This window comes from Streptomyces vastus (genome assembly GCF_039532825.1).
In the GTDB taxonomy this organism is placed as follows: domain Bacteria; phylum Actinomycetota; class Actinomycetes; order Streptomycetales; family Streptomycetaceae; genus Streptomyces; species Streptomyces vastus.
In genome coordinates this window covers 1-55281 of the sequence record NZ_BAAASJ010000039.1, presented here as the reverse complement: position 1 = coordinate 55281, position 55281 = coordinate 1, and the positions used below count along the sequence as shown (strand labels likewise).

At 68.9% G+C, this 55281-nt stretch carries 55 protein-coding genes and 4 pseudogenes (1 of these 59 only partly in view); 33 read left to right on the top strand and 26 right to left on the bottom strand.

What is annotated here, in order from left to right; genetic code table 11:
• Window positions 1–897: the 3' portion of a S1 family peptidase gene (locus tag ABD357_RS19795; RefSeq protein ID WP_344391680.1), read on the top strand. It extends 45 nt beyond the left edge of the window; the window shows 897 of its 942 coding nt (coding positions 46–942); the start codon falls outside the window, past its left edge; it ends in the stop codon at window positions 895–897.
• A gap of 18 nt (window positions 898–915) precedes the next feature.
• On the opposite strand, the gene ABD357_RS19790 is transcribed toward ABD357_RS19795, so the two are convergent.
• Together ABD357_RS19790 and ABD357_RS19785 are read right to left on the bottom strand one after the other, a co-directional pair.
• Window positions 916–2538 (bottom strand): N-acyl-D-amino-acid deacylase family protein, encoded by a 1623-nt coding sequence (locus tag ABD357_RS19790; protein ID WP_344391679.1) that lies wholly within the window; start codon window positions 2536–2538, stop codon window positions 916–918.
• A 19-nt stretch (window positions 2539–2557) separates the two neighbouring features.
• Window positions 2558–3874 (bottom strand): amino acid deaminase, encoded by a 1317-nt coding sequence (locus ABD357_RS19785; protein WP_344391678.1) that lies wholly within the window; start codon window positions 3872–3874, stop codon window positions 2558–2560.
• A 174-nt stretch (window positions 3875–4048) separates the two neighbouring features.
• Between ABD357_RS19785 and ABD357_RS19780 the strand changes: the two genes are divergently transcribed.
• From ABD357_RS19780 to ABD357_RS19760, 5 genes are all read left to right on the top strand, one after another.
• Window positions 4049–5074, top strand: a complete 1026-nt coding sequence (locus tag ABD357_RS19780) for a sugar kinase (protein ID WP_344391677.1) — start codon at window positions 4049–4051, stop codon at window positions 5072–5074.
• A complete protein-coding gene (locus ABD357_RS19775; protein WP_344391676.1) occupies window positions 5071–5841 on the top strand; it encodes an IclR family transcriptional regulator in 771 nt (256 codons plus the stop codon). The genes ABD357_RS19780 and ABD357_RS19775 overlap by 4 nt, the downstream gene beginning before the upstream one ends.
• The gene (locus ABD357_RS19770; protein WP_344391674.1) at window positions 5838–6257 is read left to right on the top strand and encodes a RidA family protein; all 420 of its coding nucleotides are present in this window, start codon (window positions 5838–5840) and stop codon (window positions 6255–6257) included. The genes ABD357_RS19775 and ABD357_RS19770 overlap by 4 nt, the downstream gene beginning before the upstream one ends.
• A gap of 220 nt (window positions 6258–6477) precedes the next feature.
• Window positions 6478–7968 (top strand): GntP family permease, encoded by a 1491-nt coding sequence (locus tag ABD357_RS19765; protein WP_344391673.1) that lies wholly within the window; start codon window positions 6478–6480, stop codon window positions 7966–7968.
• Window positions 7969–8056: 88 nt separating this feature from the next.
• A complete protein-coding gene (locus tag ABD357_RS19760) occupies window positions 8057–8656 on the top strand; it encodes a hypothetical protein (RefSeq protein WP_344391671.1) in 600 nt (199 codons plus the stop codon).
• A gap of 73 nt (window positions 8657–8729) precedes the next feature.
• Here the strand turns inward: ABD357_RS19760 and ABD357_RS19755 are convergent, their stop codons facing one another.
• Window positions 8730–10076, bottom strand: a complete 1347-nt coding sequence (locus ABD357_RS19755; RefSeq protein ID WP_344391670.1) for a M14 family metallopeptidase — start codon at window positions 10074–10076, stop codon at window positions 8730–8732.
• A gap of 203 nt (window positions 10077–10279) precedes the next feature.
• Between ABD357_RS19755 and ABD357_RS19750 the strand changes: the two genes are divergently transcribed.
• The 4 genes and pseudogenes from ABD357_RS19750 to ABD357_RS19735 all read left to right on the top strand — a co-directional run bounded on the left by ABD357_RS19750 (window position 10280) and on the right by ABD357_RS19735 (window position 14497).
• Window positions 10280–11644 carry an Nramp family divalent metal transporter gene (locus ABD357_RS19750; RefSeq protein WP_344391669.1) on the top strand — a complete coding sequence of 455 codons (1365 nt, stop codon included), beginning with the start codon at window positions 10280–10282 and terminating at the stop codon, window positions 11642–11644.
• A gap of 156 nt (window positions 11645–11800) precedes the next feature.
• Complete coding sequence (locus ABD357_RS19745; protein ID WP_344391668.1) at window positions 11801–12058, top strand: hypothetical protein; 258 nt, start codon at window positions 11801–11803, stop codon at window positions 12056–12058.
• 260 nt (window positions 12059–12318) lie between these two features.
• Window positions 12319–13084: pseudogene (locus ABD357_RS19740) on the top strand (transposase); the annotation flags it as partial.
• A gap of 255 nt (window positions 13085–13339) precedes the next feature.
• The gene (locus ABD357_RS19735) at window positions 13340–14497 is read left to right on the top strand and encodes an RNA-guided endonuclease InsQ/TnpB family protein (RefSeq protein ID WP_344391821.1); all 1158 of its coding nucleotides are present in this window, start codon (window positions 13340–13342) and stop codon (window positions 14495–14497) included.
• A 102-nt stretch (window positions 14498–14599) separates the two neighbouring features.
• Here ABD357_RS19735 and ABD357_RS19730 read toward each other — a convergent pair whose 3' ends face one another.
• The 3 genes from ABD357_RS19730 to ABD357_RS19720 form a co-directional block, all read right to left on the bottom strand.
• The gene (locus tag ABD357_RS19730) at window positions 14600–15922 is read right to left on the bottom strand and encodes a hypothetical protein (RefSeq protein ID WP_344391667.1); all 1323 of its coding nucleotides are present in this window, start codon (window positions 15920–15922) and stop codon (window positions 14600–14602) included.
• 72 nt (window positions 15923–15994) lie between these two features.
• Complete coding sequence (locus ABD357_RS19725) at window positions 15995–16510, bottom strand: SigE family RNA polymerase sigma factor (protein ID WP_344391666.1); 516 nt, start codon at window positions 16508–16510, stop codon at window positions 15995–15997.
• A gap of 209 nt (window positions 16511–16719) precedes the next feature.
• Window positions 16720–20154 carry an AfsR/SARP family transcriptional regulator gene (locus tag ABD357_RS19720; protein ID WP_344391665.1) on the bottom strand — a complete coding sequence of 1145 codons (3435 nt, stop codon included), beginning with the start codon at window positions 20152–20154 and terminating at the stop codon, window positions 16720–16722.
• 241 nt (window positions 20155–20395) lie between these two features.
• On the opposite strand from ABD357_RS19720, the gene ABD357_RS19715 reads away from it, so the two are divergent.
• Window positions 20396–20875 (top strand): hypothetical protein, encoded by a 480-nt coding sequence (locus tag ABD357_RS19715; protein ID WP_344391664.1) that lies wholly within the window; start codon window positions 20396–20398, stop codon window positions 20873–20875.
• Between the two features lie 240 nt (window positions 20876–21115).
• Here the strand turns inward: ABD357_RS19715 and ABD357_RS19710 are convergent.
• Window positions 21116–22003: pseudogene (locus tag ABD357_RS19710) on the bottom strand (chitinase); the annotation flags it as partial.
• 473 nt (window positions 22004–22476) lie between these two features.
• Between ABD357_RS19710 and ABD357_RS19705 the strand changes: the two are divergent.
• Complete coding sequence (locus tag ABD357_RS19705; protein WP_344391663.1) at window positions 22477–23700, top strand: methyltransferase domain-containing protein; 1224 nt, start codon at window positions 22477–22479, stop codon at window positions 23698–23700.
• A gap of 254 nt (window positions 23701–23954) precedes the next feature.
• Here ABD357_RS19705 and ABD357_RS19700 read toward each other — a convergent pair.
• Window positions 23955–25593 (bottom strand): annotated as a pseudogene (locus ABD357_RS19700) (LppU/SCO3897 family protein); the annotation flags it as partial.
• Between the two features lie 783 nt (window positions 25594–26376).
• Between ABD357_RS19700 and ABD357_RS19690 the strand changes: the two are divergent.
• The 13 genes from ABD357_RS19690 to ABD357_RS19630 all read left to right on the top strand — a co-directional run bounded on the left by ABD357_RS19690 (window position 26377) and on the right by ABD357_RS19630 (window position 37922).
• Window positions 26377–27258 (top strand): hypothetical protein, encoded by an 882-nt coding sequence (locus ABD357_RS19690; protein WP_344391662.1) that lies wholly within the window; start codon window positions 26377–26379, stop codon window positions 27256–27258.
• 114 nt (window positions 27259–27372) lie between these two features.
• Entirely contained in the window at window positions 27373–28086 is a 714-nt protein-coding gene (gene cpaB, locus ABD357_RS19685; protein WP_344391661.1) for a Flp pilus assembly protein CpaB, read from the top strand.
• 74 nt (window positions 28087–28160) lie between these two features.
• Window positions 28161–29777, top strand: coding sequence for a CpaE/TadZ family protein (locus ABD357_RS19680; protein WP_344391659.1), 1617 nt, complete (start codon window positions 28161–28163; stop codon window positions 29775–29777).
• A 14-nt stretch (window positions 29778–29791) separates the two neighbouring features.
• Window positions 29792–30151, top strand: coding sequence for a TadE/TadG family type IV pilus assembly protein (locus tag ABD357_RS19675; RefSeq protein ID WP_425584940.1), 360 nt, complete (start codon window positions 29792–29794; stop codon window positions 30149–30151).
• Between the two features lie 80 nt (window positions 30152–30231).
• The gene (locus tag ABD357_RS19670) at window positions 30232–31572 is read left to right on the top strand and encodes a TadA family conjugal transfer-associated ATPase (protein ID WP_344391657.1); all 1341 of its coding nucleotides are present in this window, start codon (window positions 30232–30234) and stop codon (window positions 31570–31572) included.
• A 58-nt stretch (window positions 31573–31630) separates the two neighbouring features.
• Complete coding sequence (locus ABD357_RS19665; protein ID WP_344391656.1) at window positions 31631–32569, top strand: type II secretion system F family protein; 939 nt, start codon at window positions 31631–31633, stop codon at window positions 32567–32569.
• Window positions 32570–32582: 13 nt separating this feature from the next.
• On the top strand, window positions 32583–33473 hold the full coding sequence (locus ABD357_RS19660; RefSeq protein WP_344391654.1) for a DUF5936 domain-containing protein: 891 nt from the start codon (window positions 32583–32585) through the stop codon (window positions 33471–33473).
• 1 nt (window position 33474) lies between these two features.
• Window positions 33475–34938, top strand: coding sequence for a sensor histidine kinase (locus ABD357_RS19655; protein ID WP_425584930.1), 1464 nt, complete (start codon window positions 33475–33477; stop codon window positions 34936–34938).
• The gene (locus ABD357_RS19650; protein ID WP_344391652.1) at window positions 34931–35743 is read left to right on the top strand and encodes a response regulator; all 813 of its coding nucleotides are present in this window, start codon (window positions 34931–34933) and stop codon (window positions 35741–35743) included. Before ABD357_RS19655 ends, ABD357_RS19650 begins: the two co-directional genes overlap by 8 nt.
• 105 nt (window positions 35744–35848) lie before the next feature.
• Complete coding sequence (locus ABD357_RS19645; RefSeq protein WP_344391651.1) at window positions 35849–36085, top strand: hypothetical protein; 237 nt, start codon at window positions 35849–35851, stop codon at window positions 36083–36085.
• Window positions 36082–36690 carry a pilus assembly protein TadG-related protein gene (locus ABD357_RS19640; protein ID WP_344391819.1) on the top strand — a complete coding sequence of 203 codons (609 nt, stop codon included), beginning with the start codon at window positions 36082–36084 and terminating at the stop codon, window positions 36688–36690. Before ABD357_RS19645 ends, ABD357_RS19640 begins: the two co-directional genes overlap by 4 nt.
• Before the next feature lie 15 nt (window positions 36691–36705).
• Window positions 36706–37290, top strand: a complete 585-nt coding sequence (locus ABD357_RS19635) for a hypothetical protein (protein ID WP_344391649.1) — start codon at window positions 36706–36708, stop codon at window positions 37288–37290.
• 2 nt (window positions 37291–37292) lie between these two features.
• Entirely contained in the window at window positions 37293–37922 is a 630-nt protein-coding gene (locus ABD357_RS19630; protein ID WP_425584928.1) for an OmpA family protein, read from the top strand.
• Between the two features lie 19 nt (window positions 37923–37941).
• Here the strand turns inward: ABD357_RS19630 and ABD357_RS19625 are convergent, their stop codons facing one another.
• The 6 genes from ABD357_RS19625 to ABD357_RS19600 all read right to left on the bottom strand — a co-directional run bounded on the left by ABD357_RS19625 (window position 37942) and on the right by ABD357_RS19600 (window position 40278).
• Window positions 37942–38358, bottom strand: coding sequence for a DNA-binding protein (locus ABD357_RS19625; RefSeq protein WP_344391648.1), 417 nt, complete (start codon window positions 38356–38358; stop codon window positions 37942–37944).
• Window positions 38334–38660, bottom strand: coding sequence for a hypothetical protein (locus ABD357_RS19620; protein WP_344391646.1), 327 nt, complete (start codon window positions 38658–38660; stop codon window positions 38334–38336). Before ABD357_RS19620 ends, ABD357_RS19625 begins: the two co-directional genes overlap by 25 nt.
• A 119-nt stretch (window positions 38661–38779) precedes the next feature.
• Window positions 38780–39091, bottom strand: coding sequence for a helix-turn-helix domain-containing protein (locus ABD357_RS19615; protein ID WP_344391644.1), 312 nt, complete (start codon window positions 39089–39091; stop codon window positions 38780–38782).
• Window positions 39091–39462, bottom strand: a complete 372-nt coding sequence (locus tag ABD357_RS19610) for a type II toxin-antitoxin system RelE/ParE family toxin (protein ID WP_344391643.1) — start codon at window positions 39460–39462, stop codon at window positions 39091–39093. Before ABD357_RS19610 ends, ABD357_RS19615 begins: the two co-directional genes overlap by 1 nt.
• 187 nt (window positions 39463–39649) lie before the next feature.
• Window positions 39650–39985, bottom strand: a complete 336-nt coding sequence (locus tag ABD357_RS19605) for a hypothetical protein (protein WP_344391642.1) — start codon at window positions 39983–39985, stop codon at window positions 39650–39652.
• Window positions 39982–40278, bottom strand: a complete 297-nt coding sequence (locus ABD357_RS19600; RefSeq protein ID WP_344391641.1) for a hypothetical protein — start codon at window positions 40276–40278, stop codon at window positions 39982–39984. The genes ABD357_RS19605 and ABD357_RS19600 overlap by 4 nt, the downstream gene beginning before the upstream one ends.
• A gap of 160 nt (window positions 40279–40438) precedes the next feature.
• On the opposite strand from ABD357_RS19600, the gene ABD357_RS19595 reads away from it, so the two are divergent.
• A complete protein-coding gene (locus ABD357_RS19595) occupies window positions 40439–40711 on the top strand; it encodes a GntR family transcriptional regulator (protein WP_344391640.1) in 273 nt (90 codons plus the stop codon).
• A 124-nt stretch (window positions 40712–40835) separates the two neighbouring features.
• On the opposite strand, the gene ABD357_RS19590 is transcribed toward ABD357_RS19595, so the two are convergent.
• The 7 genes from ABD357_RS19590 to ABD357_RS19560 all read right to left on the bottom strand — a co-directional run bounded on the left by ABD357_RS19590 (window position 40836) and on the right by ABD357_RS19560 (window position 49226).
• Window positions 40836–41342 carry a hypothetical protein gene (locus ABD357_RS19590; RefSeq protein ID WP_344391639.1) on the bottom strand — a complete coding sequence of 169 codons (507 nt, stop codon included), beginning with the start codon at window positions 41340–41342 and terminating at the stop codon, window positions 40836–40838.
• 296 nt (window positions 41343–41638) lie between these two features.
• Complete coding sequence (locus tag ABD357_RS19585; protein ID WP_344391638.1) at window positions 41639–42127, bottom strand: hypothetical protein; 489 nt, start codon at window positions 42125–42127, stop codon at window positions 41639–41641.
• Window positions 42124–46176: a polymorphic toxin-type HINT domain-containing protein gene (locus ABD357_RS19580; protein WP_344391637.1), complete on the bottom strand. Its 4053-nt coding sequence runs from the start codon at window positions 46174–46176 to the stop codon at window positions 42124–42126. The genes ABD357_RS19585 and ABD357_RS19580 overlap by 4 nt, the downstream gene beginning before the upstream one ends.
• A 283-nt stretch (window positions 46177–46459) precedes the next feature.
• A complete protein-coding gene (locus ABD357_RS19575; protein WP_344391636.1) occupies window positions 46460–46702 on the bottom strand; it encodes a hypothetical protein in 243 nt (80 codons plus the stop codon).
• 49 nt (window positions 46703–46751) lie between these two features.
• Complete coding sequence (locus tag ABD357_RS19570; RefSeq protein WP_344391635.1) at window positions 46752–47894, bottom strand: hypothetical protein; 1143 nt, start codon at window positions 47892–47894, stop codon at window positions 46752–46754.
• A gap of 15 nt (window positions 47895–47909) precedes the next feature.
• A complete protein-coding gene (locus ABD357_RS19565; protein WP_344391633.1) occupies window positions 47910–48209 on the bottom strand; it encodes a hypothetical protein in 300 nt (99 codons plus the stop codon).
• A gap of 258 nt (window positions 48210–48467) precedes the next feature.
• Window positions 48468–49226: a GntR family transcriptional regulator gene (locus tag ABD357_RS19560; protein WP_344391816.1), complete on the bottom strand. Its 759-nt coding sequence runs from the start codon at window positions 49224–49226 to the stop codon at window positions 48468–48470.
• Window positions 49227–49358: 132 nt separating this feature from the next.
• On the opposite strand from ABD357_RS19560, the gene ABD357_RS19555 reads away from it, so the two are divergent.
• The 5 genes from ABD357_RS19555 (at window position 49359) to ABD357_RS19535 (ending at window position 50800) form a co-directional block, all read left to right on the top strand.
• Window positions 49359–49637 (top strand): hypothetical protein, encoded by a 279-nt coding sequence (locus tag ABD357_RS19555; RefSeq protein ID WP_344391632.1) that lies wholly within the window; start codon window positions 49359–49361, stop codon window positions 49635–49637.
• Between the two features lie 4 nt (window positions 49638–49641).
• Window positions 49642–49995, top strand: a complete 354-nt coding sequence (locus tag ABD357_RS19550; protein ID WP_344391630.1) for a hypothetical protein — start codon at window positions 49642–49644, stop codon at window positions 49993–49995.
• Complete coding sequence (locus ABD357_RS19545) at window positions 49995–50261, top strand: hypothetical protein (protein WP_344391629.1); 267 nt, start codon at window positions 49995–49997, stop codon at window positions 50259–50261. Before ABD357_RS19550 ends, ABD357_RS19545 begins: the two co-directional genes overlap by 1 nt.
• 35 nt (window positions 50262–50296) lie before the next feature.
• A complete protein-coding gene (locus tag ABD357_RS19540; RefSeq protein ID WP_344391628.1) occupies window positions 50297–50467 on the top strand; it encodes an ATP-binding protein in 171 nt (56 codons plus the stop codon).
• Between the two features lie 99 nt (window positions 50468–50566).
• On the top strand, window positions 50567–50800 hold the full coding sequence (locus ABD357_RS19535) for a helix-turn-helix domain-containing protein (RefSeq protein WP_344391627.1): 234 nt from the start codon (window positions 50567–50569) through the stop codon (window positions 50798–50800).
• A gap of 21 nt (window positions 50801–50821) precedes the next feature.
• Here ABD357_RS19535 and ABD357_RS44765 read toward each other — a convergent pair whose 3' ends face one another.
• Window positions 50822–51025, bottom strand: coding sequence for a DUF6082 family protein (locus ABD357_RS44765; RefSeq protein WP_425584938.1), 204 nt, complete (start codon window positions 51023–51025; stop codon window positions 50822–50824).
• Window positions 50946–51419: a DUF6082 family protein gene (locus tag ABD357_RS19530; RefSeq protein WP_344391626.1), complete on the bottom strand. Its 474-nt coding sequence runs from the start codon at window positions 51417–51419 to the stop codon at window positions 50946–50948. The genes ABD357_RS44765 and ABD357_RS19530 overlap by 80 nt, the downstream gene beginning before the upstream one ends.
• A gap of 160 nt (window positions 51420–51579) precedes the next feature.
• Here ABD357_RS19530 and ABD357_RS19525 point away from each other — a divergent pair, with 160 nt between their 5' ends.
• Together ABD357_RS19525 and ABD357_RS19520 are read left to right on the top strand one after the other, a co-directional pair.
• Window positions 51580–52452: an LLM class flavin-dependent oxidoreductase gene (locus ABD357_RS19525; RefSeq protein ID WP_344391625.1), complete on the top strand. Its 873-nt coding sequence runs from the start codon at window positions 51580–51582 to the stop codon at window positions 52450–52452.
• A gap of 121 nt (window positions 52453–52573) precedes the next feature.
• On the top strand, window positions 52574–53359 hold the full coding sequence (locus tag ABD357_RS19520; RefSeq protein WP_344391623.1) for a class I SAM-dependent methyltransferase: 786 nt from the start codon (window positions 52574–52576) through the stop codon (window positions 53357–53359).
• Between the two features lie 7 nt (window positions 53360–53366).
• Here the strand turns inward: ABD357_RS19520 and ABD357_RS19515 are convergent, their stop codons facing one another.
• From ABD357_RS19515 to ABD357_RS19505, 3 genes and pseudogenes are all read right to left on the bottom strand, one after another.
• Entirely contained in the window at window positions 53367–53714 is a 348-nt protein-coding gene (locus tag ABD357_RS19515) for an ArsR/SmtB family transcription factor (protein WP_344391622.1), read from the bottom strand.
• 66 nt (window positions 53715–53780) lie between these two features.
• Window positions 53781–54260: pseudogene (locus ABD357_RS19510) on the bottom strand (DNA glycosylase AlkZ-like family protein); the annotation flags it as partial.
• A gap of 34 nt (window positions 54261–54294) precedes the next feature.
• Window positions 54295–54630 carry a DUF192 domain-containing protein gene (locus tag ABD357_RS19505; RefSeq protein WP_344391621.1) on the bottom strand — a complete coding sequence of 112 codons (336 nt, stop codon included), beginning with the start codon at window positions 54628–54630 and terminating at the stop codon, window positions 54295–54297.
• Between the last annotated feature and the right edge of the window lie 651 nt (window positions 54631–55281).

Here is a 55281-nt window from a genome sequence, read left to right as displayed (position 1 = left end):
GGGCTCGGCGCGGTGCCGGCCGGCGCGGCAACCGCCGGCGCGGCCGAGCCCACGGCCTCGACCGCGGGCAAGGGCGTGGACACGGACACCGTCACATCGGTGGCCCATGACGTGGTCACGTCCACCACGGCGAACCTGTCCCGGGTCACCGCGCCGAAGGCCCAGGCCGTGGACTTCGCCGGCACGGTCTCGCTCAGCAACTGTTCGGGTTCGGTCATCCGGCTCCCCGACTCCGAGGACAACGACCCGGCCCTGGTGATGTCCAACGGCCACTGCCTGGAGGCCGGCTTCCCGGAGCCCGGCGAGGTCATCGTCGACCAGCCGTCCAGCCGCACCTTCGGGCTGCTCAACTCGGCCGGTACGCGCGTAGCGACACTCCGGGCCGCCAAGATCGCGTACGCGACGATGACGGACACCGACGTGTCGCTGTACCAGCTGACCAGCACGTACAAGCAGATCCAGGACTCGTACGACATCCAGGCCCTGGAGCTCAACGCCACGCGCCCGGCCGCCGGAACCGCCATCAGCGTCGTCTCCGGTTATTGGAAGCGGATCTACAACTGCAGCGTGGACGGCTTCGCATACCGCCTGCGCGAGGGTGCCTGGACCTGGAAGGACTCGGTCCGCTACACCTCCGCCTGCGACACCATCGGCGGTACGTCCGGTTCGCCCGTGGTCGACGACGCCACCGGCAAGGTCGTCGCTGTCAACAACACCGGCAACGAGGACGGCGCCCGCTGCACCGACAACAACCCTTGTGAGGTCGACGAGAGCGGCAACATCACCGTCCGCGAGGGCATCAACTACGGGCAGCAGACGTACCAGATCGTCCCCTGCGTCGGGCTCGACAACAAGATCGACCTGAGCCGGCCCGGGTGCACCCTGCCCAAGCCGTAGCTTCCGGCAGGCGGGCGGTCACGTGGCAGTCCGGCGGACCGCCCGCCCCGCCAGTACGTCAGTGCGTCGGCCGTCCTCGATGACGGAACGGCCGTCGATCAGGACGTACGGGATGCCGGTCGGGAGCGTGCGCGGCGCGTCGAACGTAGAGCCCGCGGCGACCGTGGCCGGGTCGAAGAGGACCAGGTCGGCCCGGTACCCCTCGCGCACAAGGCCGCGGTCCGGCAGCCTCAGCCGGGCCGCCGGGCGCGAGGTGAGATGCGCGACGCACTCCTCAAGGCCGAGGACGCCCAACTCCCGTACGTACCGGCCGAGGTACTGCGGGAAGGTCCCGTACGCGCGCGGATGCGGTTTGTCGCCCTGGAGGATGCCGTCCGAGCCGCCGGTGTGGACGGGGTGGCGCATGATCTGCTGGACGTTCTCCTCGTGGCCGACGTGCTGCAGGATCGTCGAGCCGAGTCCGTCGTCGAGGAGGAGGCGGCGGGCGGTGGTCCAGGGGCTCTCGCCGCGCTCGTCGGCCGACTGCCGGACCGTGCGGCCCACGTAGGGCGCCAGCGCCGGGTTGGACACGCCCGAGATCTCGATGGTGTCCCACTCGATGGGGACGCCGTGGCAGCCGTCCGCGCCCACGACCTCCATGTGATGGCGGATCCGTTCGGCGGTGTCCTCGTCCTTCAGCCGGGCGAGGGTCGCCTCCGGGCCGCCCTCGCTCGCCCAACTGGGCAGCATCGCCACGAGAGTTGTGCAGCCGGGGGTGTACGGGTACGTGTCGAGGCTGATGTCGGACCCCGAGGCGAGTGCCTCGTCGAGGAGCGCCAGCAGGTCCGGGGCCTTCCCCTTGTTCACGCCGAAGTTCATGGTGGCGTGGGCGAGATGGAGGGCGCAGTTCGCCGTGCGCGTCAGCTCCACCATCTCCTTGTACGCGTCCAGGGCGCCCGCTCCGTACGAACGGTGATGCGGGCAGTAGTAGCCGTCGTACTCCGCCACCACCCGGCACAGTTCGGTGAGTTCGGCGTCCTTGGCGTACATGCCGGGGGTGTACGTGAGCCCGGACGACAGTCCGACCGCGCCCTCGCGCAGCCCCTCGGCCACCAACTGCCGCATCCTGCCCAGCTCTTGGGGTGTTGCCTCGCGGTCGTCCCAGCCGACGGCCAGCATGCGGACGGTGCCCTGGGGGATGAGGTACGCCGCGTTCACCGCGATGCCCTCGCCGTCGAAGCCGTGGTCCAGGCGGTCCAGATACTCGCCCACGGAACGCCAGGTGAAGTCGATGTCCTCGCCGTGGCCGTTCCAGCCGGTGATCGCGCGGCGCACCTCGGCGAGCGTACGGTCGTCGACCGGCGCGTACGACAGCCCGTCCTGTCCGATGACTTCGAGGGTCACCCCTTGCGCGGCCTTCGCACTGTGGTCCGGGTCCCTCAGCAGGGCGAGGTCGCTGTGGGCGTGCATGTCGATGAAGCCGGGGGAGAGGACGAGGCCTTCGGCGTCGAGGACGCGGGTGGCGGTGGGCCGCAGACAGCCGGCCGCCGCGGCCTCCTTGACGATCGCGGTGATCCTGCCGTCCGCGACGGCCACATCGGCGCGGTAGGAGGGCTCACCGCTGCCGTCGACGACTTCCGCGTCGCGGATGACGAGGTCCATGCCGGGCTCCCAGGAGGTCTCAGAAGTAGGTGCGGATGTAGTCCACGACCGTGCCGTCCGCCTCCACGAGCGGAATCAGCGGCCACTTGTCGAAGGACGTGCACGGGTGGGAGAGGCCCAGTCCGAGCCAGTCGCCGACTCGCAGGTCCGCCTCCGGGGCCGTACGGAGCCAGCCGTGCTGGTCGGAGAGGCCGGTGACCGTGATTCCGGTTGCCGGGCGCTCCTCGGCGCCGGAGCGGACCACCTGGGCGAAGGGGAGGTCCAGGTCGTACGCCGCGTCCCGCTTGCCCGCGTTGACGAAGGCCTGCTCGGGGGAGGGGCGGGAGACGACCTGGGTCCAGAGGCGGAAGGCGGGGTGGAGGGCGCCCTCCTCGGGGACGCGGTTGAAGGGGGTGATCCGGCGGTAGTGGCCGTCGTCGTGCGAGACGTATGCGCCGGAGCGCAGCAACTTCAGTACGGGCAGGGAGAGTTCGGGGATCCCGTCGAAGACGTCGGCCACCGCGTCGAACCAGGCGCTGCCGCCCGCGCTGACCACGATCTCCTCCAGGTCCGCTCCGGCGAAGCGGCCCGCCTTGTCGAAGTCGGCGGCCAGGGCCACCAGACGCCGCAGCCATGCGTGCACGCGCTCCGGGTTCGCGTCCGGCACCTCGCCCTCGTAGCCCGCCACGCCCACCAGGCGCAGGGTGTCCGCCGCGGCCACCGCGTCCGCGACGGCCGCGCACTCCGCCTCCGTACGTATGCCGGTGCGGGCGCCGTCGCCCGCGGCCAGCTCGACGACGACGTCCACGGGGCGTGTGGGTCCGCTCCGGGATGCGCGCAGCGCGGCGTCCATCAGCTCGACGCCGCGCACGGAGTCGACGTAACAGATGAGCCGGAAGGACGGGTCGGCTGCGAGCTCGGACGCCACCCACTTCAGGGCAGCCGGGTCCACCAGCTCGTTGGCCAGGAAGACGCGTTGGATGCCGAAGGCGCGGGCCACCCGCACTTGGTGCGGTACAGCAAGCGTGATGCCCCACGCTCCGTACTCGATCTGGCGGTGGAAGAGCTGGGGCGCCATCGAGGTCTTGCCGTGCGGGGCGAAGGCGAGGCCGTGGCGGGTCGCGTACGTCTCCATGAGCTGGAGGTTGTGCTCCAGGCGCTCGGCGGAGAGGGCGAGGACGGGGGTGGTGAAGCCGTCGGTGAAGAGGTTGCGGCGCTGGGCGGTCAGCTCGCCGACCGTCAGGCCCTCGGCGTCGGGAGGGAGGCCCTTGAAGCGGTGGTCCACGCGTTCCTCCGCGAGCGCGGCGAGACCTTGTGCGCCTTCTGCGGCGGTGTCGCGGGGGGTGTCGGCGGCCATGGAGCCTCCCTGTTCCTCAGGTATTGCATTATGTGCAACGCTCATTGCGTATAGCGCTCCCTGCTGTCTAGCATCTCGGCCAACGCCGGGTCAACGGAGCCGCTGCGACCCGCGAACCCACGAGGAGCCTCCGCCATCGTCACCCCTACCGGACCCGCTCGCACCGAAGCTGCCGTGGACGTCGTCACGCTCGGCGAGTCCATGGTCACGTTCCTGCCCTCCCGGCCGGGGCGTCTCGCCGACGTACCGTCCTTCGACCGGGGCATCGGCGGCGCGGAGTCCAACGTGGCGTGCGGGCTGGCCGCCGCCGGGCACTCCGTGAAATGGGTCAGCCGGGTCGGCGACGACGGCTTCGGCGACCACCTGGTGGAGACGATCGCGTCGTACGGCGTCGACACCTCCGCCGTACGACGCGATCCGGCGCGCCCCACCGGCATCTACTTCCGCACGGCGGGGGACCGGGCCACCGACGCCCACGAGGTTGCCTACTACCGGACGGGTTCCGCTGCCTCCGCGATGGCGACGGACATGGTGGACCTGGACGCACTCCGCTCGGGCCGCGTTCTCCACCTCTCCGGGATCACGGCCGCCCTGTCCGACGACTGCCTCGGCCTCCTGCGCGAGCTGACCGCGCGCCGGCCGGGACGCCCGCTCGTCTCCTTCGACGTCAACCACCGGCCGGGCCTGTGGCGCGACACGGAGGGGCCGCGCGTCCTGCTGGATCTGGCGCGCGGCGCCGACATCGTGTTCGTCGGGGACGACGAGGCACGGGACGCGTGGGGACTGCACGGTGCCGCGGCCGTCCGGGAGGCGCTGCCCGAACCGGACCTGCTGGTCGTCAAGCATGGCGAGAGAGGAGCGACCGTCTTCGACAAGAGCACCGGCGGCGTGGGCGAGGACGCCACGGGCACCGCCACCTTCGTAGGGGCCCTCCGCGTCGACGTCGTCGCCCACGTCGGCGCCGGGGACGCCTTCGCCGCGGGCTTCCTGTCCGCGACCCTCCGCGGGCTCCCCGTGCGGGACCGCATCCGGCACGGGCATCTCATGGCCGCCGCCGTGCTCACCGTGCCCGGAGATCTCGGGGAGCCGCCCGCCCGCGAGCACGCCGACCGGCTGGTCGCACTGGACGACGGCGCGTGGGGGACACTTCGACTCGGCCCCGGGTGGACGCGGGCCAAGGAGGAGGTACGTACCCCATGAGCCAGACCGTCGACCGTGCCCTGAGCATCCTGCCGCTCCTCGCCGAGGGCCCCGCCGACCTCGGCCAGGTCGCCGAACGGCTCGGCGTCCACAAGTCCACCGCGCTCCGGCTCCTGCGCACCCTCCACGAGCACGGCCTCGTCTACCGCCAGTCCGACCAGCGCTACCGCCTCGGCGCCCGCCTCTTCGCCCTCGCCCAGGAAGCCGTCGAGAACCTGGACATCCGGGAGATCGCCCACCCCCACCTCGTACGCCTCAACGAGCAGTGCGGTCACACGGTCCACCTCGCCGTGCACGAGGAGGGCGAGGTCCTCTACATCGACAAGGTCGAGAGCCGCTACCCGGTGCGCATGTACTCCCGTATCGGCAAACCCGTCGCCATCACCGTCGCCGCCGTCGCCAAACTCCTCCTCGCCGACCTGCCCGAGCCCGAGCGCCGCGCCCTCGCGGAGAAGCTCGACTACCCCATGTACACCGCCCGTTCGATCCCCAACGCCCCCGCTTTCCTGAAGGAGTTGGCGACCGTACGCGAACAGGGCTGGGCCACCGACCTCGGCGGCCACGAGGAGTCCATCAACTGCGTGGGCGCCCCGATCCGCGGCACCGACGGCCGCGTCGTCGCCGCCATGTCGGTCTCCGCGCCGAACGTCGTCGTCACCGCCGACGAACTCCTTACGCTGCTCCCGCTGGTGCGCCGTACGGCGGACGCCATCAGCCGCGAGTACTCAGGCACAGGCAACACCCCAGTCAAGGAAGGAAGTTCATGACCGAGAAGACCGAGAAGGTCGCGCTCACCCCCAAGACCCACACCACCCCGCCCGCGAAGTTCTCGCATGGAGTCAAGAAGGGCAACATCCTCCAGGTCGCCGGCCAGGTCGGCTTCCTGCCCGCCGTGGAGGGACAGCCGCCGACGCCCGCCGGGCCCACCCTGCGCGAGCAGACCCTCCAGACCCTCGCCAACGTCAAGTCGGTCCTCGAAGAGGGCGGCGCCACCTGGGACGACGTGATGATGGTCCGCGTCTACCTTACGGACGTCGACCACTTCGCCGAGATGAACGGCATCTACAACGAGTACTTCGAGGAGCAGAACCTCACCGCTCCGCCCGCCGCCCGCACGACCGTCTACGTCGGCCTGCCCGCGGGCCTACTCATCGAGATCGACGCGCTGGCCGTACTGGGCTGACGTCGCCGGTCCGGGGCTGATGCCGCCGATACGCAGCTGATGCCGCCGGTACGTGGCCGACGCCCCCCTTCAACTCCCGCACCCCGTACCCCATCACGGTGCGGCGCCCTCCCCCAAGCTCTCCATCCCGGGCCGCCGCACCGCGATCCCCCCTGCCCGGCTGTGCCCTCTGGGGGGAATCCCCCAGACCCCCTTGCGATGCACTTAAGAGGCCCCCTCCATGTCATCCCCCCTCATAGCCACACCCCTCGCCGCGGAGACCCCGGAGCCCCCACCCCACACCGGCGGCCTGCTCACGCTCATCGACGGAACCGCCGGACTGCTGACCATCGCGGCGCTCGGCATCGTGCTTCTGCTCGTCCTGATCATCAAGGTCAGACTCCAGCCGTTCGTCGCCCTGCTCGCCGTATCGATAGCCGTCGGCCTCGCGGCCGGCCTCTCCGTCACCGAACTCTTCGGCACCGTCCAGCGGTCCGACGCCGTCTCGCTCATCGAAGACGGGATGGGCGGGACACTCGGCCATGTCGCGATCATCATCGGCCTGGGCACCATGCTCGGTGCCGTGCTCGAAGTCTCCGGCGGAGCCGAGGTGCTCGCCTCCCGGCTGCTGGGCCTCTTCGGCGAGAAGCGCGCCCCGCTCGCCATGGGCCTGACCGGCCTGATCTTCGGCATCCCGGTCTTCTTCGACGTCGGCATCTTCGTGCTCGCGCCGATCGTGTACGCGGCGGCCAAGCGCGGCGGCAAGTCGATCGTGCTCTACGCGATGCCGCTGCTCGCCGGCCTGTCCATGACCCATGCCTTTCTGCCGCCGCACCCCGGCCCCGTAGCTGCCGCCGGACTGCTGAAGGTCGACCTCGGCTGGGTCATCCTGATGGGCGTCGTCTGCGGCATACCCGCCGTGCTCGCCGCCTGGGTCTGGTCCGCGTGGATCGGCAAGCGGCTCTTCGTCCCCGTACCGCAGGACATGGTCGAGGCCGCCGACGAGGCGAAGGCGGCACTCGCCGAGGAGCAGCGCAAGGACGGCGTGACGCCGCCGGAGAAGCCGGTTCCGCTGGGCATCGTGTTCGCGATCATCGGCACCCCGCTGCTTCTGATCCTTCTGGCAACGTTCTCCTCCATCGCCTTCGACCCCTCCACGGGCCGCAGCGTGATCGAGTTCTTCGGCCACCCCTTCGTCGCGCTCACCATCGCGCTGCTGCTCGCGTACTACCTGCTCGGCATCCGCCGCGGCTGGTCCCGCAAATCCCTGGAGACCGTGTCGAGCGCCTCCCTCAAGCCGGTCGGCAACATCCTGCTGGTGGTCGGCGCGGGCGGTGTCTTCGGCGCCGTGCTCCAGGGCAGCGGGGTCGCGCAGGCCCTCTCGGACACCTTCAACGACGTGGGCCTGCCGGTGCTCGTGCTCTCGTATCTGATCTCGCTGGTCCTGCGCGTGGCCCAGGGCTCGGCGACGGTCGCGATCGTGACGACGGCGGGCATCGTGGCGCCGCTGCTGTCGGAGGGCGACCACTCCCAGGCCTTCGTCGCCCTGGTCATCATGGCGATCTCGGCGGGTTCGATCTTCGCCTCGCACGTCAACGACGGCGGCTTCTGGATCGTGGCCAAGTACTTCGGCCTCTCCGAACGCGACACCCTCAAGACCTGGACGGTCCTGGAATCGGTGCTCTCTGCCGCCGGGTTCGTGGTGGCGGCGGCGCTGAGCGTGTTCGTATAGCGGCTGTCCGGACGGATTCCGGCCGCGCTCAATCACGAGTGACGCCCCGGCCCCCCACGCCACAGCTTCATCGGCCATACTGCCCACCGTGGAGCAGCGCATAGGACCCAGCATCCAGCCCTTGCAAGGCGCGGCAGCCGACCCGGCGTTCGTCCCCGGCATCACGGGCCCGCGCCCTGCCGATCCCAAGGACCCCAAGGACCCGGCCGAGGAGACCGCGGCCTCGGAGGAGAACGCCTCCGAGGAGTCGGAGACGGCCGCCGAGCAGGCTGCCCACGTCTCCGACGAGGGCGCCTCGGCGGAGTCCGACGAGGCGGACCAGTCGGACGACGCGGACGAGACGGAGGCGTCTGCCGAGGCGGAGGAGGCAGTCGAGTCGGAGCCGGACGACTCGGAGGCGGCCCCCGCCGACGGCCCCGTCTTCGAGGCCTCCGACTACCGCGCGAAGATCACCGCCGACCACCGCGGCGTACGACTGCGCCTGGACGATCATGAGGCCGAGTTCCGCTGGGACGAGATCGGCGCGGTCGAGTCGGAGACCTCGCGCTTCGGCCGCTGGTACACCATCACCGTGCACACCCCCGAACGCCGCTGGTACCCGGTCGAGCTCCGCATCCCGTCCCGCGCCAAGGTCAAGGAGTGGGAGAAGGAGCTGGACGAGGTCCTGGACGCGTACTTCCAGGAATAGCCGCGTACACCAGGAGTGAGGGTGCGCCCCCGAGCCGAGCCGGGGGCGCACCCTCACACACCTCACTCGCCCGTCAGCAGTACTGGTTCTCCTTGCCTATGGACCGGTACATGCAGTCCGCGTTCTCCAGCAGTTGGAGCACCGCGTCCCGGTTGCGGGACGTCTCGCGCTCGATGACCTCGTCGGGCGGGTAGAAACCGCCGCCGCCGGCCGATGACGGATACATCTCGAAGGTGTAGCCGAAGATCTTCTGGTTGCCCCACAGCCAGTCGTCGATCGAGCCGTCCGTGATGTAGAGGTCGCTGGACTGCTCGGCGGTGTAGCCGTTGCTGGCGGCCATCTTCCCGCCGACCGTGGCGAAGGCGTTGCGGTCGTCGGCCGTCATGCCGGTGGTCGTGTCCGCGTTCGTGTAGCCGAAGGGCCACAGCACCAGCTCGCTGTACGTGTGGAAGTCGATGCCCGCCTTGATCTGCTGCGTACCGCCGACGACCCGGCTGCGTACGAAGTCGGCGACGACCTTCACCTCGGGCGCGGACTCGGCGGCCGGACCCCGGTAGGTGTCGGACGACGGCGAACCGGAGGAACCGCCGCAACAGCCCCAGCGATAGGCCCAGTTGCGGTTCATGTCCGTACCGACGTACGAGGAACCGCTGTTGGGCTGCCGGTTCTTGCGCCAGGAACGGTACTGCCCGGTCGCGATGTCGTACTCGCCGCCGTCCGGGTTGAGGTCCGGGAGGATCCAGATCTCGCGGTTGTTGACCATGTTCGTGATGCGCTGGTCGGAGCCGTATCCGGCGCCCAGCTCACGCAGCAGGTAGAGCGCCATCTCCACGGTGAGGTGCTCGCGTGCGTGCTGATGGTGGGTCATCAGTACTTCGGGCTCGGACTCGTCGGTCGCGACGTTGTCGCTGATCTTGATGGCGACGATGTCCCGGCCCTGGTACGACTTCCCGATCACGCGCCTGCTCATGATGTTCGGGTACGCCGAGAGCCGCTGGCTGATCTCCGTGTTCATCTCGGCGTAGTTGTGATAGCGCGAGTCGGCGGAGGGAAAGTCGAGTACGCCCGCGTCCGCGCTGCTGGACCGGTCCGGAGCCGCGCCCAACGGCGAGATCTCGTAACCGAGTTGGCTCAGCTTCTTGGCCTGGGACGCTCGGCCCGAGACGACGACGGTCTCCTCGTCGGCCTCGTCCACCGTCACGCCCGTGCGGGCGATGGCCGTACGGGTGGCCGCGCTGCTGTTGTGCAGATGGATCTCGTACTGGCGGACCTCGTCGTCGGCCTCGGACGCGGCCACCGGTGCCGGTGCGCCACCGGGCGCGCCGGACGCGCTGGTTGTGGCGCTGATGGGCGCCGCGAGGGCGAGCGCGAGGAGGGTGCCGAGGAAGGCCGTGCGCCTGCCTCTTATGCGTAGCCGCATTGAGTCTCCTAGTTTCTCCAGGACTTCCGGGGTCTCCGGAAAGGTGGGGGGTTGGAGCGGGGGGTGGTTCAGTGCGACGTCTGTGCGGGTGTGGCGCTCATCGTGAAGGTATGGCATGACCGGGTCAAGACCAGGCGAAGGTCCATCGCGCCTACATGCATGCCCCCTTGTGCCATCGCCCGCATTGCGCTTTCTTGATCGGCATGGCGGACACCACGGGAAACACCGGCAGGACGGCGGGAAACTCAGGGGAAGCGGCGTCGGGCGAGGGCAACTCCAGTCCCCGTAAATCCAGTTGGAAGTACATCGGCCCCGGCATCGTGGTCGCCGCCACCGGTGTCGGCGCGGGCGACCTCGTCGCGACCCTCATCGCCGGCTCGAACTTCGGCTACACCCTCCTGTGGGCCGCCATCCTCGGCTGCCTCGTCAAGATCTCCCTCGCCGAGGCGGCGGGCCGCTGGCATCTGTCCACCGGCCGCACCCTGTTCGAGGGCTGGGCGAGCCTCGGCCGCTGGACGACCTGGTTCTTCGTCGTCTACGTCGTGATCTGGGGCTTCGTCTACGGCGCCGCGGCCATGTCATCGTCGGGGCTGCCCCTGCAGGCGCTCTTCCCGGACGTCATGGACCTCAAGTGGTGGGCCATCCTCAGCGGTTTGGTCGGCCTCGTCTTCGTCTGGTTCAACAAGTACGCCGTCTTCGAGAAGGTCATGACGGGGCTGGTCGGCGTCATGTTCTTGGTGACGGTGTACTTGGCGATCCGCGTCACCCCGAACCTCGGCGACGCCTTCGCGGGCCTGGTCCCCGTCCTCCCCGACGAGCAGGACTCGATCCTCAACACCCTCGGCCTGATCGGCGGCGTCGGCGGCACCATCACCCTTGCCGCGTACGGCTATTGGGTCAACGCGAAGGGCTGGACGAACACCGGCTGGATGAAGGTGATGCGCCTCGACAACCGCGTCGCGTACGCCACGACCGGCATCTTCGTCATCGCCATGCTCATCGTCGGCGCGGAACTCCTCCACGCCTCGAACGTCGCCATCGCGAGCGGCGACAAGGGCCTCATCCAGCTCGGCGACATCCTGGAGGACGAGTACGGCACGGCGACGTCGAAGTTCTTCCTCATCGGCTTCTTCGCCACGTCGTTCACCTCGCTGATCGGTGTCTGGCACGGCGTCAGCCTGATGTTCGCGGACTTCGTCGAGCGCTACCGGGCGCGCCGCGAGGGGACCGGCGACCAGATGGCCTCGGGCTCCGGCGAGGAAGTGGCGTCCGGCGCCCGCGAGAAGTCCTGGCCCTTCCGCGCGTACCTGCTGTGGCTGACCTTCCCCCCGATGGTGTTGCTGCTCGAGGGCCAGCCCTTCCGCCTGATCATCCTGTACGGCGTCCTCGGCGCGGCCTTCCTCCCCTTCCTCGCCCTCACCCTGGTCTGGCTCCTCAACTCCTCCCGCACGCCCGCGGAATGGCGCAACGGCATGCTCAGCAACGCCATGCTGGTGATCGCGGGCCTGCTCTTCATCGTCCTGTGCGTGAAGCAGGTCTGGGACCAGCCTTGGTCGGAGTTCTTCTGACCCGGCCTGCCCGAGGCTGAGCGCGGCTCGGGCCGTTCACCCGATTCGTCTGACGATGCTCCGGCGTTCACGCTGAGGGTTGTCCCGTAACTGCCCCGGCGGGGGCTGCCCATGGGCAGCTCGGCTGTTTCCCCGGCGCGTTGAGAGACTCGTGTCATGGGATCTTGGGGAACCTTGGGGCCGGCGCTGTTGTCTCTGGCGGGTGTTGTGCTCGGCGCGGGCGGATCGTTGTTCGGCCAGTACTTGGTGTCACGGGCGAGCACCCGGCAGTTGGAGATACAAGAGTCAGCCGCGCACCGTGCGGAGCTGAAGAACGTGATCCTGAAGTTCCTGGGCATTGCGTCGCAGGTGGAGAAGGCAGCGCTCACGCTCCCACACGCCGGCGTCAGCGTAGCCGATCCCGTGATCGACTGACTCGTCGATGACCTGTGGCTCGCGCACGCGGAGATCGACCTTTCGGCCAGAAGCGAGCCCTTGCGGGGTGCTGCCTATCGTTATGCGGCCCGCCTTGCCGAGGCAGCCCGAGGCGAGCTGGCCGACGCGTCCGCGCTGCGCGGGCCGCAGGTGCAGTTCTTCGACGCCGCGTATGACGACATGTGGCCAGGTCAACGACGGGCAGCCGGGGATTCCCTCACGCCTCGGTGAGACGGGACAGGGGGTGAGACGATCTTGCCGTGGCTGGTGTGATCACGGCGTCGAAGCCCTCCTGGATAATCCCGTTCTCCGGGCTGAGTCCGCGCTGCTTCCGCAGGCTGATCACCGCGTTACGCCGCGAGGGCGCGGATCCGGTGCGCAAGGGCCGTCCCTGGAGCCTGGCGCTGGAGGACCGCGTACTAGCTGGTGACCGCTTACTGGCGCACGAACTTGACGCTGCGCCAGCTGGCCTCGCTGTTCGGCATCTCGAAGTCCGCGGCCGACCGCATCATCGACCGTCTAGGGCCGTCGCTCGCACTCCGGCCCCGCAGGCGGTTCCGCAAGGACACGGTGCTCATCGTGGACGGCACCCTCGTCCCTACCCGCGACCACACGATCACCGAACAGTCCAAAAACTACCGGTACTCCACCAACCACCAGGTCGTCATCGATGCCGACACCCGTCTGGTCGTCGTGGTCGGCGAGCTCCTGCCCGGCAACCGCAACGACTGCAAGGCGTGGGAGGAATCCGGCGCGCAAGCCGCCGTGGGCAAGACCCTGACGATGGCCGACGGCGGCTATCCGGGCTCCGGGCTTCTCATGCCTCACAACCGCACCCCGGGCGAGGAGTTGTCCGAGTGGAAGTAGGAGCACAATCGCTCGCACAAACAGGTTCGCGCCCGCAGCGAGCATGTCTTCGCTCGCATGAAGACCTGGAAGATCCTTCGCGACTGCCGTCTCAAAGGCGACGGCGTCCACCACGCCATGCTCGGCATCGCCCGTTTGCACAACCTCGGCCTCGTCGGGTGGCAGGCCAGACACACAGTGACCAAGTCACGTTCAGCCCCACCCAAAGATCAATTGCGGGACAGCCCTTGGGGTGGACTCGCATCTGGAACCGGTGACGCTCTGCGTCATCGCGTCCGGTGGCCGGGCATGCAGAGTCCGCATTACTGTCCGGCGAATCCGGGCAATTCGTACGCGCGTGCTGGGGGTCGCGAGGATGGGTGGCTGTGTGCGAAGTCCGCCCGGGTGTGCGAGGTGCTGCCTAGGTTTGGGGTCGTGAAGCTGGTGGTGCAGGTGAAGCTGTTGCCGTCGCCGGAGCAAGCGGCGGCGCTGGAGGCGACCCTGCGTGCCTGCAACCGGGCCGCCGACCACGTCTCCCGGACCGCCTTCGCAACGGGCATCAAGGACCGCAACGGCCTGCAGAAACTGGTCTACGCGGACATCAAGGCCACGTTCGGGCTGTCGGCCCAGCCCGCGGTGCGGGTGGTGAAGAAGGTCGTGGACGCCTACGGCGCGCTCGCGGCGAGCCTGCAAGCCGGGCGGCCGGGCGGTCCCGGATCGAAGCGGTACCGGAAGGCGGTCGGCTCGCCGGTCGCCTTCCGGCCCGAGGCGGCGCAGCCGTTCGACGACCGGTGCCTGTCCTGGCAGACGGACGCGCGCACGGTGTCGATCTGGACGGTGGACGGGCGGATGCGCGGCATCCGCTACACCGGCTCGCCCGACCAGCTCAAGACGCTGGCCCAGTACCGCAAGGGCGAGTCCGACCTGGTCCAGCGGGCCGGGAAGTGGTTCCTGATCGCGACCTGCGATATTCCCGATCCCGAGGTGCACGAGCCGACCGACTGGATCGGTGTCGACCGCGGCATCGTCAACCTCGCCACCACCAGCGACGGCACCAACTACCAGGGCCGCCGCCTCTCGCGGTATCGCCGCTGGCAAGCCCGTAAGCGGGCCGAGCTGCAGGCCAAGGCCACCCGCTCGGCCAGGCGCCGCCTGGCGGGCCGCGCACGCAAGGAACAGCGTCATGCCACCCATGTGAACCACCGGATCAGCAAGGAGATCGTGTCCGTCGCGCAACGCACCGGTCGCGGGATCGCCGTCGAGCAGCTCGACGGGATCCGGGACCGGGCACGGCTTCGCCGCGACCAGCGGGGCACCTTGTCTTCCTGGCCGTTCCACCAGCTCGGACAGCACCTCGTCTACAAGGCCCGTAAGGCCGGGGTGCCGTTCCTGGAGGTGGATGCGGCCTACACCTCGCAGCGCTGCCCGCGCTGCGGGCACACCGAGCGGGCCAACCGGCCCGACCGGGACCATTTCCGTTGTCGTCGGTGCGGCCTCGCTGGGCCCGCCGACCACGTCGCCGGGGTCAACGTGCGCAACCGCGCGCGCTCGGCGTGGGTGTTCGTCACCACACCCGTCCCCGCGCCCGCCTGAACAGGCCGGATTGTGAGGAGATGCGACCCGTGACCGTCCCGTCGTAGGGGGCAGTCGGGAGCGCGACAAGGTGTGAACGACCGAGTACACAAGCTCGGCCGTTCACGGCCGAGAAGGTGACCCGAGCTGTTGCCACTTCAGGCTCGTGGCGATCTCCCTGAGCTGATCCATCGTGAGCGCGGGCGTCTCGCGGGTCGCTGCGCCGTGCTGCGTACCGGAGTTGAAGGCGCTGATCACCACGCGGCGGCCATCGGTCCTGATGGTGTCGACGGTCCACATGACGACGCCCGCGCCGCCCTTCTCGCCCGTGCCTTGGCTCGTGGCGACTCTCGTGCCGTCGGGCAGAATCTGCGCATCGGCCCCGAAGAGCTGATCCTCGACATCCGACATGTTCTGCTGCACGTTGATCTGCACCAGGCTCTCTCCCTTCCCGTCGTCCACCACGACATACGCGTACTCGGTCTCCTGGCCGCCCTTCGAGACCACGTCGACGTTCTTGGGGAGCAGGGAGGCGAGCGTCTGACTGATCGCGGCACCGTCGGCACCCGGAGGCGTGGTCGGGGTGTTCTCCGGCGCCTGGGCGTTCGGGCCCTGGCCCTTCGAGTCCTCGCCCTTCGGGTTCTCGGGGATGGCGTCGATGGCGGTACGCCAGGCCGGGGCGGTGACCACGTGCTTCAACTGGTCCGTGGACAGAGGCGGGTTGGCCCGGCTGACCGGAGCGTCCTTCTCCGCCGCGGCATTCCATTCGCTCACACTGACGTGGTGGCCCTGAGGGGTGACGAGATCGGCCGTCCACCGCTTCGTGTCCACACGGCGGTCCGGGTACTCGTACCCCTGGAAGAGCGTGAGCGCCGAGCCGTCGGGCAGTCGGCTCGCGGTGCAGCGGTCGTACGGCACCAGGGTCCTGTCCGGGCACTCGGTCCACTGGCGGGCCTGCTCGCTCCCCGGCTCGACCCGGTTCAGGCCCACGGAGACGGCGCCTGGGCCCTTGCCGTCGTCGAACACGACCTGGGCGTACGGCAGCAGCTCCGCGTCCGTACCCCGCCCCTGCTCCTCAGTGAACTCCCCTTTCGGCAGCAGCTTCTTGAGGGTGTGGACCAGCTCGGCACCGGAGACCTTGCCGTCGTCCTCGGCGGGAGCGGTCGGTGTCGACCGGCGATCGGCCACGGACTGCTGCCCGTCGCCCGCACCGCCCCAAGGCACGAGCAGTGTCCCGCTCACCCCCACGAGGGCGACGGCGGCCACGCCTCCCACGACGGCGGCCCGGCGTCGCAGCAGGAGCCTGCGACCGCGTACCGCTCCGACGGCGACGAGGCCACTCCGGTCGGTCTCGAAGGAGTCGCCGGCTTGGCGCATGGCGGTGCCGAGCCGGTCCTCGAAAAGGTCGGTGTCGACGTCGTGGCTCTCGTGATCTTCAACGGGCATGGCAAACCACCGTCTCTGCAAGGTCGCTGGAAGTCGTCGGAATGGGAACGCACTGGTTCCCGGTGGGCCCGTTCAGTGGGCCGCGTACTCGCTGAGGCCGTCGCCGAGGAGTACCCGCAGCCGGTCGAGTGCCCGCACGCAGCGCGTGCGTACGGCGGCCGAGCTGACGTTCATCGCGTCGGCGGTCTCCTCGATGCTGCGGTCCTCCCAGTACCGCAGGACGACGACGGCCCGGTCCTTGGCGGACAGGTGCCCCAGCGCCTCCACGAGGGTCAGCCGCAACGGCGTGTCGTCGGCGGCGCTGTGCGGATCGGCCAGGTCGGGAAGGACGTCGGTGGCCCGCTCGGTACTGCTGCGCCGCCGCTGGTGGGCGAGGAACGTACGGGTGAGGACGGTCTGCGCGTACCCCGCGGGATTCCCCACACGCGACACCCGCCGCCAGCTGACGTACAGCCGCCCCAGGGTCTCCTGCACAAGATCCTCGGCGAGATGGGTGTCACCGCCGGTGAGCAGACAGGCCGACCGATACAGATGCCCGGCCCGCGCCGCAGCGAACTCGGCGTAGCCGTCCGCGAGCCCCTGTCTCATCCTTGAGTCCCCCGTGATCCTCGGCGATCCCCCGTACCGTCCTCACCTCATTGATGCGGTGGCCCCCAGGAAATGTTTCACCGATTCCGGAAAGGACGTGGAGCAAGCTGTCAGAGCAGGTGGTCCGCCCTGCCCGTTTGATGCCACGGATGAGGGTACGGAGCGCTTCGCGGTCTGATGCCGGAAGCGGGCGGCCCACGCGGGCCGCGTCAGCGTGCTTTCATCCGCAGGTGGATTGCCTCCGCCTCGCGCTTCAGGGAAAGGGCCGCGGTGTTCCCGTGCGTCTGCTGTACCGCCCTGGCGAGCTGGTGCAGCGCCTGAACCCGGCCCATGCGATGCCCGGTGGCACGGTGAACTTCCACTGCGCGCCGGGCGTGTTCGGCGGCCTGGGACGGCGCACCGCCGACGAGAGCGATACCGGCGAGGATGGTGAGGGCTTGACCTTCAAGGAGGCGGTATCCGGTGCGGCGGCTCGTGTGGAGAGCGCGGTGGGCCAGTTCCGCGGCCGGTGTTCCACGGCCGATGCGGTGGTGAGTGTCCGCCAGTCCGACGAGGCTCTCGACCGCTGCGTGGCAGTGGTCCTGACCGGTTTCCCGCAGGATCCGCAGCGCCTGCTCGTAGTGGCTGAGAGCCCTTTCGTGATCGACGAGCATCAGATGGGCGCTCGCCAAGGCGTTCAGGGCATCCACCTCATGCCGCGTGTGGTCGTTCTCCCGGGCGAGAGCGAGCGCTGTCCGCGCGGTGTCGAGGGACTGACGAGGGCGGTCCAGGTCACGCTGGAGCCGGGCCAGGATGTACAACGTGTAGCTCTCGGTGTCCCGGTCGCCGAGTTCCCGGTGCAGGTGCAGAGCCCGTAGCAGGACGGGCTCCGCCTCAGCGAGGCGTCCTTGCAGGCAGATCGCCTCGGCGAGATTGGCCAGGTCGATGGCCGCGTTCACGGCGGAGCCGATCCTCTCGTCGAGGGCGAGGGCCTGTCGGTGGTACTCCGCGGAGCGGTCCAGCTGTCCGAGTTCCCGGCACAGGATGCCGAGGTTCCCCAGGATGGCGGCCTGTCCGGCGACCCGGCCGGTCTCGACGTTGATCACCAGGGCTCGGGTGAGGTGATCGGTCGCCTGGCGGGGACGGCCCTGTTCCCAGTGCACGCCGGCGAGGTTGCTGAGAACGGCTGCCTGCCCGTCCCGCCATCCCACGCTCTGGGTGCAGGCCAGCGCACCTGTGTAGTGCTCCAGCGCACTGCCGAACCGGCCCTGTCGCATACAGGCGTCCCCGAGACTGAGCCGGGCCGCGCCCTCGGCCCATGCATTGCCGTCGGCCCGTGCGGCAGCCAGGCCGGCCTGTGCCACCGCCAGCCAGTCGGAAGCGTGGGAGCCGAGCCAGAAGAAGCCGCGCAGCCTGTCGGCGAGCAGCCACGCGGTCTTCCGGGAGCCATGCCGGGCGGCGTCCTCGATGACCGAACGCATGTTGGGCTGTTCGGCGTTGAGCCAGCCCAGAGCCGCGGACTCGTCTTTCAGCACGGTGGCGACCTGCTGCGGTACGGACTCGGTGCTGCCCACCGCACCTACGGCATCGGCCGGCAGGCGCAGTTTGTCCCGATAAAGCAACTGTGAGGCGGCGGTCACCGTGGCGAGGTAGTACCTGTGAAGGCGGCTCGTCGCTTCGGCGCGGTCGGCCGGGCTCTCCTCCTCGGCACATTCGGTGCCGTACAGGCGCACCAGGTCGTGGAACGAGTACCGGCCGGGCGACTGCTGGTGCACGAGGCTCGCCGCTGTCAGCCGGGCCAGCACCTCGTGGGCCTGCTGCGGCGTTAAGTCCGCGAGGGCGGCGGCCGCGTCGACGGTCACGTCCGGGGTGGGGGCGGACGCGGTCAGCCGGAACATCCGCCGGGCCTCCGGCGGCAGAGCACGGTACGAGTGGTCGAAGGCCGTACGTACGGCGAACTGTGCGTCGCCGTCCACAGCCAGCGATTCGAGCCGGTCGGTGTCTTTCAGCTCGGCCGCGTACCGAGCCAGACCGAGGTTGTCCCTGCCCGCCACATCAGAGGCCGCGATCCGCAGAGCGAGGGGCAGTCTGCCGCACCACTCGACAAGCCACGCCGCGACCTCCGCGTCGGACCGGGCACGCTCCTCGCCCAGCATCTGGGCCAGCAGGTCGTGGGCCTCAGCGTCGGTCAGCACATCCAGGACGAGCGACCGGGCGCCGTCACGCGCCACCAGACCGCTCAACCGATCGCGGCTGGTGACCACCGCCAGGCAGCCGGGGGCCGCGGGCCGCAGCGGCCGTACCTGGTCCGCACTGGCCGCGTTGTCCAGGAGGACCAGCATGCGCTTGCCGGCCAGCAGGGAGCGGTACAGCGCCGCGGCCTCCTCCTGCTCGGCCGGCACCTGTTCCGTCGGCACGCCCAGTGCGCGCAGGAACCGGCCCAGGACGTCGACCGGTCGCAACGGTGCGGTGGGCCCGAAGCCGCTGAGGTCGACGTACAACTGCCCGTCCGGAAACCGGTCGCGCATCCGATGGGCCCAGTGCACGGCCAGGGCCGTCTTGCCCACACCGGCCGTACCGGACATCACCGTGATCACGCCCGTGGCCCCCGCTGCCTCGTCGTCCTGTGGGGGAAGCAGCGCATCGAGCTGTTTGAGATGGCTCTCCCGGCCGACGAACCCCAGGACTCCGGCGGGGAGTTGCCGTGGGACGGCCTGGGCCGGAACCGTGCCGGTGTCCGTCTGCCCGCCGGTGTCCGGCGGCGCACCGGCGACGACCGGCGTCGCGGGGTGTTCCGGTGTCCGGGGCCCGTCGGTGTCTCCTGTCGGCCGGGTGCCTGCGGCCGGCCGGGTGTCTCCTGTCGGCAGGGTGTCTCCGGTCGGCCGATGCGGGGTGGCGTGATGGCCGCGCAGTACTTCCTGGTGGACCTGCTGTGCCTCGGGCCCGGGGTCGGTGCCGAGTTCCTCGGCCAGCCGCTCCCGCAATCCGGCGTAGCAGGCCAGCGCCTCCGAACCGCGGCCGACCGCCTGCAGAGCCCGCATCAGCGCGGTCACCAGGGGCTCGACCAGCGGGTGCTCGGCCACCAGATCGGGCAGCCGGTCGAGCACCAGGCCCGGGCTGCCCGACCGGGTCGTCGCGTTCGCCCAGTCCACGAAAGTGTCGATGCGCCGCTGCGTCCAGCTCTCCCGGGTGCGCGCCGCCCACGGGCCGGGGACTCCCGCCAGTGGTTCGCCACGCCACAGCCCGAGAGCTTGGAACAGCAGCGCGGCTCGCGCCACGTCGGCGAGGGCGGGGTCGCGCGCCTGCTCGGACAACTGCCGGTAGTGGTGCAGGTCGACTCGGTCCGGCGCGACCTGCAGCAGATAGCCACCAGCCAGGCGCAGCAACTGCGGCGGCGTGCCGTCGTCCTCCTCGCCGGGGTCCACAGTGGTGGCCGCATCGGCCAGGACACGGCGAAGACGGCTGACGTGCGAGTAGAGCGAGGCGCGGGCCTCCGTCGGCGGATCCTCGCCCCAGACCCGGTGGATCAGCGTCTCGGCGGAAACCGAGCGGTCGGCCTCAGCCGCGAGGACGGCGAAGAAGGCGCGCCGCAAAGGTGGCCCGAGCTGCACCGCCTGGCCTGCCACCCGCAGTTCCACCGGGCCCAGCAGCCGTAACTCCACCATGGCATCTGTCCGTTCACCGCCCGCCGATATCGAGCAAGGTCATCACAGCAGGTCCATACAACCGCGACAAGATATCGACAAGGTTTTCACACAGGGCCTCCGTCCACGATGTCTTACGTGCGAAGCGCGCAGGCGCTCGAAGGGCCCGCGAAGCCGTGTGCCGGCAAGCCGTGAGACCAGGAAAAACGACCACCACGGCGAAGGCCCCGCAGCACGCACATAACTCAGAAGGGGGAAACCAATGTCTGTACGCCCGATGTCGACATCCCGGAGAAAGGCCCTCGGCGTCTCCGGACTGGCAGTGGCCGCGACGCTCATGGGGGCGGCGGTCGCGCCGGCTCCGGCCGCCGCCGACGACGGCGACCGCACCAAGACCGTCGCCTGCGAGTCGTTGCACGTGGACGACAGGAACGGAAATGTCCACGCCAAGACGCGAAACTGCACGGTGACCTGGGGAAAGAACATCATCGACGGCGCCTATTGGCAGACGGTGAAGTTCCAGTTGCTCGATGCCAGGTCGGACGGAGTGTGCGGCTACGCGAATGTCATCGCGTCCGACACCGGGAACAGCAAGCGGGTCAAGGAGTGCAACGGCGTCTGGACGACGAGGACCGCGAGCTTCAGCGGCCGGAGCTCGAACATCTTCATCAGGGTCGCTTACGGCGACAATTCCGTGTACGGCAACATCAGCACGAATGTCCCGCGTCCGTCCGGATTCTGAGGGATCGTACGCCCGGGCGGTGCCGCTGCCGTCCTGACGACCTCGCCGGTCATCGCGGCTCCGTCGTCGAGTGCCGCCGGTGGGGGCTGGGGGAGGGGGTCGGCGCGGGGGGCCGACCCCCCGCGCCGCTGAGTGGCCTGCGCCCCGCCGCGCGGCTGCGATCGTGCAGGCCGTCGTCGTGGTGGCACGCGTATGCAGGCCGTGCTGACACCGGGCTCCGGTACAGGAGGGTGCGTCCCGTTACGGCAGCCCGTGCACGTGCGGCCCCACCGCCTCGGACCACGCGTTGCCCGCCGCCGCGTCCCAGTTCGTCGACCACGTCATCGCGCCACGCAGGTCGGGATACGTCCTCGGTGGCTTGAAGGAGCCGCATCCGGTGCCCTTGGTCAGGCAGTCCAGGGCGTTGTTCACCACGGACGGTGGGACGTGGCCGCTGCCCGCGCCGCTCGGGGAGGCCGGGAGGCCGAGGCCCACCTGGGACGGGGACAGGCCGCCCTCCAGTTGGATGCAGGCCAGCGCCGTCAGGAAGTCCACGGAGCCCTGGCTGTAGACCTTGCCGTCGCAGCCCAGCATGGAACCGCTGTTGTAGTACTGCATGTTGACGACGGTGAGGATGTCCTTGATGTTCAGGGCCGTCTGGAAGTAGCCGTTCGACGTCGACTGCATGTCGATCGTCTGCGGCGCCATTGTGATGACCAGCGACGCGCCCGCCTTCGAGGACAGGGAGCGGAGCGCCTGCGTCATGTACGTCGCGTTCAGGCCGTTCTCCAGGTCGATGTCGACGCCGTCGAAGCCGTACTCCTGCATCAGCGAGTGGACCGAGTTCGCGAAGTTCGTCGCCGACGCGGAGTCGTTGACCGACACCGTGCCGCGTTCGCCGCCGACCGAGACGATCACCTTCTTGCCCGCGGCCTGCTTGGCCTTGATGTCCGCCTTGAACTGGTCGACCGTGTAGCCGCCGAGCCCGGTCGAGTCGAGGTTGAAGGTCACCGCGCCCGGCGTTCCCGTCGCGTCCGCGAAGGCGACCGCGATGATGTCGTACTGGGACTGGACGTCGGAGATCTTCTGGACCGTCGCGCCGTTGTTGAAGTTCTGCCAGTAGCCGGTCACGGCGTGCTTGGGCAGGGCTGCTGCGTCTTGCTCCGCCGCCGGCGCCTGGCCGGCCAGGGCGGCGAAGGTGAGCGCGGACCCAGTCAGGACGGCGGCCAGGGCTCGCGCCCACCGCCGTCGTCTGGATCCGGTGGATCCGGGCATGCCTGGTACGCGGTTCATTTCGGCCTCCGGTGGGGGGAGTTGAGTGGGGGAACGGTGGCCACCGCTGGCCGTACAAGCTGGTCCAGACCAATAGAGTTGTCAAGACCCCTCGCTCGATCCTCTGGTTCGACCGAAGCCGCCATACGCCTTGCCTCTGTACGGCCTTGCCTCTGTACGCACCAACCCCCAACTCCGCACGCAGTCGCGGCTCTCCCTTGAAGTCGCCAGGGCCACAGGGCAGTTAGACTTCCGCCCATGACGTACTTCTTCCACCTCCGCTAGGCACCGTCGGCGAAGCGAGGATCCCCCCGTCGCCGACGAGGCGGGGCAGCGGAGCGCTGCCCCGAGTGCTGACGTGGAAGAAGAACAACAACACCATGCACACGCCCCTCGTGGCGCGCTGCCTCCGCGGCCTGGAGGCCGTGGTCGCCGCCGAGGTTCACGGGTCCGGGCTCGGCGCCGTCACCGATCTACGCCACCGCGAAGTCCATTTCCGCTCGCACCGGCCCACGCCGCCGCTGCGCACCGCGGACGACGTGTTCCTGCTCGCCGCCCAGCGCCCCGACATCGGAACAACGCGACAGCGCCTGCATGAACTCACCGAACTCGCCCATCTCGCCGACGCCCACCACCTCCTGTCCCTCCGCCACAGCGCGACGGCGTCAGCGCGGGGGATCACCGGCATCGACGTCTCAGCCTCCTACCTCGGCAGGCGCACGTTCACCCGGTACGACGCCGAGGACGTCGTCGGCCAGGCGCTGGCGCGGCGGCTCGGCGTCCCCTACCACTCCCGGCGCGCGGGGACCGCGCCCCCGCCGGGCTGTTGTGGCTGGCGGCTGACCCTGGACGGCACGCGGGCCACGCTCATGCTGCGGGTCGACGACCGACCGCTGCACCGCCGCGCGTACAAGCAGCGCACCATCCCGGGCACCCTGCACCCGCCGCTTGCCGCCGCCATGGCCGTGCTGGCCGACATCCGCCCCGACCACGCGGTCCTCGACCCGTGCTGCGGCGCCGGCACCCTGCTGATCGAGGCGGCACTCGCCCAACCCGACGCCCGCTTCCATGGCTTCGACCTGTCCGCGGACGCGGTCACCGCGGCCCGCGCCAACGCCGGTGAGTTGCCCGTCGCTATCCGCCGTTCCGACGCCGGCCGCCTCCCCCTCCCCGACGACTCAGTCGACCGCGTCCTGTGCAACCCGCCCTGGGGCACCCAGGTCCACGCCCGAGGCCTGCTCGCCACCGCCCCCTCCCGCTGGTGGACGGAACTGCGCCGTGTCCTCACCCCCGAGGGCACAGCCGTACTCCTCCTCCCCGACCGCGAGGACCTGACCACCGCCATCCGGCACCACTTCACCCCCGTACACATGCAGCGCCTCCGCCTGTCCGGGACCCAGCCCTTCCTCGTGCACCTGGCGCTGACGGCTGCAGGCCGAAGCCGCGCTTCCCGGCAACTGCTCGAAGGGGAAGGCCCCGTGCGCTCCGGGCCCGGCCCTGGCGCCGGTCGGGGCGGCGGCGAACACCGCAGGCTCCAGCGGCAGCACCCGCGGACCTCCTCGAACCGCCACTGACGCCATGCTCGGACTCGTCTCGCGGACGCGGGCCGTGATGGGAAGGTTGGGGACGCTCGCGACCCCAGTAGTGCCTGGTTGCAGCCAGCGGGTCTGCCCCAAACCTTCTAATCGCTACACGGGGCAGCCGGAAGCCGGTGGCGGCCCGCGCATGCGGGCCGCCACCGGGCTCTTGTCAGACGCGGCGGCGGGCAACGGCCGCAGGAATCGAGGTCGCGGCTGGCGGGTCCTCAGCGCTCGAGAGGATGCAAGCAGAGGGTGGTCGCTTGATCCTCGCTGTACTCCAGGCCGGCGAGCAGGTCCCCGGCGGGGCACCCCGCCTCCGGCGGTTCTGTGACACGGAATTGCGCGTCGGACGAGCCGCAGGACACGGTCTTCAGGTCCTGGTCGCTCCAGGAGCCGTCGTTGCGGGCCGCGTCCCACTCGTAGCGCCAGGTGTCCGGCTTGCGGGACAGGCGGGTCTTCTGTCGCAACACGATGCGGCCCAGCGCGTCGTGTTCGTAGCGGACGTTGCCGGCGCGGGTGATGCGGGTGCCCTCGTACGTGCGCGGGCCCGTCGCCTCCTGGCTCGGGTGGTCCGACGGCCAGGCGACGGACGTCTGGTTGCCCGCCTCGTCGTACGCGTACGTTCCGTCCAGCCCGCCGCGTGGACCGCCGTCACCCGGCCCGTCGCGTCCAGGTCAAAGCGACGCGAGCCGGCCAGTCGGTCGTCTACGCCGACGAGGTTGCCGTCCGGGCGATACGTGTACGCCCGGTGCTGCACCGACCGGCCCCCGGCACCGGTCACCGATTGCTCAGTCAGGCGGCCCAGCGGATCGAAGGTGTGTTCCAGGGTGACCGTCTCGCCGATCCGGCGGGACAGCTCGCGGCCCGCCGCGTTGTACGTGAAGTCGATGCTCCGGCCTGCGGCCACCATCCCGGTGCGGCGCCCGGTCGCGTCGTACGACCACGTCGTCGTCGGGCCAGTCGGCGTCGTACGGCCTGTCCTGCGCCCCAACTCGTCGTACGTATATGTCAGTTTGCGGCCGTCGACCGTCTCCGATCACACCCGCCCGAAGCGGTCCCGCAGCAGCGTCAGCGTGGCGTCCGGGCCCATCGCCTGGGCGAGTTGGTCCGTCATGTCGTACGCGTACGTCGTGACGGAACCGGCCGCCTCCTTGCGCAGTACCTGGCCGAGCTCGTTGCGCTCGAAGGCCACCGTCTGGTCGAGGGCGTTCGTGCGGGAGGTGAGACGGCCCGCCGCGTCATGCGAGTGCGTGAGCGTGCGGTCGTCGAAGTCCGTCTCGGCAACCAGGCGGCCCGCCGGGTCGTACGCGTAATCCCACGTCAGGCCCTGCGGGTTGGTCACCCGCGTCAGCCGCAGAGCCGTGTCGTGGGCGAATTCGCAGCGCACACCGTCCGGGCCTGTGCGCGCCGACAACAGGTCGAAGTGCGTGTACTCGTAGCGGGAGACCCCGCCCATCGCGTCCGTGTGGCTGGTGCAGTTCCCCTCGCCGTCGTACGTCCACGACTCGGAAGTCCCATCGGCAGCCGTACGGCGGGTCAGGTGGCCCTCGACCGTCCACTCCAGGCGGGTTGTCGCGCCCGTCGGCCCCGTGATCGCGACCGGCCTGCCGAACGCGTTCCGCTCGTATCGCGTGACAGCGGATCCGTGATCTCGACCGGTAACCCGGCCCGGTCGCACCGCACCGCCGTCGTCTGCCCGAGCGGATCCGTCACGGCGGTGAGGCGGCCGGCCTCGTCATACGTGAAGTGCGTGGTCCGGCCCGTCGGGGCCGTCACCGACGTCCTGTTGCCACGGTCGTCGTACGTCTGGCGCATGACGGTGCCGTCCGGGTTCACCACCCGTACCGGCAGCCCGAGTTCGTTGTACTCGGCCCTCGCCTCGCGGCCACGCACCGGTGGAAACAGGGCCCCCTCGCCCTCACTGCCGACATCCAGCGCCACCCCGCACGGCACCGGCATCGCGGGAATCGCCGCATCCAGCAACCGGGCGCCCAGGACACGCTCATACGCCCACTCCCGTGCTCCTTCACCCCGTGCGATGGCGAATCGGGCAAGCGTCGCTTCGTCCGAGAAGGCGTAGATCCACCGGATGCCGCCGAACTCCGCGGTCAGCGGGGAGCCGTCCGCCCCGAGCGGCAACAGCACGGCCGTACGCCGGAACTCGCCGAGGAGGGCGGCGACTTCGCGCCGACGGAGGCGTGCCTGCTCCGAGTGGCGAGCAGCGCCCGTACCAGGTGATGAGCCCTGCTCCACCGAGGGGAGGGCGGGGGAGGCGGCGGGCTCGACGGCTCCCGCGCCGGAGCGTCGCCCGCGGTCGTGTTCGCGTCGGCGTCCTCTATGTAGTCCCAGATCCGGGACCTACGTATATGTCCTGCCGCCGAGCTGTCTCCCCCGTGATCAGACATGAGTGCGATCATGGCATCGGCGCATTACCGATCGCAACGCGGCCGACCGGCAACCAGGGATCTCAACGTGCCCACGATACGGCCGAGTTGAGGCATATGCGTCTCACGCTGTGTCGATCACCCTGCACCTTCGGTGAGTTGATCTCGGAGATTCGGTGTTGATCGGGCCATGCCGTGGATATGGTTCTGCTGCAAGACGACGTCACAGGGGCGATCTGAGGCGGTGGTCGACCACCCCGCCGCAGTGGACGGGGTGGTGTGCAGCGTGCCGACCGCGATAGCAGTCACCAGTTCCGATCTGGTGCTCCCGGTTCACGACAGGCAGACGCCGCCCGCCGCCGTCCAGCCCCTCGACAGTCTCGAGAGCTCCCTCACCGGCATGCACACGCTCATCGAGCAGCATGGCTACGTGATCGCGTTATACCCGGCGTCCGTCTCCACCGACGTCACCCGGCGGCTGCACGCCGTGCGTTCCGTACTCGAGAGCGACCGCATCGCCCTCCTCGGCGTCGATCTGCCGCCGCTCGGCCTCGCCCTCCTCGCCCAGCAGCTCCGCCAGCTCTCCGTCTGCGACTTCAGCCCGGGCGTGCTCGCCTCCTCCGCACGGCTGCTCGCCCACTACATCTATGCCGGCGCCCTGCTCGGCTCCGTCGCCAAGCTCGACCGGATCCCGGTGTCCCTGAAGTCCCACGCCAAGTCGTGGGTGCCGGGCGCCCAGTTCGCCGTACTGGCCAATCCGCGGCCCCAGCTCATACGGCTCGGACAAACGGAAGAGAAGCTGGCCGGGCCCGAGTTCGGCACGCGGATGCTCATCGCGCCCGGGCAGATGACCGGCGACTGGATCACCACGACGCTCGCGCCCGCCTGGCGCGTGCAGGGCGTCGCCACCGTGCCGCTGCCCGCCGAGTCCGCGCGCTGGTGGGGCACGGGGAAGGTCGCCGAGTTCGCCGCGGGACTGCACGACGTGTCCGTGCTCTACCAACTGGTCTCGTCCGTACGGCGCGAGGAGTGCCACTGGTGCGGCCTTGAACTCATCGGCGACCGATGCGGTTTCTGTGCGGCACCTTTGCTCCCGCCGCCGGAGCTTCCGAACACCGCCGTACGGGCAGTTTCTTCTGTACGCGCCTTGCCACGAGGCGCTACGTAAGTCACGTACGTACATGTGAACAGCCAGAGCCACCGCACCACGAACACAACTTGAGCACCAGGCACGACCGCTCGACCCCCGCTGTCCCCGCCCCCGATCGAGGTTCAACGCGTCATGAACTCACGCCAGCGCCGCGGCGTCATCCTGCTGGTCCTCTCGGTCCTGTGCGCCGTGGGCGCCTTCGCCGGAGTGCTCTCGGTGATCCGCGACGTGAACTCGAAGGTCGGCCCAGAGGTCGCGGCGTACCGCCTGAAGAGCGATGTCGCGCCCTACCGGGAGCTGTCCGCCGACCAGTTCGAGAAGGTCTCGATGCCCGAGCGGTGGCTGTCCTCGACCGCCGTCACCGATCTCTCCCAGATCCGCGGCAAGATCGCGGTCACCCGCCTTGAGAAGGGCTCCCTGCTCCAGAGCGACATGATCGTGGACCGGCCCGCGCTGGAGGCGGGCCAGCAGGAGATCGCGATCATGATCGACGCGGCGACCGGTGTGGCGGGGAAGATCAACCCTGGTGCGCGGGTCAACATCTACGCCACCTTCGAAGCCGAGAACGACAACGGCAAGGACCAGTCGAAGGTCATCGTCGAGAACGCCAGGGTCATCGACGTCGGCAAACTCACCGCCCTCGACCCCTCCCAGAACAGCGACGACCGCCGCCGTACCGCGACCGAGGCGGTCCCGATCACCTTCGCCCTCACCACCGCCGACACCCAACGCGTCGCCTACGCCGAGTCGTTCGCGACCCATGTACGCCTCGCCCTGGTCGCCGGCGGCTCCGACACCGTCGTCGCGCCCGGCGACCGCTCGTACACCCTCGACGAGGACAAGTAGGAGGCCGTGATGCGCTCAGCCCTCACGAAGGCGTCCCCGAATGCATCCCCGGATGCATCCCCGAAGGTGTGCCGATGACCATCCGCATCCTGCCCGCAGTCGGCGACATCGACTCGGCCCGCGCCCTCTCCACGCTGCTGAGCCAGCTCCCCGACGCCGAACCTGCCGCGCCGGTCCCGGACACCACGGCGCTCCTGGACACCCTGGCGCGGCTTGCGGCGGAGTCCCTGGACGAGTTGCCCGAGGTCGTCCTCATCCATGAGCGCATAGGCCCGATGCCCGCACTGGATGCCATCCGCGATGTGGTGATGCGGTTCCCGGCGGTCGGGGTCGTGCTCATCACCGCCGACACCAGTACGGGCGTACTGACCGCGGCGATGGACTCCGGCGCCCGCGGCATCATCGGCCTGCCCCTCGGCTACGACGCCCTCGCCGAACGCGTCCAGGCCGCCGCCGCCTGGTCGCTCGGCATGCGGCGCCATCTGGGCAGCGGTACGCCGGAGCTGTACTCGGGGCCCGGCGGCACCGTCGTCACGGTGACCGGGGCGAAGGGCGGTGTGGGCGCGACGGTGACGGCCGTCCAACTGGCGCTCGCGGCACGGGCATCGGGCCGTACGGTCGCGCTGCTCGACTTCGATCTCCAGTCGGGGGACGTGGCCTCGTACCTGGACGTACAGTTCCGCCGCTCGGTCGCCGACCTCGCCGGGATCAGCGACATCAACCCGCGGGTTCTCCAGGACGCCGTCTACACCCACGACACCGGGCTCGGGCTGCTGCTGGCCCCGGCGGAGGGCGAGCGCGGCGAGGAGGTCACCGACCGGGCTGCCCGCCAGGTCCTGCAGGCCCTGCGCTCCCGCTACGAGATCGTGGTCGTCGACTGCGGCGCCCAGATGAACTCGGCGACCGCCGCAGCCGTCGAACTCGCCGACCAGGCCCTCCTCCTCGTCACCCCGGACGTCGTCGCCGTCCGCGCCGCCAAACGCATGGTCCGCCTGTGGGACCGCCTCCAGATCCGCAAGGCCGAGGAGACGCTGACGGTCGTCAACCGCGCCTCACGCGGTACGGAGATCCAGCCGTCCCTCGTCGAACGCGTCACCGGCACGAAGGTGGCCCACGTCGCGGTACCGGCCGCCTTCAAGGAACTCCAGTCCGTCGTCGACGCGGGCCGCATGCAGGACCTGGACGCCCGCTCCACGGTGAAGCAGGCGCTGTGGGCCCTGGCGGGCGAGCTGGGCCTGGTGGCCGCGAAGGAAGGGGGCGGCGGCAAGCGCCGTAAGTCCTCCGGTGACCGAGGCGCCCTGGCGCTGCGCCGCAAGGGCGGCGACCGGGGAGCGGTGACGCTGGAGTTCGCCGGGATGTTCCCCCTGCTGCTGGTCGTGATGACGATCCTGTGGCAGTGCGTGCTGTACGGCTACACGTACTCCCTTGCCGGGAACGCGGCGGATGAGGCGGCGCGGGCGGCTACGGCGGCTGCCGCCTCCGGGGCGGGGGCGGGGGCTGCCTGCCAGGACGCGGGCAAGGAGCACCTGCCCAACGCGTGGCAGGGCGCCGAGATCGGTTGCCAGCAGGAGGGCGACGTCTGGAAGGCCAACGTCAGGGCCGAAGTCCCCCTCTTCTTCCCGGGCTTCGACGCGGGCTGGACGGTCCAGGGCGAGGCGGGCGCCGCGCTGGAGGGGGAGGGCGACGGATGAGCGTACTCCGGAAACTGCGCGGGCGGGCCAGGGGTGACCGTGGCGTCTCCATGCTGGAGTTCGCCGGTTTCCTGCCCGTCCTGCTGCTCGTCGGGATGGCCGCCATTCAGCTGGGCCTCGTCGGATACGCCGCCAACCAAGCCGGATCCGGGGCGCGTGCCGCCGCGCGTGTCGCCTCACAGGGCGAGGCGGGGGAGGCGGCGGGGTACGCCGCGATGAGCGACTGGCTCGACGCGAACGTATCCGCTCCGGGAGGAGGGGGAGACACGACCACCGCCACCGTGACCGTGCAGGTCCCGCTGCTCATCCCGTTCGTGGGGGAGGGCTGGCAAGTGGAGAAGAGCGCCACGATGCCCAACGACGATGACGGCTGAACCCGTATGACGATGACGACTGAGCCATGTGCTGAACGACCGCGCGCCGAACGACCCTCCCACGGAAGGGAGTTGAAGACATGAGCCTCAAGGCCCGTATCGCCGCCCCCGAAGAGGGCGGAGCCGCGCGCGAGGACGGCCACCTCGTCGCCGTCTACCGTGCCAAGCTGCTCGAAGAGATCGACCTGGCCGAGATGTCGAGCCTCGCGGCGGCCGAGCGGCGGGTGCGCCTCGAGCGGGTGCTCGGGCACATCATCAGCCGCGAGGGCCCGGTCCTGTCGTCCTCAGAGCGCTCCCAGCTCATACGGCGGGTCGTCGACGAAGCTCTCGGCCTCGGCGTCCTGGAACCCCTGCTCGCCGACGCGTCCATCACCGAGATCATGGTCAACGGACCCGACTCCATCTTCGTGGAGCGGGCGGGCCGCGTGGAGCAGCTGCCCCTGCGCTTCGCCTCCAACGAGCAGCTCATGCAGACCATCGAACGCATCGTCTCCACGGTCAATCGCCGCGTAGACGAGTCGAACCCCATGGTCGACGCCCGCCTCCCCACCGGCGAACGCGTCAACGTCATCATCCCGCCGCTCGCCCTCACCGGCCCGACGCTCACGATCCGCCGCTTCCCCCGCGCGTACACGCTCCCGGAACTGATCGGCCTCGGCTCGCTCGACGAGCAGATGCTGATGCTGCTCGCGGCGTTCGTCCGGGCCCGCTTCAACGTCATCGTCAGCGGCGGTACCGGCACCGGCAAGACCACCCTCCTCAACGCGCTCTCCGGACTCATCCCGGCCCACGAGCGCATCATCACCATCGAGGACTCCGCCGAACTCCAGCTCCAGCAGGAGCACGTGATCCGCCTCGAATCCCGCCCCCCGAACGTGGAGGGCAAGGGCCAGATCACCATCCGCGACCTGGTCCGCAACTCGCTGCGTATGCGCCCCGACCGCATCATCGTCGGTGAGGTCCGAGGCGGCGAGACCCTCGACATGCTCCAGGCCATGTCGACCGGCCACGACGGTTCGCTGGCCACCGTGCACGCGAACTCCGCCGAGGACGCCCTCATGCGCCTCCAGACCCTCGGCTCGATGTCCGAGGTCCAGATCCCCTTCGAGGCGCTGAAGGACCAGATCAACTCGGCCGTGGACGTGGTCGTCCAGCTCGCCCGCCACGCGGACGGCTCCCGCAAGGTCACCGAGATCGCCCTGCTCGTCTCGCACGGCCGCGAACAGTTCCGTATCGCCCCCGTCACCCGTTTCGTGCCGCGCCCCACCGGCCCCGACCGCGTCGTCCACGGCCACTTCGAGCATCTCCCGCTGCCCCGTCCGGTCGCCGAGAAGCTGTACGTCGCCGGTGAACCGCTGCCTCCCGCCTTCCGCGTGGCCGAGGCCATCGACGTACTCCAGACGAGGCAGGCCATCGGATGACCCCCGCCACCAGGACCGACAAGACCGACAAGACCGACAAGACTGAGAGGAGCGAGCCATGAACAACCCCGCCCTGCTCGCCCTCGGCGCCACCGTCCTGTGCGGCACACTCGCCGTCGCGGGCGTGCACACGTACGCGTCCGGACGCGCCCAGCGCCAGGCCCTCGTCGACCGCCTCTCCGGCGGCCCGCTCCGCAGTGCAGCGGGCCGCGCCCGCCGTTTCGCGGCCGTCGACCGCCGCCTGCGCCACACCCGACTGGGCCGCACCATCCACCTGCGGCTGTCGGCCACGGGACTCGACCTCACGGCGGGCGAGTTCTTCACGTACGTCACTGCCGTCGTCGTGGCGCTCTGGCTGATCGCAGCCGCCGTGCTGGCCCCCTTCTTCGGCCCCATCGCGGCTGCGATCGGAGTCTGGGGCTCCGCGATCTTCCTCAACTGGCAGCGTCAGAAACGTATCGAGGCCTTCATCAACCAACTCCCGGACGTGGCCCGCCTCCTGGCCAACGCCTCCGCCGCCGGCCTCGCCCTGCGCACGGCTCTGGCGATGGCCGCCGAGGAACTGGAAGCCCCAGCAGGCGAGGAACTCGCCCGCGTCGCCGACCAGTTGAGCCTCGGCCGCTCGATCGACGACACTCTCGGCGAACTGGCCGAACGCCTCCCGTCCCGCGAACTCGTCGTCCTCGTCACGACGCTGGTCCTCTCCAACAAGGCGGGCGGCTCCGTCGTCAACTCCCTGCGGAACCTCACCCAGACCCTGGAGGACCGCAAGGAAACCCGTCGCGAGGTCCGCACGATGCTCTCCGAGGTCAACGCGACCGCCTTCACGGTCCCGCTCCTGGGCCTCGGCTCGCTCTTGCTCATCAACTCCTCGAACGAGGGCGCCCTGGCCCGAGTGACCGGCTCCCCGGTGGGCCAGATCCTCGTCCTCATCGCCATGGGCCTCTACACGGTCGGCTTCTTCGTCATCCGCCGACTCGGCAAGATCGAAGTGTGAGGGGGGAGTTACGTTGCTGGCCTTGCTGCTCGCTCTCTTGTCGGGCCTCGCCGTCGCGGGCCTCCTCTTCGGCATCCGTATGCTCCGCGCGGAAGCCAAGCTCCCCGGCGACCTGGCCCTCGCCCTGGAGGTCGGATCCACCCGCGTCTCGAAGGCCGACTCCACCGTAGACCGCCTCGGCATGCGCTTCGCGCCCCTGGTGCTGACCTTGATGGGCCCGCGCCGTGTCGACGCCAAACGCCGCCGCATCGACATGGCGGGCAACCCCGGCGGCCTGACCCTGAACCGTTACGCGGCCCGCCGGGCGGTGTACGGCATCTTCGGCGTCGTACTCGGACTGGTCTTCTTCACCAACGGACAGCTCCTGTTCGCCGTGCTGACTCTGGCCTTCGGCCTGCTGGCCGCCGACGCCCTCATCTGGCAGGCCATCCGCGACCGCAAGGAGGTCATCGACCGCACCCTCCCCGACTTCCTCGACGTCCTCGCGGTCGTGGTCTCGGCGGGCCTCGGCTTCCGCCAGGCCCTGGACCGGGTGGCGGACCACTACGAGGGCCCGTGGGCGGACGAGCTGAGAATCACGTTGCGCCAGATGGACATGGGGGTCAGCCGCCGCCAGGCCTTCGACGAACTCCGCAAACGCAACTCCTCCGAGCAGGTCGCCCAGTTCGTCTCGGCCCTGCAGCAGGGCGAGGAACTGGGCTCCCCGATCGCGGACACCCTGATCCAGCTGGCCACGGACATGAGGAGAACGGACGCCCAGAACTCCCGCCGCAGGGCGGCGAAGACGATCCCCAAGGCGACGATGGTCACGCTGGTCTTCATGCTCCCGGCGACGATGATCCTGATCGCGACGGGGATGTTCCTGGGGTCGGGGACTAACTTCGGCTCGATTCTGGGACGTTGAGATGGCTGGGCTTTGGAAGCGGGGCTGGGCTGGAGCGCCCCGTAAGGGCCGCGGCGCTGTGACATATGCGGCTCCGCCGCGTGGGCGCGACCAGCCACGACGGACCGGCACTGTCCGAACTGCCCTCCTTGCCAAGCGAGCCGCAGGCTACTTCGCGGACGACGCGGCAGCGCCCGGCAGCGTCCGCCTCCAGCTCAACGCCCTGCAGGCCCTGTGCCGCCAGGCGTTCGCCGTCCGCCTGACGCTGATCGCGATCGGCGCCCCCTTCGCGATGGCCAACGCGACGGACGGCCCACCCCGCTACGGAGTACTCGCGGCTGCAGTCCTCGGCGTCATGGGCTCGTACGCCATGCTCAGGGACTGGGACCGCTTCGCCCCACGCCTCCTCGCCCACCCCACCCTCATGGCGGTGGACCTGATCTTCGGCGCGATACTCCTGCTGACGGCATCTCCCGCCTCCCCCCTCGCATACGCGGCCGTCTGCACCCCCCTCCTCTCCGGCCTGCTGTACGGCTGGCGCGGCTCCGGCATCTTCACCGGCCTCCAACTCGTCGTCCTGCTCACGGTGTTCAGGGCCTGGGAACACCGCCCCGGCACCGGCGCCAGCACCCTTCTCATCGCCGGCTTCTGCATCGCGGCCGGCATCATCGGCGTAACCCTGCGCAATCTGATGTTCCACTTCGGTACGGCCAGCCAGGCGCTGGCGGAGGCCAACTCGCGGCTCGCGGTGGCGGAGGCCGTCGAGTCCGAACGAGCCCGGCTCGCCCGCGAGATGCACGACTCGGTGGCCAAGACCCTGCACGGCCTGGCCCTGGCGGCGGAGGCGCTCGCGGTCTCCGCAGACCACGCCACGGATCCGCGTGAGCTGAAGGACCAGGCGGCGACGGTGGCGAGCGCGGCCCGCCGAGCGGCGGCGGAGTCCCGCGACGTCCTGACGGACCTCCGCCACCACACAGCCTTGTCGAGCCCACCCACAGACCTGAGAACGGAACTGACGGCGAGGCTGGACGACTTCGAATCCCGTACGGGCACCAGGGCGACCCTCGCCTACCGGGCAGCCCCCACCCTCGTACTCCCTCCCGGAGCACCCCACCAACTCCTCGCCATCCTCTCGGAGGCGCTGGAGAACACGCACCGGCACGCGACGGGCGCGACGGTGGTGGAGGTAACCCTCGAAGCCGAAGCCGAAGCCGAAGCCGAAGCCTCGACACTGCACCTGACCGTACGAGACGACGGAACCGGCACGTCCGTATCCCTCGATGACCTACAACAGCTGGCGAAATCCGGCCACTTCGGTCTGCTGGGAATGCTGGAGCGCGCGACGTCGATAGGCGCGGGCATTCGGCTGTGCCGAGGCGAGCACGGAGGCACGGAGGTCAAGGTGGACCTCCCCCTGAGAACCTCGGGCACTCCGCTGCCCGCACCCCCCTCACCCACTCCCCAAGAGGAGGCCGCACATGCCTGACCAGGCACTTCCCGGCCCGCCCTTACGAGTGCTCGTGGCCGACGACAACCCGGTCGTCCGGGCCGGCCTCGCGGCCCTGCTGGACGCCCACCCCGACATCCGGGTCGTCGCGCAGGCGGCGAACGGAGCGGAAGCGCAGGCGTCCGCGACCCGCGACCGCCCCGACGTGGTCCTGCTGGACGTGCGCATGCCCGGCACCGACGGCCTGACGGCGCTGCCCTCGCTGGCGCGCCTGGCACCGGTGATGATGCTGACGTACAGCCGTGAACCCGAGGTGGTGGCGGAGGCATTGCGCCTGGGTGCGGTGGGTTATCTGGTCCACGGCGAGTTCACGGCCGAGGAACTGATCACGGCGGTACGGGACTTGGGTGAGCGTAAACCTACGTTCACGGCGTCCGCCGCTGCGGCTGTCGTCTCGGACGCGGCTGTCTCGAATTCGGCGGTCCCCGAATCTGCCTCGGAATCTGTCTCGGAATCGCTCAGCGTTTCGTACGAACCGAACGAATTCCCTTCGCACGTGCAACCAGTTATGGCACAGTCGTCAAAGGCTCGACTCGCCTACGCGGCGAGGCTCCACGGCCGCGAGCACAACGCACGGGATTTCGGACTGAGTTCACGGGAGGTGGAGGTCATGGATCTCATCGCGGCCGGCATGAACAACCGCCAGATCGCAGCCACCTGCTTCATCAGCGAGAAGACCGTAAAGAACCACATCAACCGCATCTTCGCAAAGCTGCACAGTTCGTCGCGCAGCGAAGCGATCGCTTATTGGCTGGGTACGGCTCACGGGGGGTGGAACCGATGACTCCGACGTCGGGAAGTTGGGTCTCTGGGCCCACTCGGAGTGGGCGGGGTGTCACGTACGGTGCGCGGGACGGTAGTGGTGTTGTTGGGTGGGAGGACAGCGGCCATGGTGGCGAAGATGTCGACGCACGGCGTCAAGCGCGGGCTCGGGGCGTGGAGGCGGACCGTTGTCTCCCGGATGCGGGGGAGCGAGCGGGATCGCGGGGCGGGCTTCGTGGAGTATGCGGGGCTGATGATTTTGATTGCGGGGATCTTCACGTTGATCGATCAGTTGGGGTTGGACGGGTTGATCTCGGGCGCGATCGGCGACGCCGTCGACCGCGTGATCGGCGGCGGTGGCTGAGCAGTCGCCACCTTCGCAGCGACAGAGGGCAGACCCTCCCTATTTACATCTGGCTGACGGGGATTCTGCTCTTTGCTGCGTTCGCCCTCTTTGTGTTTGCCCAGGCAGCGTCCGCGCGGAATGGAGCTCAATCCGCGGCGGACGCTGCTGCGTTGGCGGCTGCGCAGGCGGATCGGGATGAGCTGATGGAGGGCCTGGAGGGCGCCATCGGGGTGGACGACACTTGGCTGGACTGGCTCAACCCGGATGAGGCCACGGGTGCCGGAGCCACGGCCGCAGCTCAACAGTTGGCCGACGCGAACGACTCGACCCTCCAGGGCGGTGCCCAGCTCACAGAGGTGAACGGCTTCTACGGATACGAGGTGGAGATCCAGACGAACTACACGGTCGGGGACTCGATCATCCCGGGCACGGAGACGCAGCAGGCGACGGCGCAGGCCACGGCCGTCATCGAACCGCGCTGTGACTTCGATGTGCCCGAGGACCCCCTGGACCTCGTTCAGCTCGACTGCGACGGCCAACCCATCGACATCGACCCCGAAGATTTCGATTTGGACGACCTTCCCGACGCGTCCGTGCTGTTCTCTGTGTATCTGGTCGAGTGAAAGGAAGCCGGACCGATGAATCTTCGGCACACCATGAAGGGCCGCACGGTACTGACCGCGGTGGCGATCACGACTGGGCTGGTCCTCACGGTTGCCGGTTGCGGCGGCGGAGGCGATGAAGAGCCGAAGTCGGAGTCTTCCGCTTCCTCCTCGTCCAAGGACAGCGGTGGAGACCAGAAGCAGTCGCAAGCACCGTCTGTGGACCAGGTGCTCGCGACGGCGAAGGACGGCGACATAACCGTCACCATCACCTCCGCTGTGCGGGAGGAGGGCGACTTTGTCACCGTGTCAGGTCAGGTGGTGAACGGCGGTAGCGGCTCATGGCTGGGTGCGGAGTGGCAGAGCGACGAAACAGAGTTGGCGGGCAACGGCGGCTCACTGTCGGGCGCGAGCCTGGTGGATGCGGAGGGCAAGAAGAAGTACCTCGTGCTGCGGGACACTTCCGGGCGCTGCCTCTGCACCAAGTTCACAAGGCTGAGGGCGGGTGACTCGGCAAGCTGGTACGCCCAGTTCCCGGCTCCCCCTGAAGGCACCAGCAACGTCTCCTTCCAGGTAGGTGGCATGCCCCCGGCTGACCTCGAACTCACCGAGGGCGAGTAACCATGCCCCTCCCCTCACCCCTCCGAGCCACCGCGATCACCGCCACCACCCTCACTGCCCTCGTCTTCATGACCCCCCTGGCACCCGTGTACGCCGACGAAGGGGACCCAAGCGAACCCCCGGGCAGCGTCACGACCTCCCAACCCCCGGAGGTGGACGCGAACAGCCCCGGCCTGAAGCTCGCCGACGGCGCGACGCTCGCGCCCGCGCGGGTGCTGGACATCAAGTCGGTGGTCGAGGACCTCGGGGGCGAGGAACGCCGCGAGGACACGAACGAGGACGTGACGTTCGCGCTGCAGGCGGAGGTGCTGTTCCCCAAGGACAGCTCGAAACTGAACCCCGAGGCACGGTCACGTATCCAGGCGATCGCGGACGAGATCAAGGCCCAGAACGCCACGAAGGTCCGCGTCTTCGGCTTCACGGACAACCTCGGCTCGTACGCCCACGGCGTGACCCTCTCCAAGAACCGCGCCGAGGTGGTCCACGACGAACTGGCAGCCGCCGGCCTGGGCCCTGACGTCACCTTCGAGGTACGCGGCTACAGCGAGGACTACCCCATCGCAGACAACACCTCAGAACAGGGCCGCCGCAAAAACCGCCGAGTTGAGGTGACGTTCCCGAAGGGCGACTGAGGTGACGGCTTCGCGGCCGTCAGATGCTTTCGACCTGCACTCTGTCGCCGCAGAGCTTCTTCATGTCGTCCACGTCCGACGTGAGGATGATGCGGGGTCCTGAATAGCTCAGCGCAGTCGCGGCCACCACTGCGTCAATCGCGTACTTGTGTCCGTGCAGGCTGGCGTCCTTCAAAAGGTCGATCGCGTTCCAGGTGATCGCTTCTGTGACAGGCAGGACCTTGAGCCGGGAGACATGCCACCGGAACCGGTTCATCCGGACCCTGTCATGCCAGGCTTCGATGAGCGTCAGGTTGCTGACGGCGATCAGCATGTCCTCGGCCTGACAGGCCGCGATGAACGCTGTCGCCTGAGCATCGGCGCTTACGGTCTTGGATAAGCCCTCGCTGTCGAGAAGCAGGATTCCGCTGTTCAGCTCGCTTTGCGCCCGTGCCACTCTTCGCCCGTCTCGTCACTCCGGGCGCCGTCCCGTTCTGTCAGCGCCCTTGCCGCCTGGATCGCCTGTGCGGCGCGATCGCGCATGTCCCGGGTGATGGGGCCCGACTCGGCCTCGTTCGCCTCCAGCAACTCCGCGATGAGATCGCGCTGTATCTGCCGCTCCACTGCGGCGCTGACGTACGCGGAGAAGCCGCGTGAGCCGACGCGTTCCTTGACCGCGGCGATTCGGTCCGCGGGCATGGACACGCTCACCTTCTGTGCCGGGGCCTCGCCCTTGCCGTACTGCTCCGTGGAGTCCATGACGTCAGGGTAGCAGGATAGTGGCAAAGGAAGTAGCAAATCGTTTCTGTTGGCCTCCCGCCCCGCCCGCGGAGTTCCGGGTGCGGGAATCTCACTCCGCACTCCTGCGAGGCGGCTGCTCAGGCGGCAGCGTGTCCCTCGAAGCGGAACTCTGGGCTGGTGCGTGGGTCGATTCGCGCGCCCGACTCAAGTGCGGTTGCCAGTTGCTCGAGGAGTTCGAGAGTCGGATCGACCCCGCTCTCTTCGATGGACTCGATGTCCTCTTCGGACATCCCGGCCCGGCGCGCCAGTTCAGCCGTGCTCCAGCCCAGGGTCGAGCGCCGGTCGTAGACCGCCTGGGCGAAGTCCATCCGCCGCCCCGCGGCGCGGTAGGCGGGGTCTTCGCGGTGCTCGGCCGGGACCTGCCACCCGGTGTGATATCCGCTGCTCATCAGGCCTCCTCGCCCCTACTGTAGACGCCGTGTTCGCCTGCCGGAGGGTGCTCGGCCTCGCAGTGCTTTCGTGCTCTTTGCGCTCTCAGGGCTTCGTCAGCCTCCCGCATCCTCGTCTTTCGGAACACGGTGAGCAGGACGGCCCTCCGGCCGGGGGCCAACCAGTATGTGACGCGGAATGCGCCGATGCGCAGCTCGCGCAGCCCGTCGCCGAGGTGGCTCGCCAGGGGAAACGGCAGGGCCGGGCCGTCGGTCGCGAGCCGATCGGCGAATCGTTCGGCGGCCCTGTAATCCGTAGGCGCCAGCATCTCCAGCCACGCCCGCACCTCAGGCTCAAGTTCGATTGTGTACAGGTCGGGTGGTTCCGGCACTTATGCTCCGTTTGTATCGGGCTTCCGGGTCTCACTCTGGCGCTCAGACGGTCGGGGCTTGGCCGATTCGGCTCGGCATCACCGGATTGGGGTGGCGGGTGGCGTGGAGCGGCCAGCCATGCCCGGGCGTCGGCCGCGGGCATGGCTGACCGACGACCAGACCTGGCGTGAGGCCACCCGACAGCTACTACGTCCGGCAGCGCGGGCATCCACACGGCGGGTAAGCCGACGTACGCGGTACCAGGTTGGTGCGACCACCGATCAGGACCTCGACCTTGCCCCGGTCTTCGGTCACGGCGCCCTGAGTGTTGACCTTGTAGACGCGGAGGGTGAGGCGGGAACGCCGGCGAGGTGTCTCGGGGAGTTCCAGTGGGTCGGTCATGGGCGGGTAGTGGTCGGCGCACTCGGGGCATGCGTAGACGTTGAAGCCGGGACCCGTAGCCGCGTGTACCTCGTGGACCAGGACAGGGTGACTCGTCGTGCAGTGGCAGCGGGCGCACATCCGCACGGCGGGACGCGTCATCGGGTCGCCACCGGTACACAAACGCCGTGGATGTGGGTGGGGGCGACGTCGATGCCCAGTGTTGCGAGGTAGAGGGCGCGGCGGCGTTCGCGTTGGCGGTGGTGTTCGGCGGGGTCGAGGACGTAGGGGCGTACGAGAGGGGATGCGCTGCCGTCGAGGAGTTCGGTGAACTGGGGTGGCGGGGCGGGGATGAGCCGCAGAGGCGGGATGGCTCCGAGGCGGTGGCGGCCTCGGGGGCGTGGGGTGCAGATGCTCAGCATCCAGGCCAGGAGTCGGAGAGTAGGGTCCAGCATGTCGGCGCTCCTTCGCAGCGTTCGGCCACGCCCCGGGACGGCCGCAATCCGTCGCCGGGGCCTTCATGTTCTGAGGCCCAACTTAGCTCGACTTGTATCGCTACGTATAGAGACGTATCCCAATGACAGAGACCTTATCTGTACGAGTAGCTTCCTGATCATGAATTTCCAGCCGGATGCTGAAATCGATCACGAGGGACCGGTTACGCCCTACCAGCAGCTGGCGGGCATCCTGCGTGCCCGTATCGCGCGGGGCGACTGGCAGCCCAACAGGGCTATTTCCAGTGAGACCCAGCTCGTGCAGCAGTACGGACTCGCACGTACGACTGTCCGCCGCGCGATCGCCGTGCTCGTCGAGGAGGGATTGGTCTTCACCGTTCCGCAGCGGGGAACGTACGTTGCTCCGCAGCCGGAAGCCTCCGACGGCGAGTGACCCGCAGGCCTGGCGGAGCCCGGGGCGCCGCCAGGACCTGCTCACTCGTCTCGGGCGTCGGGAAGGCACTGATCGGGGTGCCGTTCCTGGTGGCACTGGTACGACGCAGGGTCGGGCAGCGAGGCTATACCTCACCCTCCAGCCAACGTTCGAATGGCGCGACCTCCGACAGTTCGGAATTGATCGCCTTCAACCCTCCGGCAAAGTCTTCGGCCATTTTCGAGAGCATCGCGACTAGCTCGCTCTGTGCAATGCTCTCGCGCTCTGGGTTTGGAACCCAATTGGTCCGCGAATCGCAGCGAATCATCACGAGATCCCCGCTTGGGTGGAAGGTCAAAGTCCTCTCGATACCCTGCGAGTAGAGATCCATCTCGACTTCGTGACGATCGCGCGCACCCACCAGAAGCGACGGAAGCTGCTCCATGAAGGCAGACAAGTCATACGCGACGTCGAGCGACCACTCGTCACTCCCGAAGCCGCCGATGTGGAATGTGCTGCCTCCAGCGTCAGAGAGGGCGCTACATGCCTCCATGACAAGGGTTCTGTAATCGTCACCCGCCTCCAGACTCGCTGAAACAGGAGCCACAGCGCCTGATGGAACGGCCGGATTGAACGACACAGAGAAGCTCATCTCTCGAGCCTTCTAGTTCAGAACAATGATTGAGAACCCCATGGCAAGGCCCACCGGCCGATCCACCGGAACCCAGTCGTCGGGGCCTTCTTCAAGGATTTCGCGGGAGATCTCTCTTCCTCATACATCGGGAAGATGCTTCCTCATTCCCTTGCCTTGAGACGGAGCTGCCCCCATGAGAGACCTCATGGGGGCAGCGGCTTCCGGCTGCGATGCCGTAAACCGCCCGCTACAGGGCGCGGCAGGCCTGTCAGTAAAATGGAGCACACGCCATGCCCGAGCGCGCGCCCTGTCGATCAATCAGGCTCACCCGTCGGGAAGGCGGAATCCAGAACAGCTCGAACTCCTCTGACACCGCCCTTCCAACGATCACTCTTCATGATCTCGCGATCCCACGTGACCACAGGCTCTTCCCCTGCCACGCAGTAACCGTAGATCTGGTCCGCGATGTCGTCCGTGAAGAGGTGGTCGAAATGAAAGGCTCCCTCGAACGTCAACCACGCGATTCCCTCCGCGCGCGCAGACGCTATCCGCAGGCACTCTCGCAGATAGGCAGGGAAATCCGGGTCGTCCAGGCGACCTTCCTCGAAGGTGAGGTCGTACTCCCAGGCGGCCGTCGGCGTCTCTCCGGGCTCAGAGGACATCTCGTAGAGTCCGACCTCGTCCGGACGTGTGCCGGAGATGTCGAACTCGCCCTCCTCCAGGCGGGATTCGGCTCGCCCGATCGTGAAGAGTATGACGACCGCCGGGCCACTCCACGTGATGGCCTCCTTGAGGGAGCTCACAGGAGGCCCCACTTCGCCAGGTTCTTGGGACCGGGCAACATCGCGGTAATGATCTTGCCCTGATACGGCCCTTCCTTTGCCACCATTATCACCACCACCTGGCCATTGACCTTTTTGGCGAAGCCCTTGGACTGGGTGTCACCAGTCCTCCAGTCGAACGTCTTGTCCGGCGACGTCAAAACCTGCGAGAAGTTCTGCTTGAAGTGCTCGAGCTGAGAGGCGACGCTTCCCTTGTTGGGAATCAGCCCGACCTCCTTGAGGTGCCGCATGGCGTGACCGCCACCCTTGTTCAGATTCGTGAAGGCATCCGCGACCGTGTCGTCCGTGAAACCGGTGGGACAACTCGCGTTGTGCACCAGAACCGGCGTCGCGTCGGCCAACACATAGTACGTGTGGAGATCGGCGATCGTCAGGTTGTAGACGCGCTGGCCGGATGCCGTCCACGACTTGGTGGAGTTGACTTGTGCGTAGGTGCCCTCGTCGGTCCGCAGCCGGTCGCCGGGCTCGAGTGCCGAGGCATCGAGCCACGCGTTCTTGTCGCCCGCCACCCAGAAGGGGTGCCGGTCGGTGGCGACCAGGGTCCCGGCCGACTCTGCACCGGGACCGCCCACGGTGATGTCCACGAGGTTCTTCTGGCCGTCACCGATGATGGTCGCCTGGACGCTCTTCGCCGCGGTCTGGCCGGACTTCGGATCGGTGGCCACTACCTGGTCGCCGATGCGTATGTCCTCGATCGGCTTGGTCCGCCGATCGGCCATCAGGACACGGGTGCCCGGTACGAAGCTGTTCTTCTGGCATCCCTTCAGTCCCTTGAGCGCCTTGACCTTCAGGGCGCTGAGCACGAGGCCCTTGAGACACGAGAGGTTCTTCGTCTGGAGGCACTCTTCGACCTCGAACGCACCCGTGTACCAGGCGATCAGCCGTTCAAGGTAGGTGCTTTCGGTACACGCACCGATCACCCCGGGGCCGCCGCCCACGCAGATCAGAGATGCCTCGCCCGGCCGAGGGACCCCACTCGTCACGAGGTTCTTCTCGGCCTCGTACAGCCTTTTCCTGATGAGCTTCTCGCGCTCTGCCCCCGTCAGAGGCTTCGCGTCTTCACCACGCTGCTTTTCGACCTCCGCCTTCAATTCCGCAATCAGCTTGTCGGCCGCGGTCTTCATGGCCTTCGTCGCGGCCTTGGCTGCCGCGGCGGCGTCCTTGCCCGCGGCCTGGGCGGAGAGGCTTGCCTGGTACGCGGCGGCATCGGCCTGGGAGGCGTAGTTCGAGGCGAGGCTCGCGGACCTCACTGCTTGTTCCGCGGAGCGGGTCGCCGCCTGTGCGTCCTTGCGGGCCGCTGCCGCGGCGCTGTTCGCCTTCTTGGACGACTCGGCGGCCTTCGCGGCTGACTTGGCCGCCTGGTCGGCGGACTTGTCGGCCTGCTGCGAGTACTTGTCCGCCTTCTCCGCCGAAGTCTTGGCCTCGTTCGCCCACTTGACGGCCGCGATGGCGTCCTTGGCGGCTTCCGCCGCGACACGCTGCGCCTCGGCGGCGTCCTTGTGGGCCAGCGCCGCCGACCGGTCGCCGGCCGCGAGGAGGATGTCGACCTCGGCGACGTGGGCGGCCGTGTTGGCATCACGCTGCTGCGCCCGGAACAGACCGATCTGCAGGAACTCCCGCAGGCCGGAAGACGGCCCCGACAGCACCGCCTGGGCCGCGGCCTTGACCTCGGGACCACCGTTCGCCAGCGCCTGGGCCACTGCGACACGGTCGTCGTCCTCACGGGCCTTGTACTGGCCCACTTCCAGGAACTGGTGCAAATCGGTGGCCGTGCCGTCCAGGGCCTTGTTGGCGGCGGTCTTCACGCCCGGTCCGCCCGCGGCCATGATCTGGGCGACGGTGACGCGGTCGTCGTGTTCCTTGCCCGGATAGGCCTTCGTCCGCAGGAACTCCCGTACCTGTGCGATCGGCTTGTCCAGCACGTCCAGTGCGGCCTGTCGCTGCGCCGGCTTGTCCGTGGTGTTGGCGATGTGCGCCACGCTCGCGCGGTCGTCCTGTTCCAATGCAACCGTCAGAGCTGCACGGACGAACTCCTCCACGTCGGCGTCGGTACCCATCAGCGCGGTCTCGGCGGCGGTGCGAGTCCAAGTCCCGCCTCCGGAGAGCAGGTTGACTGCGACCTGACGTCCCTTGGCGGCCGTGACCTTCGCATCGGACGCCGCGACGGCCTCGTCCCACAGCTTCTGCGTCTCGGTATTGAGCTGCTGAAGTCGGCCCGCTTCCCACTTGGCGGCGGCGACGCGCGCATCCTCGGCCTTCTTGGCCTCCTCGGCAGCCAGGACGTTCTCTTCCTGCTGCTGGGTCAGGCGCTCTTCATCCGCCTTACGCGCCAGCTCCGCCACGGTCTTGGCCTGGTCGGCGGCGCTCTGCGAGCCGTTGGCCGCCTTGGTCGCGGCGTCCGCAGCGGCCTTGGACTCCTTCGCCGCGTCCACCGCCTTGCCCGCCTGGTCGGCGGCCTTGTTCGCCGCCTTGGCCGCCGCCTCGGCGTGATCCGCGGCGTCGTTGGCAGCCGTACGGGACTGCCGTGCGGCCGTGGCGGCCTGCTTGGCGTTGGACTGGGCGGCGTTGGCCGCACGCGTCGCCTGACCGGCCAGCCGCCTGGCCCTGGCCGCCGCCATTTCGGCCTCGGTGGACTTCGCACCGGCTTCTCCGGCCCAGCGACCGGCCTCAGCTGCTGCCGTCGCAGCCGCCGCGGCGTTGACCCCTGCACTGGCCGCGGCACCGGCCGCCTTCCCCGCGTTCTCGGCGGCGATTCCGGCCTGTTCGGCGGCCTTGGCCGCCTTCCGCGCCCCCTCAGCGGCGGCGTTCGCGTTCTGCGCGGCGATACGGGCGTCCTTCGCCCGGGTCGCATCAGAAGCGGTCGCCGCGGCGGCAACCCGCGCCGCCTGGTTGGCCGCCGCAGCCGACGACACCGCCGTACGAGCAGCCTGAGCCGCCCGGTCAGCCGCGGAAGCCGCCCGCGACGCAGCAGCCGCAGCCCGGCCCGCCGACGATTTCGCCGCCTGTGCCTCCTTGGCCGCGACCTGCGCCGCCTCCTTGGCCCGCTGGGTCGCCTTCTCCGCCTTGGCCGCCTCTTCCTTGGCCTCTTCGGTCAGCCGGGTGGCCTGCTTCTGCGCCTTGTCGGCGAGCGCGGCCAACTGGGCGACGGTCAGCGTCTCCTGGTCCCGCGCAGCCGCGACCTGCCAGCCCTCGTCCAGGAACTCCTGTACGTCTTCGGGAGTGCCGTCCAGGACCTGATTGGCGACCTTCTTCACATTCGGGCCGCCCGCCGCCATCAATTGGGCGACCTGAACCCGGTTGTCCTCCTCCCGGGCCTTGTACTGGCCCTGGTCGATGAACTTCTTCCAGTCGTCGGCGGAACCGTTGAGCGCCTTGTTCGCGGCTTCCTTGACCCCCGGCCCGCCCGCGGCCATGATCTGTGCGACCTGGACCCGCAGGTCATCGTCGTAGGGCTGGACGATTCCCTCGTCCAGGAAGGCTTGAAGCTCCTCGACTCCGCCGTCCAGCGCGGTGTTGGCGGCCTCCCGCACACCCGGGCCGCCGATGGCCATGATCTGCGCGACCTGGACCCGAAGGTCCTCCTCTTGGAGGTCCGGCAGATCCTGGTTCATGAACGTGTCGACGTCCTGATCCGGACCGAGCAGGACGGCCTCAGCGGCCCCCCGTACACCCGGACCGCCGTACTCCCATTCCCAGAGAACGTCGGATCTGTCGTACGTGGGCGCCTCGTCGGCCGCGGCGGCAGGACTCAGGTCCGCCCCCGCGACCAACGCCAGAGCCATCAGCGTCGCGACGTGCCCACGGTCCGCCGCGGCCCACTGCTCCAGCAACTGCCGCCGCTGGGAGCTGCGTACTCGCTGGGAGCGCAGGCTCAACAGCGCCGGAACGGCGAAGACCGCCAGCAGAAGGCAGGCCAGCACCGCTGTCACGGCCACGTCGGTGGAGTCGTTGCCCTCGGAGGTGGCGGCGTCGACCAGCAGGACGGGGGTCCAAGCTGCGGCGAGGGTCACGGCTGCCGCGCATACCAGGAAGACGAGTGCCCGAGCCCGCGAGAGGCCCTCGCGGATCAGCGCGCTGAGCGCGTCCGCCTGCGACCGCAGTAGAGCGGACCGGTCAGGCCAGGAGCCGCTTGAGTCTGGCGGATCGGGGAGTGGAATGCTACCGGTCCGTTTCCCCCAACCAGTTGGGATCAAGAACGGCGGGACTCTTACCCACCGCCCTACGACCAACCCGCCCTGCCGTCAATCCACGCTACCGCGGGGTTTAACGAACTACCGATAATATCTCACTGCGTCACCTAAAGAAGCCTACACCAATAAAGAATGCCCCTAGTGGAATCCAGAAGGCGCCTACAATTCGCAGCGTTTTGGGAGTGGCTGTCCCAGTGGTCGGATTCGTGCGCGCAAATACGCGAAAGGCGTGTTCGGCGGCATTGCCGATATTGAACGCCAAGAGAATTCCGAGTGTGAAGAAGATGATCCCGACTGCACCAAACGACATTATTCTTCCTTCTTTTTCTCTTCCCAGAGGGTCCATCCGTCCGCCTGGCTGAATCCCGTGGAAATTTCGTTACCCAAGCCGATTCCTATACCGCTCGAGGCTGAGGCGACGTCGTCACCTTGTGCATTGGTTGCCCCGATCGCATTCTGGTGGCTCCCCAAACGCCGATACCCGCGTGGAACGAGCCCCCCTTGTCCCACCCTGTCCCCTTGAGTTGGCTGATGTCGTCAGCGTTACTCTTTACGACCCCGATATTTCCGGATGCTCCGAAGTCCCACCCTGCAGTCGTGGTCGACTTTGAGTACATCAAATTTATCTGAGAGCGCCCATCTGGCGTGCGGGTATTAACGAGTGAAATCTCACCACCAATACCTACGCCGAATCCGACGGAGCCACTCAAGGTGATCCCTTGAGTGTTGTTGAACCCGGTGGCTCCCGCTACGCCCTCTATGGTGGCGCTCAGAAACTTTGTTCCCAGATCTCCCGGCTTGGACAAACCCTGAAGGCCGCTCCCGACGCCCCTGATGATGGTCTTCAAGGTTTCATCTTCTGACTCCTTTTCCTTCTTCCTGCGCTCGGCCTCCGCTTTTCGTTCCGCCTCTTCCCTCTTGGCTTCCTTCTCGTAGGTCTCGATGTCGCCGACTGCAGCTCCGTTGAAGCCGTGGTGCTGTCCCAGGGGGTCCAGCGCGCGGCCGAACCAGCTCTTGATGCCGGCCGCCTCGCGAAGCGCAAGTTTGACGATCTGGTCCTCGTCGCCGACGGCCTGTACGGCGTCTTTGATCGCCTTGGTCCAGGAGGCTTCGGCTTCCTTCCACTTCGACACGTAGGTGGGGTACTCCGGGTCGTGCCGCATGGGGGTGAGCTTGCTGAAGTCGTAGATCGCCTCGCCCTTGCTGTTGATGTACAGCTCGGCCTTCTTGGCCTCTTCGACGAGGTCCTTGACCTGGCCGATCAGCCGGGAGAACTGCTGATGGGCGTCGCGCAGAAGCGAGGCGATGGCGCGAGCTTCCACCTGGGCGTTGGCGAGCTGCCGGCGGGTGGCCGCGAACCGTTTGCTCGCGGCCCCCGCGCTGACTCCCACCCAGGCGCCGTCGGTCGAGATGCTCTCCACCTTCGCCGCGTAGAGCGTCTCCAGATCTTCGAAGCCGTCGGCCATGTCGTCCCAGTCCTTGGCCGCCGTGCCCAGTACGCCGATCCTTATGGTGACCACGTCCTGGTACGTGAGCATGCTCGTCCCCGCTGCCTATGTGGTGTGCCGCGGGTCGGGGCCCGCGTCGATCTGGGCTATCCGGCTTCGAATGCCGAGGTCGAGGTACTGGAAATCCCGCTTGGTCCCCTCCAGCGCCTCCCGGTCCGCATCAAGGCGATTCATCAGGCTCTTGACCTGAAGCTCCCACTCGTTGTGAGCGTCCTTGAGGCCAGCACCGGTGTCCCAGCCCGTGAACTCCCGCATGGCGGCGCCCGAGTTCTCCTCGGCATGGCGTCCAGCCTTGTCCGTATTCCGGAATATGTCGCCGTCCGGCTGCAACAGCTTGATTGCCACCGTTTTACCTGGAACGTTCATCCTCAGGTTCGACCGCGCCAGCCGACTCGCCACTACCCGTACCGTTCAGCTGCATGCGGTCCTGCTGTTGGCGCGCCAGTGCTTCCGCCTTCAGCTGCTCCCACTCCTCCCACGCCATGCGTGGTCCCTCCCCGTTTCCCGTCGTGTACCGGCGAGTTGATGTGAACGTGCAACCGCAACGATGCGATGTTCGACGGACACAGTAACGCTTCCTTGTCACGCGCCCCGTCCGCACCGCTAAGCCTGGTCGATCCCGAACTCGTAGGCCACTTCCCAGCGAACGTCGGGAATGGTGATGTCCGCCGTCTCCACGGGTCGTCCATCGGTGTCGTAGTAGATCCGCTCGATCTCAAGTAGCAGCTCACCCACGCTGATTCCGAGCAGATTCGCCTGTGCCTGGGTGGCGCGAGCAGGGCGCGGCAGTTCAACTGCGGTTTCGATCTCCACGCCGATGGATCGCATGCGCTCGACCACGCCCATCCCGGCGAGGGGGCCCATCTCGGGCAGGACGATCGGCGTTCCGTCCGTGATCGCCATCGGCTCCCAGGATTCGGAGAGTTGGACGGGCTGTCCGTCGGCCATGAACTCGTAGCGTGTGTGTACGCACGGATCTCCGGGGCTGATGGCCAGCCGCTCGGCGATGGGTTCAGGGGCGGGCACTCGTGCCTGGCTGTGTGACTCCCAGGTCCCGTCTTTGCCCCGTGCCTTCATGTCGGAGCGGAAGGGGGACCCGCCCCGGCGCTCCCTGCGCCGCGAGCGGACCATCCGCATCCGCTCGCGCGGCTTGCGAATGTAGGTGCCTGAGCCTGCGCGGCCTTCAAGGAGGCCCTCGATGATCAGCAGGTCCATGGCTTTGTGTGTGACGTTGCGGCCGACGCCGTATTCCTCGGCGAGCTGCGCCCTGGAAGGCAGTCGCGCGCCGACCGCCCACTCGCCTGAAAGGACCCGTGCACGCAGCGAGTTGGCCACTTCCAGATAGGGCGCCTCACGCGGCATGAGCAGCTCTCCGGTTCCTCGGCGGTAGTCGATGACGGATCGTCCCAGTGACATTGACAAAGCTACTGCACCAGGTAGAAGCTGGTGCAGTAGAACTACTCTCCGCGCTCGCGTCGTTACGGGGGCTTCTTCGTGTGCTTTGCAAAGTCACAAGCGGTTGCGCTGGCAGCCAGGCTCACCGCGCTGACAGGGCATCAGGCGTACGCCGAAGAGTTCGCCGACCGGATTCGCGTCAGCATCACCCTCCCTGCGCGGCTCACCGATGTCTGTCGACGTTCCTTGCTCGCGGCGCTTGCTGACGCCGACCGCTATGGCCATGACGTGACGGCGCATGGCGCGACCGTCTGGGCCGAAGTCGATGGCGGTGGCGCGGCCCAGAAATCCAACACCAGCTCATCGAAACGGAGTTGACCACGTGCTCCATGTGATCGCCCACGCACTCGACCGCATCCGAGTCTTCTTCGCCCCGCGCGGAAAACACCGCCTCGTGGCGCCCGCCCGTGCCACGGAGCCGAGGCCACCCACAAGATCCACAGCCCCGGTGACGCCCCGTTCCAAGTCGCCTCGCCCTGCCATCGCCGCGACCGTACGAACCTGGTACGAACCCATCGACGGCGCGGCCACCCAACTCGTCCGCCCCTACCTCAAGGCGTACGAGCACGACGAGAAGGCCCGGCTCCAACGGCTGCGCCGCGACACCCTCTGGTGTGCCACCTACGGCATCGACCTCGATACCCGAGACATCCACAGTCGGCTGGAGGTGGCGTAGTGGACGACGGCAACCACCAATGCGTACGACTCCTGCCCTGGACCGGTACCGACGGCAAGCACTGCTACTTGCTCGGCGACGGCGCGGCGAGCGGAGTGCTGTCACGGCACTTGGACCAGGTCGAGGCCGTACAACTCGGGTTCGCGGGCAAGCTGCAGGGTCTGGGCCTGCTCGTCCTCCCCGGCGGCGATCTCGCCTCGGCCGGAGCTGCCCGCCGCTACGTCCGGGGCGTAGCCCGGTCTTGGGAGTTGCTCCCGGAAGCCTGACCGATGAGGGAACGGGCCATGTGTTCGTACTGGGGATGGCAGGGCCAGAGCAGGAGTCGGGACGCGGGCTGCTGATCGTCGATGCGCTGGCCACTCGTTGGGGGCAGCGGCAGACTGGCGGTCGCTTCACCGTCTGGGCCGAGGTCGACGTAAGGCACGATTCCGCCCACGAGGAGTTCACGCGCGATTTCCGGGAGGAACTGTGAATCACGCCCGCTGAAGACTGGCGCGCGAACGCAAAGCCGCCGAGGGATACACCGAGCCGCCGGAGGTCGTCACCGAGCGTGAGCAGATCCGGTTGGCGCATGACCTGGGACAGCGTGTACGACCGGCGTACCGCCTTGGGGCTCTCGCAGTCGGCGCTGGGCGAGCGCCTCGGGATGACCGCCGACGACGTCGAGGCGGTCGAACTGGGCGGGCTGCTGCCCGTCACCGCCGACCTCCTCGTCAGGCTGGCGGTGGCACTCGAAGTCACCGTGGACGTCCGAGTGGTGTCCGACGGGCACAACACCGTGACGTTCGGCGAACGAGCCGCGTAGCAGCCCGCGTTGGAGTTGGGATCACTCGGTCCCGGAATCGGGACCCGTCGCCGCCACATACCGCTCATCCACCAGCTGATGGAACCGCCGGGCCCGCCGCGTGCTCGCCGCATCCCGGCGAGCGATGCGGGACGCCGCCCAGAACCTACGAGCCGGAACCGCCGAGAAGATGCTGTCGGCGCCCTGCCGCAGGTGCCCCTCGCTCAGCGCACCAAGCTCGAACATCATCTTCCAGTGGGAACACCACCAGGTTCAGGTAGAGATGCTGGCGCCGGGCCTTCTCGGAGTTGTTCGCGTCGAGTCGGCCCCAGCACGCCATCAGGGACGGGTCCGTCATCGCCATCCGCATCAGTTCGGTGTGGGCGGTGCGCATGCCCTGTTCGTGGTTGGCCTTGCTTTCCCGGGCCTGGAAGACGAGCGACGCGCCCACACCCGCGAGCGCGAGCCGGCGATCAACGCCGAGACGGCCCCGTACGTCTGGGGCCACATTGCCGACGCGCTGCCAGTCGCTGTCGGAGCCGTCGGGGCCGTAGGCGCGTAGGGCCCCCAGCCGCCGGGCGAACCCGGTCCCGAAGTCGGTTTCCCACGGGCGCTGTTGTGCCGGTCGTCCTGTTCCCATCGTTCTCATCTCCATCTCCCTTGTAGGGACACGAGAGTTGATCATGCGGGCGCGCGTGACGCCAACAAGCGGGGGTGGGGGCGGCAACGGGGCGATTGCGCCACGTGGGCACGACGTAAAAGCAGTTGTTCGTGCCGGGACCTCAGGTTAGGAAGGTCCCATGACTGCTCTCGGTGCCGTGTTCCGCCCCCAGTTGCCGCCCGAAAAGCTGCGAGACGTGGCCCGTGTCGCCGAAGCGGCAGGGCTCGAAGAGCTCTGGCTGTGGGAGGACTGCTTCCTGGAGAGCGGGATCGCCACCGCGTCCGCCGCGCTCGCCTGGACCGAGCGGCTGCGGGTCGGGATCGGGCTGCTGCCCGTGCCTCTGCGGAACGTCGCCGTCACGGCCATGGAGACCGCCACGCTCGACCGTCTGTTCCCCGGTCGCTTCACGCTGACCGTCGGGCACGGCGTGCAGGACTGGATGGGGCAGGTCGGGGCGCGGGCCGAGTCGCCGGTCACGTTGCTGCGCGAGTATCTCGACGCGCTACGGGCGCTGTTGCGCGGCGAGCGCGTCACCACCGACGGGCGGTACGTGAAGCTGGACGACGTGGCCCTCGACTGGCCCCCACCCACTGCGCCCGCGGTCCTGGCCGGTGTCACCGGCCCCCGTTCGCTGCGCCTCTCCGGTGAGGCGGCCGACGGTACGTTGCTCACCGCCGGCACACCGCCGGAGGGCGTACGGAAAGCTCGCGGGCTCATCGACGAGGGGCGGAAGTCGGTCACCCGCACCGACCCCCACCGCATCGTCGTCTACCTCCTCACCGCCACCGGCCCGGACGCCGCCGCCCGCCTCAAGGCTGAACAAACCGCCGAGGGCGAGGACAAGATCCCCGGCCTCGGAGCCGCCGGCGACGCCGAAACGGTTGCCAAGGCCGTACAACGCCTGGCCGACGCCGGAGCTGACACCGTGATCCTCCAGCCCACCGCCGACGAACCGGACCCCGAGGGCTTCGTCCGCTTCGCGGCGGAGGAGGTACGGCCACTCGTTCCGTAGGAACACCTAGGGCAGCGACGAACCGTGCCGCGGATGACCCCCGTCGCCCGTAACAGGGGTCGAGCCATGGCCGGGAAAATCCACTCGCGAGCCGGGACGACCGACTGCCACGATCAGCTCCATGAGTCAGTCAGCCCAGTCACCCACCACGTTCGAAGAACTCGTCGCCGAAGCCGAAGCCGCTCCCACCGAGGGCTGGGACTTCTCGTGGTTCGAGGGCCGGGCCACCGAGGCGCGCCCGTCGTGGGGTTACGCGCGGGCGATGGGGGAGCGGCTGGCGAAGGCCGAGGCCGCGCTCGACATCCAGACCGGCGGCGGCGAAGTCCTCAACTCGGCGGACCGGCTCCCGCCCCTCACCGTCGCCACCGAGGGCTGGCCACCGAACGTCGCCAAGGCCACCGCCCTCCTCCGCCCGCGCGGCGCGGTCGTCGTCGCGTCACCGGAGGACGCCCCGCTGCCGTTCGCGGACGAGGCGTTCGACCTGGTCACGAGCCGGCACCCGGTCGGCCCGCAGTGGGCGGAGATCGCGCGCGTCCTCAGGCCGGGCGGCACGTACTTCGCCCAGCACGTGGGCCCGAGGAGCGCCTACGAAGTGGTCGAGTACTTCCTCGGTCCGCAACCGGAGGGGCAGAGCGCCGCCCGCCACCCCGACCGCGAGCGCGCCGACGCCGAGGCCGCCGGGCTGGAGATCGTCGACCTGCGGGCGGAACGGCTGCGGATGGAGTTCTACGACATCGGCGCCGTCGTGCACTTCCTGCGCAAGGTGGTGTGGATGGTGCCCGGCTTCACCGTCGACCAGTACCGGGACCGGCTGCGCACCCTGCACGAACGGATCGAGGCGGAGGGCCCGTTCGTGGCCCACAGTGCCCGCCACCTCATCGAGGCCCGCAAGCCGTACGAGGCGTAAGCCGGGCTCAGGCCTCGTCCGGCAAGCCCAGCCGCAAGTGCTCCACGTGATGCAGCGCCTGGTCCAGCAGCTCCGCGACATGGTGGTCGTACAGCGCGTACACGATCGACCGACCCCGCCGCTCACCCGTGACGAGCCCGAGGTTCCGCAGCAGCCGGAGCTGATGCGAGCAGGCGGACTGCTCGAGCCCCGCCGCCTCCGCCAGCTCGCCGACCGCGCACGGGCCCTCCTGGAGGCGGGCCAGTATGCGCAGGCGCGAGGGTGTGGCCAGGGCCTGGAGCGTGGCGGCGACGTCCACGGCGCCTACGGCGTCCAGACGTTCGCGGGTGCTCTTCTCATCGACTCCGTGGCCCATGACGCCATCGTATCGACGCGGCCGGACATGCGGCCGAAACAGCCGCAGCGGGCGACAGGGGACGGGTTACGCGTGCGGGCCGACCGTCACCTTCCCCACCACCAACTCCGGGCCGGCCTCAAGGACTTCACCCACCCGGTCCACCTGCTCCCTCAGCTCTCGTTCCTGCGCCCCGCTCAGCCGCCCCAGGGGCTCCACCGTCACCGTCGTCCGCCTCCCCTGCCGCCGCTGGTGCCAGACCCCGGCGACCACGCCGTCGACGAGCAGCACGGGATAGTTCCCCGCCTGGCCGCCCGCGAGGGCCCGCTGGTACGCGGCTCCGGGGAACATCCGCTCCCGCGGCTGCGCGGCGATGGCGTACGCGTCGAAGTACGGCAGCAGGCGCACCCCGCGTACGCCCTCCGAGGGGAAGCCGGTGTCACCCGCCATGACCCAGACGGGCGCCCCTTCGAAGTCGACCTCCTCGATCCCGCCGGAGGAGGCCAGGCCGGCGAAGAGATCGGCGGCCCAACTCTTCGGCCCGTCAACCCACTTGGCGAAATGCTGGGCGCTGCCCGCGTGCGGGACCTGGAAGAGCCGCTCAGAAGTCCCGTACGGTGATCCGCACCCCTGGCCGCAGGCCCCACCGCTCCATTGCCCCGGCCTCCGCCTCCAGCACGTGCCGGGCCCGGAACCTGGGCAGCCCGACCCGGTCCGGACGCATCGTCCGGACCGCCAGGACCCGTAACTTCCGGTCCAGGTAGGCGACATCGATCGCGAACCGCATGCCCATCGTGTGCACCGCGCTTGCGGGCGTCAGCAGTAGCGCACCTTCGATTCCGTCTCGGTCGAGCAGTCCGCGGCGCCGTGCCCGTACGGACTCGGCGAGCTCCAGTGGGACGGGTTCCGGGGTCTGCGGGGTGGTGAAGGTGGCCATGGCTGTGAAGTTAGCGGCCGGCGTCAAGCGGGTGTTCCGTGCGCGGTTCACCCGTGGGGAGGACCCCCGGGAACATGTCACCGAAGACCCCGCAAGTGGTCAGAAACCCCTGAATTCCTCCTCATCCCCTTTGTTCTCCTTGGATTCCGTTGTGATTCGGCCATGATCAGGCCCTGAATGAACGCCTCCGCACCTACCCCGGCGTTGTCGGGCGATTTCGGAGAGTAGTTATCTCACGCCGATGCACGCAGCATCACTTACGAAGGGTTATGGTGGAAACCCCCCCTCGGGCCGGTCCGTCTCCCCCCCACGGACCGGCCCGTTTTTTTGCCCGCTTCCGGGAGGGGGCCGGGTGTTTTCGCCCCCGCCGCCCCTACCCGTCCCATCCCGGGGCGCTGCCCCGAACCCCCGCCAGGGGCTCCGCCCCGGGCCCCGCGGGCTGCGCCCCCTGACCCCGGCCAGGGCCTGCGCCCCCGGGCTGCGCCCCCGGGCCCTGCCCCGCGGGCTGCGCCCCCTGACCCCGGCCAGGGCCTGCGCCCCCGGGCTGCGCCCCCGGGCCCTGCCCCCCCCCGGGCTGCGCCCGCGGATCCTGCCCCCCCCGGGCTGCGCCCGCGGACCCTGCCCCCCCCCGGGCTGCGCCCGCGGACCCTG

What these genes read in the sequence shown, in the direction of transcription:
- ABD357_RS19775 (WP_344391676.1), top strand. Translation starts at nt 5,071, where the DNA reads ATGAGCCAGACCGTCGACCGTGCCCTGAGCATCCTGCCGCTCCTCGCC.
- ABD357_RS44765 (WP_425584938.1), bottom strand. Translation starts at nt 51,025, where the DNA reads ATGTTCGAGCTTGGTGCGCTGAGCGAGGGGCACCTGCGGCAGGGCGCC.
- ABD357_RS19635 (WP_344391649.1), top strand. Translation starts at nt 36,706, where the DNA reads ATGAATCTTCGGCACACCATGAAGGGCCGCACGGTACTGACCGCGGTG.
- ABD357_RS19730 (WP_344391667.1), bottom strand. Translation starts at nt 15,922, where the DNA reads ATGCCCGTTGAAGATCACGAGAGCCACGACGTCGACACCGACCTTTTC.
- ABD357_RS19615 (WP_344391644.1), bottom strand. Translation starts at nt 39,091, where the DNA reads ATGAGCAGCGGATATCACACCGGGTGGCAGGTCCCGGCCGAGCACCGC.
- ABD357_RS19520 (WP_344391623.1), top strand. Translation starts at nt 52,574, where the DNA reads ATGAGTCAGTCAGCCCAGTCACCCACCACGTTCGAAGAACTCGTCGCC.
- ABD357_RS19750 (WP_344391669.1), top strand. Translation starts at nt 10,280, where the DNA reads ATGGCGGACACCACGGGAAACACCGGCAGGACGGCGGGAAACTCAGGG.
- ABD357_RS19540 (WP_344391628.1), top strand. Translation starts at nt 50,297, where the DNA reads ATGGCAGGGCCAGAGCAGGAGTCGGGACGCGGGCTGCTGATCGTCGAT.
- ABD357_RS19570 (WP_344391635.1), bottom strand. Translation starts at nt 47,894, where the DNA reads ATGCTCACGTACCAGGACGTGGTCACCATAAGGATCGGCGTACTGGGC.
- ABD357_RS19530 (WP_344391626.1), bottom strand. Translation starts at nt 51,419, where the DNA reads ATGGGAACAGGACGACCGGCACAACAGCGCCCGTGGGAAACCGACTTC.
- ABD357_RS19620 (WP_344391646.1), bottom strand. Translation starts at nt 38,660, where the DNA reads ATGGACTCCACGGAGCAGTACGGCAAGGGCGAGGCCCCGGCACAGAAG.
- ABD357_RS19670 (WP_344391657.1), top strand. Translation starts at nt 30,232, where the DNA reads ATGAGCCTCAAGGCCCGTATCGCCGCCCCCGAAGAGGGCGGAGCCGCG.
- ABD357_RS19605 (WP_344391642.1), bottom strand. Translation starts at nt 39,985, where the DNA reads ATGACGCGTCCCGCCGTGCGGATGTGCGCCCGCTGCCACTGCACGACG.
- ABD357_RS19665 (WP_344391656.1), top strand. Translation starts at nt 31,631, where the DNA reads ATGAACAACCCCGCCCTGCTCGCCCTCGGCGCCACCGTCCTGTGCGGC.
- ABD357_RS19785 (WP_344391678.1), bottom strand. Translation starts at nt 3,874, where the DNA reads ATGGCCGCCGACACCCCCCGCGACACCGCCGCAGAAGGCGCACAAGGT.
- cpaB (WP_344391661.1), top strand. Translation starts at nt 27,373, where the DNA reads ATGAACTCACGCCAGCGCCGCGGCGTCATCCTGCTGGTCCTCTCGGTC.
- ABD357_RS19655 (WP_425584930.1), top strand. Translation starts at nt 33,475, where the DNA reads ATGGCTGGGCTTTGGAAGCGGGGCTGGGCTGGAGCGCCCCGTAAGGGC.
- ABD357_RS19790 (WP_344391679.1), bottom strand. Translation starts at nt 2,538, where the DNA reads ATGGACCTCGTCATCCGCGACGCGGAAGTCGTCGACGGCAGCGGTGAG.
- ABD357_RS19650 (WP_344391652.1), top strand. Translation starts at nt 34,931, where the DNA reads ATGCCTGACCAGGCACTTCCCGGCCCGCCCTTACGAGTGCTCGTGGCC.
- ABD357_RS19575 (WP_344391636.1), bottom strand. Translation starts at nt 46,702, where the DNA reads ATGGACCCTCTGGGAAGAGAAAAAGAAGGAAGAATAATGTCGTTTGGT.
- ABD357_RS19595 (WP_344391640.1), top strand. Translation starts at nt 40,439, where the DNA reads ATGAATTTCCAGCCGGATGCTGAAATCGATCACGAGGGACCGGTTACG.
- ABD357_RS19720 (WP_344391665.1), bottom strand. Translation starts at nt 20,154, where the DNA reads ATGGTGGAGTTACGGCTGCTGGGCCCGGTGGAACTGCGGGTGGCAGGC.
- ABD357_RS19770 (WP_344391674.1), top strand. Translation starts at nt 5,838, where the DNA reads ATGACCGAGAAGACCGAGAAGGTCGCGCTCACCCCCAAGACCCACACC.
- ABD357_RS19515 (WP_344391622.1), bottom strand. Translation starts at nt 53,714, where the DNA reads ATGGGCCACGGAGTCGATGAGAAGAGCACCCGCGAACGTCTGGACGCC.
- ABD357_RS19725 (WP_344391666.1), bottom strand. Translation starts at nt 16,510, where the DNA reads ATGAGACAGGGGCTCGCGGACGGCTACGCCGAGTTCGCTGCGGCGCGG.
- ABD357_RS19645 (WP_344391651.1), top strand. Translation starts at nt 35,849, where the DNA reads ATGGTGGCGAAGATGTCGACGCACGGCGTCAAGCGCGGGCTCGGGGCG.
- ABD357_RS19765 (WP_344391673.1), top strand. Translation starts at nt 6,478, where the DNA reads ATGTCATCCCCCCTCATAGCCACACCCCTCGCCGCGGAGACCCCGGAG.
- ABD357_RS19505 (WP_344391621.1), bottom strand. Translation starts at nt 54,630, where the DNA reads ATGGCCACCTTCACCACCCCGCAGACCCCGGAACCCGTCCCACTGGAG.
- ABD357_RS19525 (WP_344391625.1), top strand. Translation starts at nt 51,580, where the DNA reads ATGACTGCTCTCGGTGCCGTGTTCCGCCCCCAGTTGCCGCCCGAAAAG.
- ABD357_RS19560 (WP_344391816.1), bottom strand. Translation starts at nt 49,226, where the DNA reads ATGCCGCGTGAGGCGCCCTATCTGGAAGTGGCCAACTCGCTGCGTGCA.
- ABD357_RS19715 (WP_344391664.1), top strand. Translation starts at nt 20,396, where the DNA reads ATGTCTGTACGCCCGATGTCGACATCCCGGAGAAAGGCCCTCGGCGTC.
- ABD357_RS19590 (WP_344391639.1), bottom strand. Translation starts at nt 41,342, where the DNA reads ATGAGCTTCTCTGTGTCGTTCAATCCGGCCGTTCCATCAGGCGCTGTG.
- ABD357_RS19745 (WP_344391668.1), top strand. Translation starts at nt 11,801, where the DNA reads ATGGGATCTTGGGGAACCTTGGGGCCGGCGCTGTTGTCTCTGGCGGGT.
- ABD357_RS19535 (WP_344391627.1), top strand. Translation starts at nt 50,567, where the DNA reads ATGACCTGGGACAGCGTGTACGACCGGCGTACCGCCTTGGGGCTCTCG.
- ABD357_RS19755 (WP_344391670.1), bottom strand. Translation starts at nt 10,076, where the DNA reads ATGCGGCTACGCATAAGAGGCAGGCGCACGGCCTTCCTCGGCACCCTC.
- ABD357_RS19600 (WP_344391641.1), bottom strand. Translation starts at nt 40,278, where the DNA reads ATGCTGGACCCTACTCTCCGACTCCTGGCCTGGATGCTGAGCATCTGC.
- ABD357_RS19630 (WP_425584928.1), top strand. Translation starts at nt 37,293, where the DNA reads ATGCCCCTCCCCTCACCCCTCCGAGCCACCGCGATCACCGCCACCACC.
- ABD357_RS19680 (WP_344391659.1), top strand. Translation starts at nt 28,161, where the DNA reads ATGACCATCCGCATCCTGCCCGCAGTCGGCGACATCGACTCGGCCCGC.